The 57,671-nt window shown below is 60.2% G+C and carries 46 protein-coding genes and 1 pseudogene (1 of these 47 running past the window's edge); 25 read left to right on the forward strand and 22 right to left on the reverse strand.

Annotated features, from left to right (window positions below):
* Window positions 1-270, forward strand: a 270-nt coding sequence (locus tag BLS87_RS34460; protein WP_208605192.1) for a hypothetical protein, incomplete at its 5' end; no start/stop codon positions are given.
* A gap of 73 nt (window positions 271-343) precedes the next feature.
* On the opposite strand, the gene BLS87_RS23465 is transcribed toward BLS87_RS34460, so the two are convergent.
* Window positions 344-1,837, reverse strand: coding sequence for a CoA-acylating methylmalonate-semialdehyde dehydrogenase (locus tag BLS87_RS23465; RefSeq protein ID WP_074756181.1), 1,494 nt, complete (start codon window positions 1,835-1,837; stop codon window positions 344-346).
* Window positions 1,838-1,906: 69 nt separating this feature from the next.
* A complete protein-coding gene (aptA, locus tag BLS87_RS23470; RefSeq protein WP_074756183.1) occupies window positions 1,907-3,253 on the reverse strand; it encodes an omega-aminotransferase AptA in 1,347 nt (448 codons plus the stop codon).
* Between the two features lie 148 nt (window positions 3,254-3,401).
* Between aptA and BLS87_RS23475 the strand changes: the two genes are divergently transcribed.
* The 9 genes from BLS87_RS23475 (at window position 3,402) to BLS87_RS23515 (ending at window position 13,943) form a co-directional block, all read left to right on the forward strand.
* Window positions 3,402-4,322: a LysR family transcriptional regulator gene (locus BLS87_RS23475; protein WP_074756185.1), complete on the forward strand. Its 921-nt coding sequence runs from the start codon at window positions 3,402-3,404 to the stop codon at window positions 4,320-4,322.
* Window positions 4,323-4,534: 212 nt separating this feature from the next.
* Window positions 4,535-5,920: a uracil-xanthine permease family protein gene (locus BLS87_RS23480; protein ID WP_074756521.1), complete on the forward strand. Its 1,386-nt coding sequence runs from the start codon at window positions 4,535-4,537 to the stop codon at window positions 5,918-5,920.
* Window positions 5,921-6,004: 84 nt separating this feature from the next.
* On the forward strand, window positions 6,005-6,664 hold the full coding sequence (locus BLS87_RS23485) for a TetR/AcrR family transcriptional regulator (RefSeq protein WP_074756187.1): 660 nt from the start codon (window positions 6,005-6,007) through the stop codon (window positions 6,662-6,664).
* 36 nt (window positions 6,665-6,700) lie between these two features.
* The gene (locus BLS87_RS23490; RefSeq protein ID WP_074756189.1) at window positions 6,701-7,294 is read left to right on the forward strand and encodes an IMPACT family protein; all 594 of its coding nucleotides are present in this window, start codon (window positions 6,701-6,703) and stop codon (window positions 7,292-7,294) included.
* 597 nt (window positions 7,295-7,891) lie between these two features.
* The gene (locus BLS87_RS23495) at window positions 7,892-9,454 is read left to right on the forward strand and encodes an ABC transporter ATP-binding protein (RefSeq protein ID WP_074756191.1); all 1,563 of its coding nucleotides are present in this window, start codon (window positions 7,892-7,894) and stop codon (window positions 9,452-9,454) included.
* Between the two features lie 11 nt (window positions 9,455-9,465).
* Window positions 9,466-10,566 (forward strand): ABC transporter permease, encoded by a 1,101-nt coding sequence (locus BLS87_RS23500; protein ID WP_074756193.1) that lies wholly within the window; start codon window positions 9,466-9,468, stop codon window positions 10,564-10,566.
* Complete coding sequence (locus tag BLS87_RS23505; RefSeq protein ID WP_074756195.1) at window positions 10,566-11,492, forward strand: ABC transporter permease; 927 nt, start codon at window positions 10,566-10,568, stop codon at window positions 11,490-11,492. The genes BLS87_RS23500 and BLS87_RS23505 overlap by 1 nt, the downstream gene beginning before the upstream one ends.
* A gap of 105 nt (window positions 11,493-11,597) precedes the next feature.
* On the forward strand, window positions 11,598-12,284 hold the full coding sequence (locus BLS87_RS23510; RefSeq protein ID WP_074756197.1) for an SDR family oxidoreductase: 687 nt from the start codon (window positions 11,598-11,600) through the stop codon (window positions 12,282-12,284).
* 303 nt (window positions 12,285-12,587) lie between these two features.
* Window positions 12,588-13,943: an 8-oxoguanine deaminase gene (locus tag BLS87_RS23515; protein ID WP_074756199.1), complete on the forward strand. Its 1,356-nt coding sequence runs from the start codon at window positions 12,588-12,590 to the stop codon at window positions 13,941-13,943.
* Between the two features lie 41 nt (window positions 13,944-13,984).
* Here BLS87_RS23515 and BLS87_RS23520 read toward each other — a convergent pair whose 3' ends face one another.
* The gene (locus tag BLS87_RS23520; RefSeq protein WP_074756523.1) at window positions 13,985-15,076 is read right to left on the reverse strand and encodes a calcium:cation antiporter; all 1,092 of its coding nucleotides are present in this window, start codon (window positions 15,074-15,076) and stop codon (window positions 13,985-13,987) included.
* Between the two features lie 406 nt (window positions 15,077-15,482).
* Between BLS87_RS23520 and BLS87_RS23525 the strand changes: the two genes are divergently transcribed.
* From BLS87_RS23525 to BLS87_RS23535, 3 genes are all read left to right on the forward strand, one after another.
* Window positions 15,483-16,580 carry a BMP family ABC transporter substrate-binding protein gene (locus BLS87_RS23525; protein ID WP_074756201.1) on the forward strand — a complete coding sequence of 366 codons (1,098 nt, stop codon included), beginning with the start codon at window positions 15,483-15,485 and terminating at the stop codon, window positions 16,578-16,580.
* Window positions 16,581-16,720: 140 nt separating this feature from the next.
* Window positions 16,721-17,689 (forward strand): 2-oxoglutarate and iron-dependent oxygenase domain-containing protein, encoded by a 969-nt coding sequence (locus tag BLS87_RS23530; protein WP_074756203.1) that lies wholly within the window; start codon window positions 16,721-16,723, stop codon window positions 17,687-17,689.
* 79 nt (window positions 17,690-17,768) lie between these two features.
* Window positions 17,769-18,722, forward strand: a complete 954-nt coding sequence (locus BLS87_RS23535) for an adenosine deaminase (RefSeq protein WP_074756205.1) — start codon at window positions 17,769-17,771, stop codon at window positions 18,720-18,722.
* Window positions 18,723-18,831: 109 nt separating this feature from the next.
* Here the strand turns inward: BLS87_RS23535 and BLS87_RS23540 are convergent, their stop codons facing one another.
* Both BLS87_RS23540 and BLS87_RS23545 read right to left on the reverse strand, forming a co-directional pair.
* Entirely contained in the window at window positions 18,832-19,524 is a 693-nt protein-coding gene (locus BLS87_RS23540) for an ArsR/SmtB family transcription factor (RefSeq protein WP_074756207.1), read from the reverse strand.
* 673 nt (window positions 19,525-20,197) lie between these two features.
* Window positions 20,198-21,406: a multidrug effflux MFS transporter gene (locus BLS87_RS23545; RefSeq protein WP_074756209.1), complete on the reverse strand. Its 1,209-nt coding sequence runs from the start codon at window positions 21,404-21,406 to the stop codon at window positions 20,198-20,200.
* A 228-nt stretch (window positions 21,407-21,634) separates the two neighbouring features.
* Here BLS87_RS23545 and BLS87_RS23550 point away from each other — a divergent pair, with 228 nt between their 5' ends.
* Both BLS87_RS23550 and BLS87_RS23555 read left to right on the forward strand, forming a co-directional pair.
* Complete coding sequence (locus BLS87_RS23550; RefSeq protein ID WP_074756211.1) at window positions 21,635-21,994, forward strand: hypothetical protein; 360 nt, start codon at window positions 21,635-21,637, stop codon at window positions 21,992-21,994.
* Between the two features lie 86 nt (window positions 21,995-22,080).
* Window positions 22,081-22,578, forward strand: a complete 498-nt coding sequence (locus tag BLS87_RS23555; RefSeq protein ID WP_074756213.1) for a GreA/GreB family elongation factor — start codon at window positions 22,081-22,083, stop codon at window positions 22,576-22,578.
* 255 nt (window positions 22,579-22,833) lie between these two features.
* Here the strand turns inward: BLS87_RS23555 and ettA are convergent, their stop codons facing one another.
* Window positions 22,834-24,498 carry an energy-dependent translational throttle protein EttA gene (gene ettA, locus BLS87_RS23560; RefSeq protein ID WP_074756215.1) on the reverse strand — a complete coding sequence of 555 codons (1,665 nt, stop codon included), beginning with the start codon at window positions 24,496-24,498 and terminating at the stop codon, window positions 22,834-22,836.
* Window positions 24,499-24,895: 397 nt separating this feature from the next.
* Between ettA and BLS87_RS23565 the strand changes: the two genes are divergently transcribed.
* Window positions 24,896-28,735 (forward strand): sensor domain-containing protein, encoded by a 3,840-nt coding sequence (locus BLS87_RS23565; protein WP_425262248.1) that lies wholly within the window; start codon window positions 24,896-24,898, stop codon window positions 28,733-28,735.
* Between the two features lie 287 nt (window positions 28,736-29,022).
* Window positions 29,023-30,276 carry a serine hydroxymethyltransferase gene (gene glyA, locus BLS87_RS23570; RefSeq protein ID WP_074756219.1) on the forward strand — a complete coding sequence of 418 codons (1,254 nt, stop codon included), beginning with the start codon at window positions 29,023-29,025 and terminating at the stop codon, window positions 30,274-30,276.
* Between the two features lie 218 nt (window positions 30,277-30,494).
* On the opposite strand, the gene yjiA is transcribed toward glyA, so the two are convergent.
* The 3 genes from yjiA to BLS87_RS23585 all read right to left on the reverse strand — a co-directional run bounded on the left by yjiA (window position 30,495) and on the right by BLS87_RS23585 (window position 33,918).
* The gene (gene yjiA, locus BLS87_RS23575) at window positions 30,495-31,472 is read right to left on the reverse strand and encodes a GTPase (RefSeq protein ID WP_074756221.1); all 978 of its coding nucleotides are present in this window, start codon (window positions 31,470-31,472) and stop codon (window positions 30,495-30,497) included.
* Between the two features lie 152 nt (window positions 31,473-31,624).
* Entirely contained in the window at window positions 31,625-31,822 is a 198-nt protein-coding gene (locus BLS87_RS23580; RefSeq protein WP_074756223.1) for a YbdD/YjiX family protein, read from the reverse strand.
* Between the two features lie 26 nt (window positions 31,823-31,848).
* A complete protein-coding gene (locus BLS87_RS23585; protein ID WP_074756225.1) occupies window positions 31,849-33,918 on the reverse strand; it encodes a carbon starvation CstA family protein in 2,070 nt (689 codons plus the stop codon).
* Window positions 33,919-34,054: 136 nt separating this feature from the next.
* Between BLS87_RS23585 and BLS87_RS23590 the strand changes: the two genes are divergently transcribed.
* Window positions 34,055-34,423, forward strand: a complete 369-nt coding sequence (locus tag BLS87_RS23590; protein WP_074756227.1) for a PilZ domain-containing protein — start codon at window positions 34,055-34,057, stop codon at window positions 34,421-34,423.
* Window positions 34,424-34,560: 137 nt separating this feature from the next.
* On the opposite strand, the gene radA is transcribed toward BLS87_RS23590, so the two are convergent.
* Window positions 34,561-35,931: a DNA repair protein RadA gene (radA, locus tag BLS87_RS23595; RefSeq protein ID WP_074756229.1), complete on the reverse strand. Its 1,371-nt coding sequence runs from the start codon at window positions 35,929-35,931 to the stop codon at window positions 34,561-34,563.
* Window positions 35,932-36,128: 197 nt separating this feature from the next.
* On the opposite strand from radA, the gene mscL reads away from it, so the two are divergent.
* Window positions 36,129-36,578, forward strand: coding sequence for a large-conductance mechanosensitive channel protein MscL (gene mscL / locus BLS87_RS23600; protein WP_074756231.1), 450 nt, complete (start codon window positions 36,129-36,131; stop codon window positions 36,576-36,578).
* A gap of 153 nt (window positions 36,579-36,731) precedes the next feature.
* Here mscL and BLS87_RS23605 read toward each other — a convergent pair whose 3' ends face one another.
* Complete coding sequence (locus BLS87_RS23605; protein WP_074756233.1) at window positions 36,732-37,508, reverse strand: ferredoxin--NADP reductase; 777 nt, start codon at window positions 37,506-37,508, stop codon at window positions 36,732-36,734.
* A gap of 336 nt (window positions 37,509-37,844) precedes the next feature.
* Between BLS87_RS23605 and BLS87_RS23610 the strand changes: the two genes are divergently transcribed.
* The gene (locus BLS87_RS23610) at window positions 37,845-38,093 is read left to right on the forward strand and encodes a helix-turn-helix domain-containing protein (protein ID WP_074756235.1); all 249 of its coding nucleotides are present in this window, start codon (window positions 37,845-37,847) and stop codon (window positions 38,091-38,093) included.
* 165 nt (window positions 38,094-38,258) lie between these two features.
* The gene (locus tag BLS87_RS23615) at window positions 38,259-39,383 is read left to right on the forward strand and encodes a methyltransferase (RefSeq protein WP_074756237.1); all 1,125 of its coding nucleotides are present in this window, start codon (window positions 38,259-38,261) and stop codon (window positions 39,381-39,383) included.
* 177 nt (window positions 39,384-39,560) lie between these two features.
* Here the strand turns inward: BLS87_RS23615 and BLS87_RS23620 are convergent, their stop codons facing one another.
* From BLS87_RS23620 to BLS87_RS23630, 3 genes are read right to left on the reverse strand one after another with little or no spacing between them, the layout of a single operon-like run.
* Entirely contained in the window at window positions 39,561-39,743 is a 183-nt protein-coding gene (locus BLS87_RS23620; RefSeq protein WP_074756239.1) for a DUF2474 domain-containing protein, read from the reverse strand.
* A gap of 57 nt (window positions 39,744-39,800) precedes the next feature.
* Window positions 39,801-40,808, reverse strand: a complete 1,008-nt coding sequence (cydB, locus tag BLS87_RS23625; RefSeq protein WP_074756241.1) for a cytochrome d ubiquinol oxidase subunit II — start codon at window positions 40,806-40,808, stop codon at window positions 39,801-39,803.
* A 3-nt stretch (window positions 40,809-40,811) separates the two neighbouring features.
* Window positions 40,812-42,251 (reverse strand): cytochrome ubiquinol oxidase subunit I, encoded by a 1,440-nt coding sequence (locus BLS87_RS23630; RefSeq protein WP_074756243.1) that lies wholly within the window; start codon window positions 42,249-42,251, stop codon window positions 40,812-40,814.
* Window positions 42,252-42,681: 430 nt separating this feature from the next.
* On the opposite strand from BLS87_RS23630, the pseudogene BLS87_RS35335 reads away from it, so the two are divergent.
* Window positions 42,682-43,330 (forward strand): annotated as a pseudogene (locus tag BLS87_RS35335) (MFS transporter).
* A gap of 9 nt (window positions 43,331-43,339) precedes the next feature.
* Here BLS87_RS35335 and BLS87_RS23640 read toward each other — a convergent pair.
* From BLS87_RS23640 to BLS87_RS23660, 5 genes are all read right to left on the reverse strand, one after another.
* Window positions 43,340-44,275, reverse strand: a complete 936-nt coding sequence (locus BLS87_RS23640) for an alpha/beta hydrolase (RefSeq protein WP_074756245.1) — start codon at window positions 44,273-44,275, stop codon at window positions 43,340-43,342.
* A gap of 193 nt (window positions 44,276-44,468) precedes the next feature.
* Entirely contained in the window at window positions 44,469-45,410 is a 942-nt protein-coding gene (gene choX, locus BLS87_RS23645; RefSeq protein ID WP_074756247.1) for a choline ABC transporter substrate-binding protein, read from the reverse strand.
* A 369-nt stretch (window positions 45,411-45,779) separates the two neighbouring features.
* Entirely contained in the window at window positions 45,780-47,999 is a 2,220-nt protein-coding gene (locus BLS87_RS23650; RefSeq protein ID WP_143024469.1) for a xanthine dehydrogenase family protein molybdopterin-binding subunit, read from the reverse strand.
* Entirely contained in the window at window positions 47,999-48,985 is a 987-nt protein-coding gene (locus BLS87_RS23655) for an FAD binding domain-containing protein (protein ID WP_074756249.1), read from the reverse strand. The genes BLS87_RS23650 and BLS87_RS23655 overlap by 1 nt, the downstream gene beginning before the upstream one ends.
* Window positions 48,982-49,515, reverse strand: a complete 534-nt coding sequence (locus BLS87_RS23660; protein WP_074756251.1) for a (2Fe-2S)-binding protein — start codon at window positions 49,513-49,515, stop codon at window positions 48,982-48,984. The genes BLS87_RS23655 and BLS87_RS23660 overlap by 4 nt, the downstream gene beginning before the upstream one ends.
* Before the next feature lie 307 nt (window positions 49,516-49,822).
* On the opposite strand from BLS87_RS23660, the gene BLS87_RS23665 reads away from it, so the two are divergent.
* The 3 genes from BLS87_RS23665 (at window position 49,823) to BLS87_RS23675 (ending at window position 53,767) form a co-directional block, all read left to right on the forward strand.
* A complete protein-coding gene (locus BLS87_RS23665) occupies window positions 49,823-51,115 on the forward strand; it encodes an NCS2 family permease (RefSeq protein ID WP_074756253.1) in 1,293 nt (430 codons plus the stop codon).
* On the forward strand, window positions 51,112-52,197 hold the full coding sequence (gene trmA, locus BLS87_RS23670) for a tRNA (uridine(54)-C5)-methyltransferase TrmA (protein ID WP_074756255.1): 1,086 nt from the start codon (window positions 51,112-51,114) through the stop codon (window positions 52,195-52,197). Before BLS87_RS23665 ends, trmA begins: the two co-directional genes overlap by 4 nt.
* 277 nt (window positions 52,198-52,474) lie before the next feature.
* Window positions 52,475-53,767, forward strand: coding sequence for an MFS transporter (locus BLS87_RS23675; protein WP_074756257.1), 1,293 nt, complete (start codon window positions 52,475-52,477; stop codon window positions 53,765-53,767).
* Between the two features lie 136 nt (window positions 53,768-53,903).
* Here BLS87_RS23675 and BLS87_RS23680 read toward each other — a convergent pair whose 3' ends face one another.
* From BLS87_RS23680 to BLS87_RS23690, 3 genes are all read right to left on the reverse strand, one after another.
* Entirely contained in the window at window positions 53,904-55,484 is a 1,581-nt protein-coding gene (locus BLS87_RS23680) for an aldehyde dehydrogenase (NADP(+)) (protein ID WP_074756259.1), read from the reverse strand.
* Window positions 55,485-55,509: 25 nt separating this feature from the next.
* Entirely contained in the window at window positions 55,510-56,505 is a 996-nt protein-coding gene (gene araD1 / locus BLS87_RS23685) for an AraD1 family protein (protein WP_074756261.1), read from the reverse strand.
* A gap of 171 nt (window positions 56,506-56,676) precedes the next feature.
* Window positions 56,677-57,671, reverse strand: the 3' portion of a protein-coding gene (locus BLS87_RS23690; protein ID WP_074756263.1) for an L-rhamnonate dehydratase. It continues 181 nt past the right edge of the window; 995 of the gene's 1,176 nt are visible here — the last part of the coding sequence; the start codon falls outside the window, past its right edge; it ends in the stop codon at window positions 56,677-56,679.

Raw genomic sequence — 57,671 nt, forward strand, 5'->3', positions numbered from 1 at the left:
GAAGTTTTCAAAGTTTCCTTTGCAACTTCAACCACTTGCGCTTCGTTCGACTTACCGTCTCACGTCAGCGGGAGGCGAATTCTACAGCGTTACAACCTGCTGTCAACTCCTTTCTCACCGCTGTCGATTCAAGCATCTGAACCGAAGCGCTTCCTCGCTGCTTACTTCGTCCAACTCGTTGATTATCAAGGAGTTTTCCGTTTCTTCTGCGCCGGAAGTGGGGCGAATTATAGAGACATTCAGAGGAGCGTCAACCCCTATTTTCATTAAATTGTCATATCGGTCAGAAATAGCCTCAAACTCAAAGGGGCGAGCCTTTCGGCCCGCCCCTTTCCAGACACGATTACAAGCTTGGGAATGCGAATTGCGAAGCCTCATGGCTTGCGCGTTGAGGCCAGCGCTGCGTAATCGCCTTGCGGCGGGTATAAAAACGCACGCCATCGGGGCCATACGCATGGAGATCGCCAAACAAGGAACGCTTCCATCCGCCAAAGCTGTGATACGCCACAGGGACTGGCAGCGGAACGTTGACGCCGACCATGCCGACTTCGATCTCATCGCAAAACAGGCGCGCCGCCTCGCCATCACGAGTGAAGATGCAGGTGCCATTGCCGTATTCGTGATCGTTGATCAGTTGCATGGCTTGCTCAAGGCTGTTCACCCGTACGATGCACAGCACCGGACCGAAGATCTCTTCTTTATAGATACGCATCTCGGGAGTGACCTGGTCGAACAGGCAACCACCCAGGAAGAAGCCGTCTTCATGACCTGAAACCGTCAGGCCACGACCATCCACAACCAGCTTGGCACCGGCACTGACACCGTCTTCTATATAGCCACTGACTTTGTCGCGATGCTGCCCTGTCACCAACGGCCCCATGTCCAGCCCGCACGTCGTGCCTGCACCAATTTTCAGCGCCTTGATCTGCGGCACGAGTTTGGCGACCAACGCGTCGGCAACCTGATCGCCTACGCACACAGCCACCGAAATGGCCATGCAGCGTTCACCGCAGGAACCGTAGGCCGCGCCCATCAATGCACTCACGGCGTTGTCCAGATCGGCATCCGGCATCAGCACGGCATGGTTCTTCGCACCGCCCAACGCCTGAACGCGTTTGCCGCGTGCAGTCGCTTCTTTATAGATGTACTCGGCAATCGGCGTTGAGCCTACAAAACTCAGCGCTTTGACTTCCGGCGCCTCGATCAGCGCGTCGACCGCAGCTTTGTCGCCATGCACAACGTTCAATACGCCCTTGGGCAAGCCTGCTTCGTGCAGCAATTGAGCGATCAACAGCGTGGAGCTTGGATCACGCTCGGAAGGCTTGAGGATGAAGCAGTTGCCGCAAGCAATCGCCAGCGGGTACATCCACAGCGGCACCATGGCGGGGAAGTTGAATGGCGTGATGCCGGCGACGACACCCAGTGGCTGGAAATCGGACCATGCGTCAATGTTGGGACCGACGTTGCGGCTGTACTCGCCCTTGAGGATTTCCGGCGCGGCGCTGGCGTATTCGACGTTCTCAATACCACGCTTGAGCTCACCCGCCGCATCTTCCAGGGTCTTGCCGTGCTCCTCACTGATCAATTGAGCAATACGAGCCTCGTTCTGCTCCAGCAGTTGCTTGAAACGGAACATCACCTGAGCGCGCTTGGCGGGCGGCGTATTGCGCCACGCTGGAAAGGCGGCTTTGGCCGAGTCGATAGCCTGCTGCACGGTTTCACGGCTGGCCAAGGGAACCTTGTGAATCGCCTGACCAGTGGACGGGTTGAAGACGTCGGCGGTACGACCGGTGTCGCTGACAAACTCGCCATGAATCAGGTGTTGAATGGTGCTCATGCCTTAACTCCGAAAAAAAGTAGCCCGCAAGCGCAGCCCACGCTGCGCCTGTTGATAAAAGAGAGGGAATCAGTCGATCTGATTGAGCGCTTCGCCCACCGCATCGAACATGCGATCCAGATCCTGCGGCTTGCTGTTGAACGTTGGCCCGAACTGCAGAGTGTCGCCGCCAAAGCGCACATAGAAACCGGCTTTCCACAGCTTCATAGCCGTCTCAAAAGGACGAACGATCATGTCGCCGTCGCGCGCCGCGAGCTGAACCGCGCCTGCCAAGCCATAGTTGCGGATATCGACCACGTTCTTGCTGCCTTTGAGACCATGCAGCGAGTTTTCGAAGTGCGGCGCGGTTTCCGCGACTTGCTGCACCAGGTTTTCACGTTGGAGGATCTCCAGCGCGGCAAGGCCGGCTGCACACGCGACCGGGTGTGCCGAATAGGTGTAACCGTGAGGGAATTCGACCGCGTATTCAGGCGTTGGCTGATTCATGAACGTCTGGTAGATCTCGCTGCTCGCAATCACCGCACCCATCGGGATTGCACCGTTGGTGACTTGCTTGGCGATACACATCAGATCAGGGGTCACACCGAAGCTGTCAGCACCGAACATCGAACCCGTGCGGCCAAAGCCGGTGATGACTTCGTCGAAGATCAGCAGGATGTTGTGTTGATCGCAGATTTCGCGCAGGCGTTTGAGGTAGCCCTGGGGCGGAACGATCACGCCCGCAGACCCCGCCATCGGCTCGACGATGACTGCGGCGATATTCGAGGCGTCGTGCAGCTCGATCAACTTCAGCATTTCATCGGCCAAGGCGACGCCACCCTGTTCCGGCATGCCGCGAGAGTAGGCATTGCTGGCAAGCAAGGTGTGAGGCAGGTGGTCGACGTCCATCAACTGACCGAACATCTTACGGTTGCCGTTAACACCACCCAGGCTGGTGCCTGCGATGTTCACGCCGTGATAACCCCGGGCACGGCCAATCATCTTGGTCTTGGTCGCCTGACCTTTGAGGCGCCAGTACGCACGAACCATTTTCACGGCGGTGTCAGCGCACTCAGAGCCGGAGTCGGTATAGAAGACGTGATTCAGATTGCCTGGCGTCAGATCGGTGATCTTTTCCGCCAGTTGGAAGGACAGTGGATGGCCGAACTGGAAAGCCGGCGAGTAATCGAGTGTGCCCAGCTGCTTGGCAACGGCTTCCTGAATCTCCTTGCGGGTATGACCGGCGCCGCAGGTCCACAGGCCGGACAAGCCGTCGTAAATCTTGCGACCTTTATCGTCTGTCAGGTAACTGCCATGCGCTGCAACGATCAGTCGAGGATCGCGCTGGAAATTGCGGTTGGCGGTGTAGGGCATCCAGTGCGCATCAAGCTTCAGCTGGCTGGCCAGAGACATATCGGACGATTCAGGCATATTCATTGGAATTAACCTCACAAGGGTGTGGGTGGCCTGTCTTCGCACAGTTAAGCCAGCGCAGGGAGCAGGACCGGGTTGCAGCTAACTTGCCACGGGCATAAAGTCTGGAAAACCCTGCTTTTATGATCTTTAGTTGGCCGATTACTAAACTATGAGCACACGACGTTCCGATCCACTGGCACAAGTCAGCGACTTTGATATCCGCCTGCTGCGCATCTTTCGAAGCGTAGTCGAATCGGGGGGCTTCTCTGCCGCCGAAAGCGCGCTGGGCATTGGTCGCTCGGCGATCAGCCAACAGATGAGCGATCTGGAGCAGCGTCTGGGTTTACGCTTGTGTCAACGTGGCCGCGCGGGGTTTTCTCTGACAGAAGAAGGCCGTGAGGTCTATCAGTCGTCACTGCAGCTATTAAGTGCGCTGGAAAGTTTTCGCACAGAAGTAAATGGCCTTCACCGACACCTGCGCGGCGAGCTGAACATTGGCCTGACGGATAACCTGGTCACCCTTCCCCACATGCGAATCACCCACGCGCTGTCACAACTCAAGGAGCGTGGACCGGATGTGCACATCAACATCCGCATGATCGCGCCCAACGAAGTGGAGCAAGGCGTGCTCGATGGCAGTTTGCATGTCGGCGTTGTGCCCCAGGCCAGCGCCTTGTCCGGCCTTGAATACCAGCCGCTCTACAGTGAACGCTCCCTGCTCTACTGCGCCGTAGGTCATCCATTGTTTTACGTCGATGACGCGCAACTGGGTGATGACCGTCTCGCCGATCAGGAGGCCATCGCACCGACCTTTCGTTTGCCTGCGGACATTCAGGCTCACTACCAGGCGCTCAAATGCACCGCCAGCGCTTCGGACCGGGAAGGCATGGCATTTCTGATTCTCACAGGACGCTATATGGGGTATCTGCCGGACCACTACGCGAGCTTCTGGGTCCAGCAAGGCAGATTGAGAGCGTTAAAGCCGCAGTCCCGATTTTATGACCTGAGTCTTGTAACCGTGACACGAAAGGGGCGTCGCCCCCATTTGGTGCTGGAAAGTTTTCTGGAAAGTCTGGCTGCCACACGATGAGGCCGAAAAGCGCTACACCGACAGAACTAAACGCGATCTAGAATGCGTTTATAAATTTTAAAATCGTTATTTTTCATAAAGATAAACAATATAGAACAGTAGCTACCTGATCGACTGGACAGGTTTTTGCAACAACGGCCAGTGTCGGTATAGCGCGAGACGATCTCACGCGCATCGCCGACATGGCCAAACACAAAAACCGAGAGTCCAGCATGCAGCCTGAAGCGCCCGACAATAACGACCTGATCTACGGCCTCAACGACAGACCCAGCCCGGCACCCGCGACCCTGGCTGCCATTCAGCACGTGCTCGCGGCCTTCGTCGGCATCATCACGCCGCCACTGATCATCGGGTCGGCATTAGGACTGGGCGCTTACTTGCCTTACCTGATCAGCATGGCGTTGATGGTTTCAGGTGTTGGCACGTTCATCCAGGCGCGTCGTCCGTTCGGTATCGGTGCGGGAATGATTTGCCTGCAAGGGACCAGCTTCGCGTTTCTCGGCGCGGTGCTGTCAGCGGGGTTCATGGTCAAGCAGCGTGGTGGCAGCCCCGAAGACATCATGGCGATGGTGTTCGGTGTGTGTTTCTTCGGCGCCATCGTGCAGATTGTCCTCAGCCGTTTTATCGGCCAGTTGCGCCGCATCATCACGCCGTTGGTGACCGGCATCGTGATCACGCTGATCGGCGTCAGCCTGATCAAGGTCGGCGTGACTGACTTGGGCGGAGGCTTCAACGCCCCCGATTTTGGCGAGCCGATCAACCTTGCGCTGGGCGTTTTCGTGCTGTTGGTGATCATTCTGCTTAACCGCTCCAGCCCCCCGTGGGTGCGTCTGTCGGCAATCATCATCGGGCTTGCGGTCGGGAGCATCGCGGCATGGTTCTGTGGAAAACTCACGCCCCACGCCATCAGCGGCGTTGCGTTGATCAGCATGCCTATGCCTTTCCGGTTCGGATTCAATTTTGACTGGTCGGCATTCCTGCCGGTCGCACTGATATATCTGATCAGCAGTATCGAAACCGTCGGCGACCTGACCGCCAACTGCATGCTTTCTCGCGAACCGATCAAAGGCCCTGGTTACATTGCCCGTCTCAAAGGCGGCGTACTGGGTGATGGCGTGAGTTGCATGATCGCCGCCACCTTCAGCGCCTTTCCCAACACCACGTTCGCCCAGAATAATGGCGTGATTCAGCTCACGGGCGTTGCCAGTCGTTATGTAGGGCTCTACATCGGCGCGATCCTTTTTCTACTCGGACTTTTCCCGGTCATCGGTGCGATTCTTCAGCAAATCCCGAAGCCCGTGCTGGGCGGCGCGACCCTGGTGATGTTCGGCAGCGTGGCCGCCGCTGGCGTTCGGATCCTGGCGCAATCCACGCTGGATCGCCGCAGCATGTTGATCATTGCGACGTCGTTCGGCGTCGGCCTGGGCATCGCCGCGCAACCGACCTTGCTGCACCATTTGCCACAGCTGGTACAAAACCTGTTTGATTCGGCGATCACCAGTGGCGGTCTGACGGCGATTGCGATGTGTCTGTTGTTGCCAGAGAGCAAAGAGACCCTTGCAGAAAAAAAGCAGGAGATGGAGGCATTGGAGCACTAATTTCCACTGCCAACGCTTGTCGGATTGTCACGGGTGCGTTATCTGTTCACCCCGTCGCACCCAATGATCCGTCTGGAACCGCCCATGACCCTTGAAGTCCCTGCTCACAGCGCCAGCGCCACCAAACCGGCGAGCCGCATTCGTCAAAAGAATGAAGAAGCGATCATGAAAGCTGCCGAGGACGAGTTCGCCCGTCACGGATTCAAAGGCACCAGCATGAACACGATCGCGCAGAATGCAGGCCTGCCAAAAGCCAACCTGCACTATTACTTCACCAACAAGCTAGGTCTGTACATCGCGGTCCTGAGTAACATCATTCAACTGTGGGACAGCACCTTCAACCATTTGAAGGTTGAAGACGATCCGGCGCAGGCCTTGGCCCATTACATCCGCGCAAAAATGGAATTCTCCCGTCGCCAGCCGCAGGCTTCTCGCATCTTCGCGATGGAAATCATCAGTGGCGGCGAATGCCTGAACGAGTACTTCAGCCAGGATTATCGCCAATGGTTTCAGGGGCGGGCCGGCGTGTTTCAGGCCTGGATTGACGCAGGCAAAATGGACCCGGTCGATCCGGTTCACCTGATCTTCCTGCTGTGGGGCAGCACGCAGCATTACGCTGACTTCGCCACGCAGATCTGCCAGGTCACCGGCCGTACACGCCTGACCAAGCAAGACATGGAAGAAGCGGGCAATAACCTGATTCGCATCATCCTCAAGGGTTGCGGGCTCACGCCACCGGTCTGATCCACGAACCACCTTAGCGTCTGGCTGGAACCGTCAATGCCTTCAACCCTCGTCGGCCCTTGCGAATTTCGCGAGGAGATTCGCAAGAGCCGCTTCATAACGCTTGCGGCGCCCATCAACAGCCCGGCCGACGCTCAAGCGTTCATCGAGCAGAACAGTGACTTCAATGCCACGCATAACTGCTGGGCCTGGAAACTGGGTGCGCAATACCGCAGCACGGACGACGGCGAGCCGGGTGGTACGGCCGGTCGGCCGATTCTGGCGGCCATTGAAGCGCAGGATTTCGACCAGGTCGTGGTGCTGGTGATTCGCTGGTACGGCGGAATCCAGTTGGGCACCGGCGGATTGGCGCGGGCCTATGGTGGCGGGGCCAATAAATGCCTGCAACAGGCCGCACGCTTGCCACTGATCAATCGTGTCTCATTGACCTTAGACTGCACGTTCAGCGAACTGGCGCTGGTGAAGTTGCGGCTCGCCGAACTCAATGGCGTGGTGGGAAACGAAGATTTCCTCTCCAATGGCGTCGCGCTCTCAATCGCGGTAGGGCCTGAGCAGATCGACACCTTGCAGCGCCAGCTTTCTGACCTCAGTCGCGGACGCATCGTGCTCCAGCGCAAACCCGACCTCTGATCTGACCCGTTGCGCGTTCTTGAGGATGTGACGGTTGCCCACAACTACTGTGCATCCGCCTGTGGACAAGCTGAGCACATACCCCCGCAGGCCTTGATTCACATGGGTTAGCGGGTTCTGGTTATTTTTTAACCAAACCACTTATCCACCGTATAAATAGACCAGAAAACAGGGTGTTAGAGTGCCTTATCGCCACCCGCTCCTACTCTGCGCGGGCTTATACCCAGTATTTGAGCTTGCGCACATTAACTGTGGAACAACCTGTGGATAACAGGTGCAACGCTGTCCACAGTGCCGGGGATATCTTGCTCGCCGCCGACTGGTCATTTTTCATACAAGTTTATTGAACCAAATTGACTCGCCAGTGAAATGCGGCGCCCAGTCATGGTGCTCCTGCGCCCCCCACGAATCTATCTGTTCAACGTGCAAGGGCGTTCCGGCGAGGGATAAGGTTCCTGGGCCGGCCGCCTGCATGCCATGTCCCAGCCGGATTCAGAGCGGATCGTGGTACCCACCTATCAATACCGCGCTAAAAACCTGACCAGCTGGCCAAGAAATTGCTAAGTGCAGTAGCGATCCTTTGTAATCGAGCCCGTCATGCCTCATTCAACGACTCACCCGCGCCTGCAACTGCGCCACATCACCAAGCAATATCCAGGATGTCTTGCCAACGATGCCATCGACCTGACCATCCAGCCCGGCGAGATCCACGCGTTGCTCGGCGAAAATGGCGCGGGCAAAAGCACCTTGATGAAAATCATCTACGGCGTGGTCCAGCCCGATGCCGGGCAGATCATCTGGCAAGGTCAGCCGCTTTCCATGCGCAACCCCGCTCAAGCCCGGGCGCTCGGCATCGGGATGGTGTTCCAGCATTTTTCGTTGTTCGAGACGCTGACTGTCGCGCAGAACATCGCCTTGGCGATGGGCGCTGCCGCCGGTACGCCGAAACAACTGGAGCCGGAAATTCGCGAGGTTTCGCAGCGTTACGGCATGGCCGTCGAGCCTCAACGTCTGGTGCATAGCCTGTCTATCGGTGAGCGGCAAAAAGTCGAAATCATCCGTTGCCTGATGCAAGACATTCGCCTGCTGATTCTTGATGAGCCGACGTCGGTGCTGACGCCGCAAGAAGCTCAGGACTTGTTTGTCACCCTGCGTCGACTGGCCGAAGAAGGCTGCAGCATCCTCTTCATCAGCCACAAGCTGGGCGAGGTGCGCGCGCTGTGCCACAGCGCGACGGTGTTGCGTGGCGGCAAGGTGTCGGGGCATTGCGTGCCCAATGAATGCAGCGATCTGCAACTGGCGCGCTTGATGGTGGGTGATGCGCAAGGTTTGGTCGCTCAGTATCCGAAAGCCGCGGGCAACGCGCCTTTTCTGCACGTGGAAAAGCTGTCTTGGCACAACCCGGACCCGTTCGGCTGCTCGCTGATCGAGGTTGATCTGCAGGTGCGCAGCGCGGAGATCGTCGGCATCGCCGGGGTCGCCGGTAATGGCCAGGATGAATTACTTGCGCTGCTGAGCGGCGAGCAAACATTAAGCCGGGCGCAAGCGCAGCGCATCCGGTTTGGCGAGCAAGGCGTTGCTCATCTGCGCCCGGACGTCCGACGTCGACAAGGCCTGGCCTTCGTGCCCGCCGAACGCCTGGGCCATGGCGCCGTACCGGACATGAGCCTGGCGGATAACGCGCTGTTGACCGCTTTTCAGCAGGGACTTGTCAGCAAGGGCCTCATCCAGCGCGGCAAGGTTGAGGCCTTGGCTCACACCATCATCGAGCGCTTTGCGGTGAAAACACCGGACGCGCGAACCGCCGCCCGAAGTCTGTCAGGCGGCAACCTGCAGAAATTCATCCTGGGCCGCGAAATCCTGCAAAACCCCAAACTGCTGGTGGCCGCGCACCCGACCTGGGGCGTGGATGTGGGCGCGGCAGCCGCCATTCATCGTGCGTTGATTGCCTTGCGCGACGCCGGCGCGGCCATTGTGGTGATCTCCGAAGACCTCGACGAGTTGTTTCAGATCAGTGATCGGGTCGGGGCGTTGTCAGGCGGCCGCCTGTCGACGCTGGTGCCGACCGCGCAAACCACGCAGGTGCAGATCGGCGGCTGGATGGCCGGGCAATTCGACACCGGTCATTTACCTCAACCCGACGCCGCGTCGCACATTTAAAGGAGACTCCCATGCTGCTTTCACTGGAATCGCGCGGCCGAGAGTCGCGTGCCATGTTGTGGTTTTCGCCCGTGCTGGCGGCCATGCTGAGCCTGGCGTCGGGATCGTTGCTGTTCATCGCGCTCGGACTCGATCCGCTGCTGACCCTGCACACCTTGTTGATCGCACCGGTCAGCGACCTCTATGGCGTGTCCGAACTGATGGTCAAGACCTTGCCGATTCTGCTGTGCGCGCTGGGTCTGGCCGTGGCATACCAGGCGCGGATCTGGAACATCGGCGCCGAAGGTCAATTGCTGATCGGCGCTCTGGCAGGCAGTGCCGTGGCGGTCAACGTGATCGACATCGACAGCCGCTGGGTGCTGGTGCCGATTCTGTTGATAGGCATCACGGCAGGTGCCGCATGGGCTGGCCTGACGGCTTGGTTGCGCACGCAGTTCAACGCCAATGAAATCCTCACCAGCATCATGCTCAACTACATTGCGCTGAACCTGTTGCTGTATTTCGTCCATGGCCCGCTGAAAGATCCGGCAGGCATGAATTTCCCTGAGTCCGCCATGTTCGGCGACGCCAGTCGCCTGCCGCTGCTGACCGAAGACGGTCGCTTACACGCCGGGGTTTATTTCGCCCTGCTCGCGCTGGTCGCGGTCTGGGTGTTGCTGCAGCGCAGCTTTGTAGGCTTCCAGATCAAGGTCCTCGGCCTGGACAAACGCGCCGCCGGGTTCGTCGGCTTTCGTGAAAAGCGGCTCGTCTGGCTCGCGTTGATGATCAGTGGCGCACTGGCCGGGTTGGCAGGTGTCTGCGAGGTGACCGGCCCGATCGGTCAATTGGTGCCTCAGGTGTCGCCGGGGTACGGCTACGCCGCGATCACCGTGGCTTTTCTTGGCCGGCTCAATCCGATCGGGATTCTGTTCTCGAGCCTGTTGATGGCGTTGCTGTATCTGGGCGGCGAAAGCGCGCAGATGACCCTTAATTTGCCGCAGGCCATTACACAACTGTTTCAGGGCATGATGCTGTTCTTCCTGCTGGCCTGTGATGTGCTGATTCTCTACCGCCCGCGCCTCAAACTGCGCTGGGCCCGCCGCCAGATGGCCGCTGTGCCGGGAGCCGTGTGATGGATATCGATCTGCTGAGTAATATCTTTTTCGCCACGGTGCGTTGCGGCACGCCGCTGTTGCTGGTGGCGCTGGGGGAGCTGGTCTGTGAGAAGAGCGGCGTTCTCAACCTCGGTCAGGAAGGCATGATGCTGTTCGGTGCGGTGATCGGTTTCATCGTTGCGTTCAGCACGGGCAGTCTGTGGCTGGGTGTCTTGCTGGCGATCCTGGCGGGCATGCTGCTTTCGTCGCTGTTCGCGCTGGTAGCGCTGGTGTTCAACGCCAATCAAGTCGCGACGGGGTTGGCACTGACGATCTTTGGCGTCGGGCTTTCCAGTTTCGTCGGCGCCGCCTGGGTTGGTAAACCGCTGTCGGGGTTCGAGCCGCTGGCCATTCCTTACTTGAGCGATATTCCGCTGATCGGGCGGATGCTTTTCGCGCAAGACATCCTGGTTTACCTGTCCTTCGCGATGTTCGCGGTGGTGGCCTGGACGCTGCTGAAAAGCCGTGCGGGGTTGATTATCCAGGCGGTGGGCGAAAACCCTGACGCAGCGAGTGCGATGGGCCTGCCCGTGCTGCTCGTTCGCACCCTGGCGGTGCTGTTCGGCGGTGCAATGGCCGGCCTCGCCGGCGCTTATCTGTCGCTGGCGTATACACCGATGTGGGCGGAAAACATGAGCGCGGGCCGTGGCTGGATTGCCTTGGCGCTGGTGGTGTTCGCCAGTTGGCGCGTCGCACGGGTGTTGTTGGGCGCGTATCTGTTCGGCTTCGCCAGCATCCTGTACCTGGTCGCTCAAGGCATCGGCCTGGCGATCCCTTCGAACCTGCTGGCGATGCTGCCGTATGTCGCGACCATCGTGGTGCTGGTGTTACTGTCGCGCAATGCACTGCGCACCCGACTGTACGCACCGGTGTCCCTGGGACAGCCTTGGCAGTCGGGGCACTGATTCACGCAAGAGGACGACCGTTGCGCCGGAAAACCAAATTCCTGGAGCCCGCCGCGGTCAACTCTCCTGATGCTGCCTCGTTTCGTTTTCCAAGGAGTTAACTTCATGCCTGCCAACAAAACTGCATTGATCATCGGCGCCTCCCGAGGTTTGGGTCTCGGCCTGGTCAAACGCCTGACCGAGCAAGGCTGGGAGGTCACCGCGACCGTTCGCGATCCGCACAAGGCTGAAGAATTGAAAGCCGTGCCTGGCGTGCACCTGCAGACGCTGGACATGGACGAGCAATCGTCGCTGGAGGTGCTTACCCATAACCTCAAAGGTCAGGTGTACGACGTGCTGTTCGTCAACGCCGGCATCATGGGCCCTAAACACGATAACCCGACCGACGCCACTGCTGGCGAGCTGGGTCAGTTGTTCCTGACCAACGCGGTTGCCCCTATTCGTCTGGCCAAACGCTTCGTCAATCAGATCCGCCCGAACACCGGCATCATCGCGTTCATGAGCTCGGTGCTGGGCAGCGTCACGATGCCCGACGCGCCGGAAATGGCGCTGTACAAGGCCAGCAAAGCGGCGCTGAACTCGATGACCAACACCTTCGTCACTCAATTGGGCGACAACAAGCCTACGGTGCTGTCGATGCACCCGGGCTGGGTCCGCACGGCCATGGGCGGCGAAGGCGCCGACATCGACGTGGACACCAGTGTGCGCGGGCTGGTCGAGCAGCTTGAGCGGTTTGCAGGAGAAGGCGGCCATCACTTCGTGAACTACAAAGGTGAGACGATTCCTTGGTGACGCCATAGGATCGCAGGAGCAGGCTTGCTGGCGAATGCGTTGGGTCAGGTGTATTCACATCGACCGACCTGCCGCATTCGCTGCCGTCGTAACCTGCGACGTCTCCCACAGGTTTGTAGCGGTCAAAAAACCGCGTCCTGGTGCTGACCAAAAGGTGAATGCCAATACTTGATCGAAAGGTCAACTCAGCTCTAAACTCCGCACCCTCGCCTCGCGGCTCATTCGAAGCCGCGGCGACCCTGGATCAGCAGACAGGGCAACACTGAGCTGGCGACCTGAACCCACTTTCAGAGGAGCCGGCCAATGCCTGCGATCCGTATCTGGTTGAAAAATCCCCTTGCTGTGTTTACCGCCAACGACCTTGATGCCCGAGGCGGGTTGGTGGTGGAAAACGGTGTCATTGTCGAAATGCTCGCGGCCGGCCAATCGCCTTCTGCGCCGTGCTATCAAACGTTCGATGCCCGTGAACATGTGCTGCTGCCGGGCCTGATCAATACCCATCACCACTTCTATCAAGCCCTGACCCGTGCCTGGGCGCCGGTCGTCAATCAGCCGTTGTTTCCATGGTTGAAAACGCTGTACCCGGTGTGGGCGCGCCTTACTCCAGAAAAGCTGGCGCTGGCCACGAAAGTCGCGCTGACCGAATTGCTGTTGTCGGGCTGCACCACCGCGGCCGATCACCACTACCTGTTCCCGGACGGTCTGGAAAACGCCATCGACGTCCAGGTGCAGAGCGTCCGTGAACTGGGCATGCGCGCGATGCTAACGCGCGGCTCGATGAGTCTGGGCGAAGCCGACGGCGGTTTGCCGCCGCAACAGACCGTGCAGCAAGGACAGGTGATTCTGGACGACAGCCAACGCCTGATCGACACCTATCACGAACGCGGCGACGGCGCGCAAATCCAGATTGCGCTGGCGCCTTGCTCGCCGTTTTCGGTGACCACTGAAATCATGTCCGAGAGCGCAGTGCTGGCCGAAAAGCTCGACGTTCGTCTGCACACGCACTTGGCGGAAACGCTGGATGAAGAGGACTTCTGCCTGCAACGCTTCGGCCTGCGCACCGTGGATTATCTGGACAGCGTCGGGTGGCTCGGACCGCGCACCTGGCTGGCTCACGGCATTCATTTCAACGAGCAGGAGATCGCGCGACTCGGCCAGGCCGGCACCGGGATCTGCCACTGCCCAAGTTCGAACATGCGCCTGGCGTCGGGCATCTGCCCGACACTGGACCTGATCGCAGCCGGCGCGCCGATCGGTTTGGGCGTGGACGGATCGGCCTCCAACGACGCATCGAACATGATGCTGGAAGCCAAGCAGGCGCTGTACCTGCAGCGGTTGCGCTACGGGGCAGAAAAGATCACCCCGCAACTGGCGTTGGGCTGGGCGAGCAAAGGCTCGGCGACCCTGCTGGGCCGCAGCGATATCGGCGAACTGGCAGTCGGGAAACAAGCCGACCTTGCGATGTTCAAGCTGGACGAACTGCGTTTCTCAGGCAGCCATGATCCGCTCTCCGCGCTGTTGCTGTGCGGGGCGGATCGGGCGGATCGCGTGATGATTGGCGGCCAGTGGCGCGTGATCGACGGTCAGGTCGAAGGGCTGGACCTGAAAGGGTTGATCGCAGACCACCGGCAGGCGGCGGCTGAGCTGATCAACGGCTGACGGTGCATCCGGCTTCTGGCGTGCGGCCAGAAGCCAGGCCGTCACAACCCCAGCAACGACAGCATGACGAAGGTCGCGAACAACACGAAGTGAGTCATGCCTTCGATGGCGTTGGTCTCGCCGTCATTCAGGTTGATGGCGCTGACCACCAGCGTGACGAGGATCATCACGGTCTGCACCGGCGTCATCGCCATCTGGAACGGCTGGCCGGTGTACAGCGCCATCGCCTCCATCACCGGCACCGTCAGAATCACCGTCGACAAAGACGCACCCAACGCGATGTTGACCACCGACTGCATGCGGTTTGCCAGTGCGGCTCGCAGGGCCGTAAGAATCTCGGGCGCGGCGGAAATCGCTGCGACCAGAATCGCGGTCATCACCGGCGGCGCGCCGCTGCCTTCAAGACCCAGATCGACCGTCTTCGACATGACCTCCGCCAGCGCACCGATGATCACCACGCCGAACACCAGCGTGCCGATGGACAAGGGCAGGTTCACCGGTTCGCTCGGCTGTTCAGGCTGATCCTTGCGGCGTTTCTTGTCGGGGTAGCTGTAACTGAAGAAGTAACTGTGGGGCCCGACCTGCATGCGTAAAAACAAGCCGTAGAGCAGGACCATCGCGCCAATGGTAAACGCCGAATAGACCTTCCATTTCGACTCCGGAATGAATTCGGGCACGACCATCGACACGGCCATCGCCGTCAGGATCATCACACTGTAGGACCGCGCCGAATCATCGTTATAGGACTGCTCGCCGTGCTTGAGCCCGCCCATTAACGCCGCCAGCCCGAGAATCCCGTTGATGTCGAGCATGACGGCTGAGTAAATCGTGTCGCGCACCAGCGTCGGTGACGGCTCGTTGCTCATCATGATCGCCAGGATGACCACCTCTACCAATACCGCTGACAGGGTCAGGATCATCGTGCCATAGGGGTCGCCGACTTTTTCCGCGAGCAATTCGGCGTGATGCGCCACGCGCATGGAGGCGCAGACGATGAACCCTACCAGCGCGATGCCTGCGATCAGCGCGACGGTGTTGCCGTGCCCCAGTAATTGATGTTCGAACGGGTACGCGAAGCAGGTCGCAATCACCGCCAACAGAAGAAACTTTTCTTGCTTGAGTATCGTGCCCATCGCTGCCTTTTCGCCTCTGCGACCCAGGCCGCACATCCATGAAGGTTTAACTGTTCAAGCGGTTGAGAGTGCTGGTTGTAAATAAAGGTTTCAAGACAGGCCTGATACGGCCTTCTTTTGTGGGAGTGAATGCCTTCGCGAACGCTATTTCAGCCGATAAAGAGGCATCTGCTGTACAGGCCCCTTGTGAATGAATTCGCCCACAGGGGGTTGACCCGTTGCACCGGTTCGTAGCGCCCAGCGCGTTGGACGCACTGTCCGCGAACACACGCCCGCCGCCACCGATCCCGAGATCTCGTTGAATCCCGCCACGCACGCAGACCTGTCTTATTGGTCAGCTTTTTGCATTGGGTCCAACGCCCCGCCCAGACGGCCCGGCCCACAAGACCAAAGGAGCTCGACCTGCATGCTTTCCACCCTTCACTCACGTCGTCCGCTGAAAAAACTGTTGTGCGCCATGGCCGCTGTCGTTGGCCTGAGTTCGAGTCTGCTGGCCGTTGCGGCAGATCCATTGAAAGTCGGATTCGTTTACATCGGGCCGATTGGCGACCACGGCTGGACCTATCAGCATGAGCAGGGCCGTCAGGCGATGGCCAAAGCACTGGGCGACAAGGTGACGACCAGTTTTGTCGAGAACGTACCGGAAGGCGCCGACGCAGAGCGTGTCATCCGCAACATGGCCAAGAGTGGCTACGACCTGGTGTTCACCACCTCGTTCGGCTACATGAACCCAACGCTGAAGGTCGCCAAGCAATTTCCCAAAGTGACTTTTGAACACGCAACGGGCTACAAGCAGGACAAGAACATGGGCACGTACCTGGCCCGCACCTACGAAGGCCGCTATGTGGGTGGTTTCCTCGCAGCCAAGATGACCAAGACCAAAAAAATCGGTTATGTCGCCTCGTTCCCGATTCCAGAGGTTTTGCGTGACATCAACGCGATTCAACTGGCGTTGAATAAATACAACCCTGGCACCGAAATCAAAGTGGTGTGGGTCAACTCCTGGTTCGATCCGGGCAAAGAAGCGGACGCCGCCAACGCGTTGATCGATCAGGGCGCCGACGTGATCTTCCAGCACACCGACAGTCCGGCCCCGATTCAGGCTGCAGAGCGTCGTGGCGTGTACGCCGTGGGGTACGCCTCGGACATGGCGCATTTTGGTCCGAAGGCCGTGCTGACCTCGATCGTCAACAATTGGGGCCCGCATTACATTCAGGCCACGCAATCGGTCATCGACGGCACCTGGAAATCGCAGGATTACTGGGGTGGTCTGAAAGAAGGCACGGTTGAACTGCCGATCAGCGACCTGGTGCCCGCCGACGTAAAAAGCGAAGCGCAGAAGATCATCGCTGACATCGAGAGCGGCGCGTTCCATCCGTTCACCGGCCCGATCAAGGATCAGACGGGGGCAGTGAAGATTCCTGAGGGCAGCATCGCAACCAACGCAGAACTTGCGTCGATGAACTATTACGTGGAAGGGGTGAAGGCGGAGTTGCCGAAGTAAGGCAATCCCTGGTCTCAGCATCTGTGGGAGCGCGCTTGCCTGCGATTTCTTTCTGTCAGTGAACACATCCGCACCTGACACACCGCATCGCGGGCAAGCGCGCTCCTACAGTGAGTGATAGCTGCCTAAACGGAGTACACATGAACCCGCTTCCCGTCATCGACATTTCCCCGCTCTACGCTCAAGACGATCAGGCCTGGCACGTGGTTGCCCGGCGCATCGATGCGGCGTGCCGTGAATGGGGTTTCTTCTACATCAAGGGCCACCCGATCAGCGCCGAACGTATCGAGCACGTGATCGGCAGCGCTCAGCGTTTTTTCGCCCAGCCCCTGAGCGAGAAGCTGAAAATCGACATCACCCAAAGCCAGCATCATCGCGGGTACGGGGCGATTGCCACCGAGCAACTGGACCCTGATCTGCCCAGCGATCTGAAGGAAACCTTCGACATGGGTCTGCATCTGCCTGCCGATCATCCCGACGTGCTGGCGGGCAAGCCGTTGCGCGGACCTAACCGTCACCCTGATCTGCCGGGGTGGCAGGCACTCATGGAACAGCATTACCGAGACATGCAGGCCCTGGCCCTGACGCTGCTAAGGGCCATGACCCCGGCGTTGGGCATCGAACGCGACTTCTTCGATCAACGCTTCGAGCAACCCGTCAGCGTGTTGCGGATGATCCACTACCCGCCCCGTCACACCGCCACCAGCGAACAGCAACAAGGCGCGGGCGCTCACACCGACTACGGCTGCATCACCTTGCTTTACCAGGACGTCGCCGGAGGTCTTCAGGTGCGTGATGTTCGCGGCCAGTGGGTCGATGCGCCGCCCATCGATGGCACCTTCGTGGTCAATCTGGGGGACATGATGGCGCGCTGGAGTAATGATCAGTACGTGTCGACGCCGCACCGGGTCATCAGTCCGCTGGGCGTCGATCGCTATTCGATGCCGTTCTTCGCCGAACCGCATCCCGATACCCGTGTTGAATGCCTGCCCGGCTGCACCGACGAGCACCATCCTCCACTCTACCCACCGACCACGTGCGCCGAGTTTCTGCTGTCACGTTTCGCCGACACCTATGCCTACAGAAGGGAGCAAGACGCGACGGTCTGAACCGTCCGGTCAGGTTTTCACCCAGCCGCCGCGCTCAACTCTGTAGAATGCCCACCATTGCACCTGATGAGAAAAGCACATGTACGACTGGTTGAATGCCCTGCCCAAGGCTGAATTACACCTGCATCTGGAGGGCTCGCTAGAGCCTGAACTGCTGTTCGCCCTGGCCGAACGCAACAAGATTGCCCTGCCCTGGAATGACGTCGACGCCCTGCGCAAGGCATACGCGTTCAACAACCTGCAGGAGTTTCTCGACCTGTACTACCAGGGCGCGGACGTCCTGCGCACCGAGCAGGATTTCTACGACCTGACCTGGGCCTACCTGCAACGCTGCAAGGCCCAGAACGTCATCCACACCGAACCCTTCTTCGATCCGCAGACCCACACCGATCGCGGCATTGCGTTTGAAGTCGTGCTGAACGGCATCGCCGGTGCATTGAAAGACGGCAAGGAGCAACTAGGTGTAGGCAGCGGCCTGATCCTCAGTTTCCTGCGCCACCTGAGCGAAGAAGAGGCCGAGAAAACCCTCGACATGGCCCTGCCGTACCGTGACGCGTTCGTCGCCGTCGGTCTGGACAGTTCTGAAATGGGGCACCCGCCGAGCAAGTTTCAGCGGGTATTCGATCGTGCCCGCAATGAAGGCTTCCTGACCGTTGCGCACGCTGGCGAAGAAGGCCCGCCCGAGTACATCTGGGAAGCACTGGACCTGTTGAAGATCCAGCGCATCGACCATGGCGTGCGCGCGATCGAAGACGAACGCTTGATGCAACGCATCATCGACGAGCAAATTCCGCTCACGGTATGCCCGCTCTCAAACACCAAGCTCTGCGTGTTCGACCACATGAGCCAGCACAACATCCTCGACATGCTCGAGCGTGGGGTGAAGGTCACGGTGAACTCTGATGACCCGGCCTACTTTGGCGGGTACGTGACTGAAAACTTCCAGGCGCTGCACGAGCATCTGGGCATGACCCAGGATCAGGCGAAACGTCTGGCGCAGAACAGCCTCGATGCGCGGTTGATCAAGCCCTGATACCAAGGGCTTGCTACACACCTTCAGCAGCCATGCGGTTTGCCAGCGGTGCGGATGTCAACATCGCCACCCTCGCCAAACCGTGCGGCGCGTATTGCGCCGGCAATCCTCAAGCGGCCGCCGCAATCTTGTTGATTTCACGCTGCCCGTTCGACGACACCTGAAGCGTGCAAGCCTCCTCCGTCGTGCGCAACCAACCCAACTGCATGAACAGTTGCAGTAACCCGGCGCCCAAGGCACCGCCAAGGTGCGGGCTCACCTCGTTGCAATCGGCGCAGGCACACACGGTTTCCCGCTGCCTGTGAGCCAGTGCAGGCACGAAGATTCCGCGTTCGGCAAACCGTGAAATCCCGACGTTCGTCACCTCCAGGCGCTGATCGGACTGTTCGATCCAGCCCGCCCCCAGCATGCGCTGGTACAACTCCGTCCCCAGTTCCCCGCCGAGATGATCGGCGCACACGCTCGCGCGGCGTAATGGCAACGGAGGTAACGGCTGCGCGACACTGCGATTGACCACTTCGGCACTGATCATCGAAGCACTGGCCAGCGCCTGTACTGCCGCGCCGACTTCCGGCGCGGCCAGTCTGAAAAACCGCTTTCGCCCGCGCACTTCCTGCCGGAGCAATCCGCCGGAGGCCAAACGCGCCAGGTGCGCACCCGCCGAGGAGGTCGACAAGCCTGCCAGCAATGCCAACTCGTCGGCCGCTCGCGAGGTCCCGTCCATCAATGCCCACATCATCGCACTGCGCTTGGGATCCGCCAGCAGCGCGGCAATCTGACTGATGCAAGGTGCGTGTTCCATGTCTTCACTCCCTGTTGAAACATTCGTCTACTACGAGGACCGGCTCGCCATGCACGGTATGCCGCCATGATCGTTGCATGGCACACATGATGGCGTTGATCTGCATCACCTCATGGAAACTCTGAACGGCCTGATTCGCCCAGTCGTACAGATTGGCTCAAGCCGTCAGGACAGTTTCAATGTTGCGCCAGTAATGGGATCCACGGTGGGTGCACAGTATAAGCGTTGCATCTACGCAGAGAATTGGCTTCACCAAGTCGGGTGTTGAAGCTTGTCAGCCCCTTAGGTAAAACATCGGGCAAAGGGTCGCATTCCCTCGATGCCGCGACATGCTTCACAAAGCAGCCAGAAACCGCTTCGCACGGGCTTGTCAGTCCTCTTTGGGTAACAGTGGATGATTAATACCGAGGCAAATGCCTACAGCGAATATTCCAAAAACTCTCAAGAAAAAAATCCGCTGATCAAACAGGAACACCGGATTTATCCACTGAAAAAACTGTCCTGATTGTTTCTGCACAAAGCCAATGTAAGAAGATTCTATTTTTCAAGTAGTAAACAACTGTGGCGAAATCCAATTCATTCGCACATCAGAAACACCCGGTGTATGTAACTCCACGCTTATCTGCCTGCTATCAGAAGGGTTCGGCAACGTCATCACGTCGCCGAACGGGCGTCACAGTCGTACATCGACAGGCGGGTTGAGGGCATCGCGTTTCAACTGTGCACGTCGGGTGAGCATGGCCAGACTCACAGCCAGAACGCCACACAAGGTAATGACGGTCGCCATGGGCACGGCAGTGCCGTCATGCAGCACACCGACCAACGCCGCCGCGCCCGCCGCCACACTGAATTGAAGGCATCCCAGCAGCGCCGACGCGCTGCCGGCACGCTTGCCCTGCCCGGCCATCGCGCAAGCCGAGGCATTGGGAATGATGCACCCCAGACTGGCGATGTAGATGAACAGCGGGACCAGCAGCGGCCAGAGCTTTTCGGTGTGCAGCGAGGCGATCCCGAGCAGCACCAGCGCCGCGGCGAGGTAAAGCCAGACCATGCGCGACAACAACCATGCGGGCCCGAAACGGCCGACCAGGCGTGCGTTGACCTGTGCGACCAGGATGAAGCCTGCCGCGTTTGTACCGAACAGCCAGCCGTAGTGCTCGGCCGGGACGCCGTACAGCTTGATGAACACGAATGGAGAACCTGCGATGTAGGAAAACATTCCGGCCATCGCGATGCCGCCGGTCAATGCATGGCCCAGAAAAATCCGGTCCCCGAACAGGCGCCAGTAGGAACCCAATGCGCCGGACAACGGCAGCCGCGGATGACCGGCCGGCATGCTTTCCGGAAGCCCCCACGCAACAGCCGCTGCCGTCATTGCACTGAACAGGGTCAACGTCATGAAAATCGTCTGCCAGCCGTACACATTCACCAGCAGACCGCCGAGCATCGGCGCCAGGATCGGGGCCAGTCCCATCACCAGCATCAGCTGCGAAAACACTTTTGCCGACTCAACGGGGGAACATTTATCACTGACGATGGCCCGCGACAGCACCATGCCGGCGCACCCACCCAACGCCTGAACGAAGCGGGCAGCGATCAGCCACTCCAGAGTCGGCGCGAAGGCGCACGCCAGCGAAGCCAGCGTGAACAAACCCACGCCGAACAACAGCGGCAGGCGTCGGCCAAAACGGTCGGCGATCGGCCCATAAGCCAGTTGCCCGATGCTCAAGCCGAGGAAGTAAGAAGCCAGCGTCAACTGAACGTGTTGTTCATCCGTTGCGAATGCCAGTGCAATGGCCGGAAAACCGGGCAAATAAAAGTCGATGGCCAATGGGCCGAAAGCGCTGAGTGCGCCAAGGATCAGGATCGTTCGCAGGTTCATTCATCTTCCTAAGCAGTTTCGCGCAGCGGGACAGTCTACCAACCCTGAATCTTCGCAGGCCGTCGACAAGAAAATTACTAAAAGTTTTTTCAGGCTACTGAGCCGTCAGGCAGAAATTCGGAACTAATCACGGTATACCGGGCATCGGTTAATGGATTTCTCACAACGCTTTTACACATAACTCACAGATCCGCTTCTAGACTTTTTACATAAGTCGAGGATACGGAAATGAATACGCGTTGGGTTGTGCTGTGGTGCTGCTTGGTTGTCGCCGGATGTCAGTCTACCCACGACCAGTTACTGGCCGAAGGTTACCCGCCGGCATTTGCGGACGGTTTTCAGGATGGTTGCGGGAGTGGTCGGCAGTCCGTGGATATCATGAAAGGGCAATACAAAAAGGACGTGCCGCGCTATTTGCGCGACACGATTTACGCGCAAGGCTGGAGTGACGGTTTCCGCCAGTGCCAGGCCCAACTGGAAAACCGCAATGTTCAGGATCAGGGGCGAGACAGCATCTGGAACGACCGGGACCGCGCCTGGGAGCAACAGAGAACCCAGGACGCCGCCAAGGCTTATCGCTCTCATTGACGCTCACGTCGTTGCGGGACATTTGGCGAAACTTATCGAATGCGATCATGGCCCAACGTTCATGAACGTGAACAGGAGAGCACCTCATGAGTCGGGCCTTCGTCAATGAAGATAACGCTGCCGCGCAGGCAAGCCAGCCAGTCGAGCGACAGGTCAGCGAACAACCGAATTACGTGACGGCACGTGGTCTTGCTCAGTTGCAGGACGATGTCTCGTTATTGCAGGCGCAACACAGCGATGAATCCGCGCGTGGCGAGAACGCCGACAAGCAGCGCCTGGCCGATATCGAACGGGACCTGCGTTACTTCAATCAACGCCTGCAGAGTGCTCAAGTGGTCACGCCTGCCGTGTCCACTGACAAGGTGCAGATCGGCAGTTGGGTGACCTTTGCCGATGAGCAGGACAATCAGCAGCGTGTGCAGTTGGTGGGGGAAGATCAGGCGGATGCGACGAGCCAGTTGATCAACTGGGCATCGCCGCTGGGCAAGGCATTGCTGGGTGGGGAAGTCGGGGATGAGGTCAGCTGGAAACGGCCGGTCGGCGATCAGGTGATTGAAATTGTGCAGATCGAGGGGGATGGTTGATGACCCGCAAGCCCTCGTTGCCGAAGCTTCCAGGTTTTGAGAGATACCCCAAAACGTTCTTGCAGGTCATCTGACATTTCCGTCACCTGACCCACCGCATTCGCTGCCCTCGTAACCTCGGACGTCTCCTACAGGTACCGGGCCTATGCGCAGATCTGGTTCCACCCAATGTGTGAGTTGCGTTCATGCAGCCACTGACGACACGCGCAAAAAAAACGGAGCCCGAGGGCTCCGTTTTCATGACACTCGCCTGATTCAGGCGAGTTTCTTGTGGCGCACGCGATGCGGTTGGGCAGCGGCGTCGCCCAGACGCTTCTTGCGATCGGCTTCGTACTCGGTGTAGTTGCCTTCGAAGAACACGGCTTGCGAGTCGTCTTCGTACGCCAGGATGTGGGTCGCCACGCGGTCCAGGAACCACCGATCGTGGGAGATCACAATGGCGGCGCCCGGGAAGTCCAGCAGGGCTTCTTCCAGGGAACGCAAGGTTTCGACGTCGAGGTCGTTGGACGGTTCGTCGAGCAGCAGGACGTTGCCGCCCTCTTTCAGGGTCAGCGCCAGGTGCAAGCGACCGCGCTCCCCCCCGGAGAGGTCTTTGACGAACTTCTGTTGATCGCCACCCTTGAAGTTGAAACGACCGACGTAGGTGCGCGACGGGATTTCATAGTTGCCGATCTTGATCTGATCGGAGCCATCGGAAATCTGTGCGAACACCGTCTTGCTGCCGTCCAGGTCGTCACGGCTCTGATCGACGCAGGCCAGTTGCACGGTTTCACCGATTTCAATGGAGCCTGAATCGGGTTGTTCCTTGCCCATCAGCATGCGGAACAGGGTCGACTTACCGGCACCGTTACCGCCAATCACGCCGACGATGGCGCCTTTAGGCATCGCGAACGACAGGTTGTCGATCAACACGCGATCGCCGTAACCCTTGGTGACGTTCTTGAATTCGATGACCTTGTCGCCCAGACGTGGGCCAGCCGGGATGTAGATTTCGTTGGTTTCGCTGCGCTTCTGGAATTCCTGCGACTGCATTTCTTCGAAGCGTTGCAGACGGGCCTTGGATTTGGACTGACGCGCTTTGGCGCCTTTGCGCACCCACTCCAGCTCTTCCTTCATGGCCTTTTCGTGAGCCGATTGCTGCTTGGATTCCTGGGCCAGACGATCGGACTTGGCCTCGAGCCAGCCCGAATAGTTGCCCTCGTAAGGAATACCGGCGCCGCGGTCGAGTTCCAGAATCCAGCCGGCGACGTTGTCCAGGAAGTAACGGTCGTGCGTGATCGCGACCACGGTGCCCGGGAAGTCGTGCAGGAAGTGCTCAAGCCATGCAACGGAATCGGCGTCCAGGTGGTTGGTCGGTTCGTCGAGCAGCAGCATGTCGGGCGCCGACAGCAGCAGACGGCACAGGGCCACGCGACGCTTTTCACCACCGGACAGGTGTTCGACCTTGGCGTCCCAGGCTGGCAGACGCAGCGCATCGGCGGCGACTTCCAGTTGACGCTCCAGGTTGTGGCCATCGCTGGCCTGCAGGATGGCTTCCAGCTTGGCCTGTTCGGCGGCCAGCTTGTCGAAGTCGGCATCCGGTTCTGCGTAGGCAGCGTAGACCTCGTCCAGACGCGCCTGGGCGTCCTTGATCACACTGACCGCCTCCTCGACCACTTCACGGACGGTCTTGGTCGGGTCCAGCTGAGGTTCCTGCGGCAGGTAGCCGATGTTCAACTCGGGCATCGGGCGTGCTTCACCATCAAACTCGGTGTCGACACCGGCCATGATTTTCAGCAACGTGGATTTGCCCGAACCGTTAAGGCCGAGTACACCGATCTTGGCGCCCGGGAAGAACGACAGCGAGATGTTTTTCAGGATTTCCCGCTTCGGCGGAACAACTTTGCTCAGCCGATGCATGGTGAAGACGTATTGAGCCATGGAATGAAAACCTGGTTATGACGGTGAATAAAGGCGCGAGCGTTCGGGAGAAACCCGGTGCTCTGTCGCAAAAACAGCTTTTAAATGACCTCGCCACTTGCCGTCGGGCGCATCCGGGCCTTGAATTGATTAAGGCTTGACCAGAATAGCGGCGGCAAAACTTCCGAGCACCGGTCATAAAGCTGGAGCAATGTTTGCAGGCATTGCGTAACGCTTGCAGAAATCGGGTGTCCCGCGCGTGGCGCAAAGCTACCCGAATGCAGTCGACAGGGCAAACCGTGCGGCCCAATGGGGCTGGCACTTAGCCACAAGTCAAGGCATGCTAGCCGCCCTTTGGGCGTCAAGCTTATAGTGCATTTCGCACACGCTGATTCAGTCCAGCAGTCAGGATCACAGTTTGTCCACATCACCCCCCACTCCGCCCTTGCGCTCGTCGAAAAGTGCGACGGCCATGCCTTTTCGAGGCTCGCTCAAAGGCGCACTGGCGGTGCTGGTGCTGCTGATGCTCGTGCTTTTGTTGTGGCAACTGGTTGAACAGTTTCAACAGACGCAAGAGCGTCAGCATCAGCGCAGCGTTGACTACAGCATCCAGCTGGCCGACCGACTGAGCCTGAACATGGCGCTGAGCGCTCAGGTTGCGCTCAACGTTCTGGATGACGCCAAAGGCAGTCCCCAAGCCCTTGAGCAACATACCGCAACACTGGATCGCCTGCGTCAATCGATCCCCTCACTGCGCAGCGTCGCCTGGCTCGACAGCCAATCCAGCGTCATCGCCGACAGCGATCCAGGGCGTCAGGACGCCGGTTTTTTGACTGATCAGCACCAGCGCATTCAAGGCCGCACCTACTATTACGCCGACGCCCCGGACGGGTCGCTGATTTACCTGTTCGTTCGGCAACCGGGCAGCGAAAGCGAAGGCTATTGGGCGATCCGCCTGAACACGTCAGCGCTGAAGTCCCTGACCCGACAAAGCGATCAGGACTATCAGCCAGGCTGGCAACTGGAAAACCGCACGACACGGCATCTCATCTACCGGGGCGAAGCGGCGGACGGCGCATCAGTGGGCAGCGATCCACAGACCGTGCTGCTCGAACCGCTGACCAACAGTGACTGGCAACTGCGGGGCCTGTTCGATGCGAAAAAAGCCCGTCAGGCCTTGGTCGCACCGTTGATAGCAAAATGCTTGATCGCCCTGCTCTGCTCCATCGTGCCGCTGCTGGCGTTGCGTAGCTTGAGACGCCGCCAACAGCAGTTGCATGAAAGCCGTCGTCGTTACAAAGATATCTTCGAAGGCACCGGCGTCGCGCTTTGTGTTCTCGATCTCTCAGGCCTGCCCGAATACCTGAGACAGCTGCAGCTGAGCAGCAGCGAAGAATTGAGCCAGCGCCTGATCCATCATCCCGTCCAGCTCAAAGGCCTGTTACACCAGTTGCACATCACCGAGGTCAATCAGGTCGCCTCAAGCCTGCTGCGTGCCGAATCCGCCGAAAAGGTCTGGCAACAGCTTATCGAGGGCTGCCCCCGGTCGCATACAGGCATTGGTGTGCAGTTGATCAGCGCGGTGCTCGACGGCCTGCCGCAGCTTGAGCTGGAAATCCTGCTGCCCGATGCCGACGGCCACGACCAGCACCTGTGGCTCGTGGTGCGCCTGCCCGAGCAGCCGGAAGACTTCAACGCCGTCATCCTCAGCATCAACGACATCACCAACCGCAAGCAAACCGAGCTGGCGTTGCAGGAGCGTGAAAGCTTCTGGTCGGACGTGGTGCGCACTGTCCCCGACCATCTGTACGTTCAGGACATCACCACGCGGCGCATGATTTACAGCAACCATCATTTGGGGCAAACCCTGGGCTACACCCCGGAAGATCTGCAACAAATGGGGGAATACTTCTGGGAAATACTGCTGCACCCCGAAGACACCGAGTGCTATGAACACATGCGCTTGCCCTGGACCCACCAAAGCGACAGCGGGATGACCGAATGCCAATTGCGCTTTCGCGACCGCCGAGGCCGGTGGCGCCGTTTCGATATTCGCGAGCAGGCACTGGCGCCGGACAAGAACGGTCAGGTCACGCGCATCATCGGTGTCGCCAAGGACATCACCGAGCAGGTCGAGGCCAGTCAGTCGTTGCGTGACAGCGAGCAGCGTTACCGCATGCTGGCAGAAAGCATCAGCGATGTGATCTTCTCCACCGATCAGAAACTGCAACCCAACTATGTCAGCCCGTCGGTCAATGCCGTGCTGGGCTATACCTCTGAGTGGATTCTGCAAAACGGCTGGAACTCGATCATTGCCAACCCGCAACAACTGGCGGCGCTCTACGCCCTGCTGCACCGTATTCGCAGAGGTCTGGGCAAGCCTGACGCCCTGGCGGCGCTGCGCCGTGAAGTGACGACGCAACTGTTCCTGTTCGACTGCCTGCGCGCGGACGGCCGCAAGATCCCCGTTGAGCTGCGTCTGGTGCTGGTGTGGGACGAAGCCGGGACGTTCGAAGGCATCCTCGGGGTCGGTCGTGACATCAGTCAGCAGCGCCGCGCTGAAAAAGACCTGCGCATGGCCGCGACCGTATTCGAACACTCGACCTCCGCGATCCTGATCACCGACCCGGCCGGTTATATCGTCCAGGCCAACGACGCGTTCAGTCGCGTCAGCGGCTATGCCGTCGCGCAAGTGCTGGACCAGTTGCCGATGATGCTGACCGTCGAAGACCAGCAGGAAGCCCACATGGGTTACATCCTCAAGCAACTGCACCAGCGCGGCAGTTGGGAGGGTGAGCTGTGGCTCAAGCGACGCGACGGCGAACATTACCCGGCGTGGGTCGGCATCACGGCCGTGTTCGACGACGAAGGCGACCTGGCCAGCTACGTGTGTTTCTTCAGCGACATCAGCGAGCGCAAGGCCAGCGAACAGCGCATTCACCGGCTGGCCTACTACGACGCCCTGACCCACCTGCCCAACCGCACGCTGTTCCAGGACCGTCTGCACACCGCGTTGCAACATGCCGAGCGTCAGCATGCCTGGGTGGTCTTGATGTTCCTCGATCTGGACCGTTTCAAACCGATCAACGACTCCCTCGGACACGCCGCGGGCGACCGCATGCTCAAGGACATGGCGGCACGCCTGCTGGCGTGTGTGGCCGACGACGATACCGTGGCGCGCATGGGCGGCGACGAATTTACCTTGCTGTTGCAGCCCGGCGCCACGCAACAGGCGGCGCTGACCCGGGCCATTCACGTGGCGGAGCAGATTCTCGCCAGCCTGGTTAAACCGTTTGTGCTGGAAGGCCGTGAGTTCTTCGTGACGGCCAGTATCGGGATCGCGCTGAGCCCGCAGGACGGCAATGAGCTGAGCCAGCTGATGAAGAACGCCGACACGGCGATGTATCACGCCAAGGAGCGCGGCAAGAACAACTTCCAGTTCTATCAGGCCGACATGAACGCCAGCGCCCTGGAGCGTCTGGAACTGGAGAGCGACCTGCGCCACGCCCTCGAGCAGGAAGAGTTCACCTTGTATTACCAGCCGCAGTTCAGCGGTGACGGCAAGCGCCTGACCGGCGCGGAAGCCCTGTTGCGCTGGCGTCACCCCCGTCGCGGACTGGTGCCGCCGGGGGACTTCATCCCGGTACTTGAAGAGCTTGGGCTGGTGGTCGAAGTGGGTGAATGGGTGCTCAAGGAAGCCTGCCAGCAGTTGCGCGAATGGCACAAGGCAAAGGTCCGCGTGCCGAAGGTCTCGGTCAACATTTCCGCGCGGCAGTTCTCCGATGGCCAGTTAGGCATGCGCATCGCCAATATCCTTCAGGAAACCGGCCTGCCGCCTGCCTGCCTGGAACTGGAGCTGACCGAAAGTATCCTGATGCGCGAAGTCAGCGAAGCGATGCAGATCCTGGACGGCCTCAAGCGCCTGGGCCTGAGTATTGCGGTCGACGACTTCGGCACCGGCTATTCCTCGCTGAACTACCTCAAGCAGTTCCCGATCGATGTGCTAAAGATCGACCGCACCTTCGTCGACGGCTTGCCTTCCGGCGAACAGGACGCACAGATCGCCCGTGCAATCATCGCCATGGCCCACAGCCTGAACCTGGCCGTGATCGCAGAGGGCGTGGAAACCCACGAGCAACTGGAATTCCTGCGCGAACACGGCTGCGACGAAGTGCAGGGTTACCTGTTCGGGCGACCGATGCCGGCCTCGCGGTTCGAAGCGCAATTCAGTAACGATGCGCTGTTCATGATTGACTGAATCAGTGCCGCTCCCCTGCAGGAGTGGTCGGAGGGGCGCTCTACCTTGTCCCGCGATCAGCGGGGGACCCTTTGTAAAATCGGTAAATCTGGTATTTCAGATGAATCGGGCATACCGGGTTTGGTACCGGTTCCCGGCACATCGCGGGACAAGCCACGCGCCTGCAGGTGCAGCGTCAGGCTGGATGAAAACCGCTTGTCCAGCACATGACCCGCTTTCATATGCCAGATAAAAGCCGATGTTGTAGAATGCCCCCCTTTTCTACTGCCCGATCCCCGAGGACCGCCATGTTCAGCCGTGATTTGACTATCGCCAAGTACGACTCCGACCTGTATGCCGCTATGGAACAAGAAGCCAAGCGACAGGAAGAGCACATCGAGCTGATCGCCTCGGAAAACTACACAAGCCCCGCTGTCATGGAAGCCCAGGGTTCTGTGCTGACCAACAAATACGCTGAAGGCTACCCGGGCAAGCGTTACTACGGCGGCTGCGAATACGTCGACATCGTCGAGCAACTGGCCATCGACCGCGCCAAAGAGCTGTTCGGCGCCGACTACGCCAACGTCCAGCCACACGCAGGTTCGCAGGCCAACAGCGCCGTTTACCTGGCCCTCCTCAACGCAGGTGACACCATCCTGGGCATGAGCCTGGCCCACGGCGGTCACCTGACCCACGGCGCCAGCGTTTCCTCGTCTGGCAAGCTGTACAACGCTGTTCAATACGGCATCGACGGCAACGGTCTGATCGACTACGACGAAGTCGAGCGTCTGGCGGTAGAACACAAGCCGAAGATGATCGTGGCGGGCTTCTCTGCTTACTCGCAGATCCTGGACTTCCCGCGCTTCCGCGCCATCGCTGACAAGGTCGGCGCTTACCTGTTCGTCGACATGGCCCACGTGGCCGGTCTGGTTGCCGCTGGCGTCTACCCGAACCCGGTTCCCTTCGCTGACGTCGTCACCACCACCACGCACAAAACCCTGCGCGGTCCACGCGGCGGCCTGATCCTGGCGCGCGCCAACGCCGAGATCGAGAAGAAGCTGAACTCCGCCGTGTTCCCGGGCGGCCAGGGCGGTCCTCTGGAGCATGTCATCGCCGCCAAAGCGATCTGCTTCAAGGAAGCACTGCAGCCTGAGTTCAAGACCTACCAGCAACAAGTGGTGAAGAACGCCAAGGCCATGGCTTCGGTGTTTATCGAGCGCGGTTTCGACGTAGTCTCCGGCGGTACCGAGAACCACCTGTTCCTGCTGTCGCTGATCAAGCAGGACATCTCCGGTAAAGACGCCGACGCCGCACTGGGCAAGGCCTTCATCACCGTGAACAAGAACTCCGTACCGAACGACCCACGCTCCCCGTTCGTCACCTCCGGCCTGCGCTTCGGCACCCCGGCAGTGACCACTCGCGGCTTCAAGGAAGCAGAGTGCAAGGAACTGGCGGGCTGGATCTGCGACATCCTGGCTGACCTGAACAACGAAGCGGTGATCGATGCCGTTCGTGAGAAAGTCAAAGCCATCTGCGCCAAGCTGCCGGTTTACGGCGAGTGATCTGACGCCGTAGCGGTTGCATGAAAAAGCCCGGCTCTTGAGCCGGGCTTTTTTGTGCGTCAGAAATACCTTTCAATCTGGAATACATAACCTGTGGGAGCCGGCTTGCTGGCGAATGGGGCAGGCCAGACACCGTGATGTCGACTGACACGACGCTTTCGCCAGCAAGCCGGCTCCCACAGTGTATTTGTGGTGTGTCAGTCCGTCGTGAGGTTGAATCAATCCGCCGACACCTTCGCAAACCCTTCTCGAATCTTCTCTTCCGGCAGCTCATCGGCAATGAACACGATCACGCTTTCGCGCTTTTCGCCTTCTGCCCACTCCACGTCGAAATCGAAGCCGTATAACTTCAGCACGCCTTGAAACACCAGTTTGCGCGCTTCGCCGGCGATGTTCAGTACGCCTTTGTAGCGCAGCAGTTGTTTGCCGTGGTCTTCGAGCAGTTCGTTCATGAACTCGCTGAGCTTGTCGATATCCAGCGCCTTGTCGCTGCGCAGGACCAGGCTGCTGATGCGGTCGATCGACCGGCCCGCAGGCGCTGCCGGGCGCAGGGTCATGCCGCCGATGTCTGCGTTCAGGTTAAACCCGCGCACATCGAGCAGTTCGGCCAAATCGATCTTGCCGTGCTCAACGATGCGAATCGGCGCGCGGCGGTTGATGCGCGCCAGTCGCTGGCTCAGGGCTTCAAAGGCCGGCTCGTCCACCAGATCAGTCTTGCTCACCAGCAGGCGGTCGGCGAAACCGATCTGTGCCTGGGCGATGGTCTGTTCCAGATGGGTGTCGGCGTGGGCGGCGTCAACCAGCGTGATGATGCCATCGAGGATATAGCGCTCGCGCAGCTCTTCATCGATGAAGAACGTCTGCGCGACGGGCGCGGGATCGGCGAGGCCCGTGCATTCGATCACCAGGCGGTCGAAAGCGATTTCACCGCTGTCCAGTCGCTCCAGCAGCAGGAACAACGCCTTGGTCAGGTCGGTATGGATGGTGCAGCACACGCAGCCATTGGACAGCGTCATCACCTGCACGGGCTCATCGCCGAGCAATTGCGTGTCGACGCCGGCGTCACTGAATTCGTTTTCGATCACGGCGATTTTCAGGCCGTGCTCTTCCTTGAGCAGGTGACGCAGCAACGTGGTCTTGCCCGCGCCGAGAAAACCACTCAGGACGGTGACGGGAATAGGTTGCGAAACGGTCATGCGTTCTCCTGCTTTCAGATGCGCGCCGACGCTCTCTCTGTGTGCGCGAATTCATTCGCGAGACGTCGGCACAAACAATAGAAGTATCCAAATAAAAACGCGCCACGACAGGCGTGGCGCGCTATTCAAACAAGCTTTACAGAATCAGGCCATCAACAGCACTTGGGCCCACCCTTGCCGCCGTAACGCGCATCCTGGCGTTCCCGAAAGAACGCCTCGTACGTCATCACCGGCTTGTCCGGGTGTTTGTTCTGCATATGTTCGACGTAGTTATCGTAGTCCGGCATGCCCACCATCAGGCGGGCTGCCTGACCCAGATACTTACCCAAACGATTCAGGTCATTGAACATACACAGCTCCTCGCCTTACAGCGCACTCAGTTGGCTTTCGGGAAGGCCTGGAATGGCGCTTCCTTGTCGGTACGCTCTTTCTTGGTCCAGGCCGCGCGGCCTACCTTGATTGCGTAGAACAGGATGCTCAGCACCACGAACAGGAACAGGGTGGTCAGCGCCGCGTTGGTATACGCGTTGAAGATCACGTGCTGCATCTGGTCCATGGTCTTGGCCGGTGCCAGCACCTGACCGGCATCGGCCGCTGTGCTGTATTTCTTCGCCAGCGCCAGGAAGCCTACGGCCGGGCTCGGGTCGAACAGCTTGATGAAGCCGGCGGTCACGGTGCAGATCAGCAGCCAGGACGCTGGCAGAATGGTCACCCACACGTACTGCTGACGTTTCATTTTGATCAGGACTACAGTTGCCAGCATCAGCGCGATACCCGCCAGCATCTGGTTGGAGATACCGAACAGCGGCCACAAGGTGTTGATGCCACCCAGTGGATCGATCACGCCCTGATACAGCAGATAGCCCCACAACGCCACGCAGCCACCGGTGCCGATCGCGTTGGCGGTCCAGGATTCGGTGCGTTTGAGCGAAGGCACGAAGCTGCCGAGCAAGTCTTGCAACATGAAGCGACCGGCACGGGTACCGGCATCCACCGCCGTCAGGATGAACAGCGCTTCGAAGAGGATCGCGAAGTGGTACCAGAACGCCATGGTGTTCTGGCCAGGGAAGGCCTGGTGCAGGATCTGCGCGATACCGACCGCCAGCGTCGGAGCACCGCCAGCACGGGCCAGTACAGTGTTCTCACCGATGTCCTTGGCCGTTGCGATCAGCTGGTCCGGGGTAATCACGAAGCCCCAACTGCTGACCATCTGCGCCACTGCGTTCACATCGGAACCGACGATCGCCGCCGGGCTGTTCATGGCGAAGTAAACACCGGGCTCGATGACGGAAGCCGCCACCATGGCCATGATCGCCACGAAGGACTCCATCAGCATGCCGCCGTAACCGATGTAACGGGCGTTGACTTCGTTATCCAGCAACTTCGGCGTGGTGCCCGAAGAAATCAGGGCATGGAAACCCGACACCGCACCGCAGGCGATGGTGATGAACAGGAACGGGAACAGCGTGCCTTTCCAGACCGGACCGGTGCCGTCGGTGAACTGGGTCAGGGCCGGCATTTTCAGCTCGGGCGCAAGAATCAGAATGCCGATCGCCAGGGCGACGATGGTGCCGATTTTCAGGAAGGTCGACAGGTAGTCACGCGGTGCCAGCACCAGCCAGACCGGCAGCATGGCGGCCACAAAGCCGTAACCGACCAGCATCCAGGTGATTTGCACACCCGTGAACGTAAACAGCGGCGCCCACTCAGGGCTCGCGGCCACTTGGCCACCCACCCAGATCGACAGCAGCAACAGCACCACGCCGACCACGGAGATTTCACCAATGCGGCCCGGACGGATGTAGCGCATGTAAACGCCCATGAACATCGCAATCGGGATCGTCGCCATGACCGTGAACATGCCCCATGGGCTCTCGGCCAGGGCCTTGACCACGATCAACGCCAGCACCGCGAGGATGATGATCATGATCAGGAAGCAGCCAAACAAGGCGATGGTGCCGGGAATACGGCCCATTTCCTCACGGACCATGTCGCCCAGCGAACGGCCGTTACGGCGGGTGGACAGGAACAGGATCATGAAGTCCTGAACCGCACCGGCCAGCACGACACCGGCAATCAGCCACAGCGTGCCGGGCAAATAACCCATTTGCGCAGCGAGCACCGGACCGACGAGCGGACCTGCACCGGCAATAGCGGCGAAATGGTGACCGAACAGGATGTGTTTGTTGGTCGGCACGTAGTCCAGACCGTCGTTGTTCAGCACCGCCGGTGTGGCCCGTGTCGGGTCGAGTTGCATGACGCGGGTGGCGATGAACAAGCTGTAGTAGCGATAAGCAACCAGATAGATAGCGACCGCGGCGACCACGATCCAGAGTGCGTTGATTGCCTCTCCCCGACGCAATGCAACCACTCCCAGGGCCCACGCCCCGAGAATCGCAACAATCAGCCAGGGCACGTGGCGCAGCAGACTATTATTGTTTTTCATTTTTTTTTATTTCCAGCTGAGTGGACTTGTGTGAGCAGCCATCAGAGTTTAGCGCTGCTGAAGCGAAAGGCCACCCCCACAATGGTCTAGCGCGGGTTTTGGCCTATAGTCAAAGCAGCCAAGGAGAAGTCGACTTATGACAGATTCCCACGAAGACCGCCGACGCTTTAAACGCATCGCGTTCGATGCCAAGACTGAATTGACTCAGAACCACAAGACCTGGCCCGTTCATCTGATCGACCTTTCGCTCAAAGGCCTGCTGATCGAACGGCCCTCACCGTGGCAGGGCAACCCTGACGAGCCGTTTATCGTCGACATTCATTTGAACGTCGATATCTTCGTGCAGATGGAGGTGAGACTGACCCACGACGATCACAATCATCTGGGGTTTGTCTGCGAACACATCGGCCTGGAATCGGTGACCCACCTGCGCCGGTTGATCGAGTTGAACCTTGCGGATCACGACGAGCTTGAGCGGGAATTGGCGGCGTTGATTGAGGTTTGACTGTAGGCCGATACCCAACCCCCTGTAGGAGCGCGCTTGCCCGCGATTGGATTGTGAGCCACCCCATGTGTAGCGGATGCACGAATGTTTTCGCGGGCAAGCGCGCTCCTGCACTGTTTTTTATTGTCTGCGGCCCACTACTCCTCAAACAACGCATCCAGCGCCTGATCGAGCCGCGTCACGGCAATCACGGTCAGACCCGGCGGTGATTCCTTAGGCGCGTTGCCCTTGGGCACGATGGCGCGTTTGAAGCCATGCTTGGCCGCTTCCTTCAAGCGCTCCTGGCCACTCGGCACGGGGCGCACTTCGCCCGACAGGCCCACTTCCCCAAACACCAGCAAATCGCCTGGCAGTGCGCGGTTACGCAAGCTGGACATGACCGCTGCCATCAATGCGAGGTCGGACGCGGTTTCCAGAACTTTCACGCCGCCGACCACGTTAAGGAACACGTCCTGATCGTGGGTCGGAATGCCGCCATGGCGATGCAAGACCGCCAGCAGCATGGCCAGGCGGTTCTGGTCGAGACCCAGCGTGACGCGGCGCGGGTTGGACAGGTGACTGTCATCGACCAACGCCTGCACTTCCACCAGCATCGGGCGCGTGCCTTCCCACGTCGCCATGACCACGCTCCCCGCGACGGCTTCCTGCGCACGGGTCAGAAAGATCGCCGAGGGATTGGAGACTTCTTTCAGGCCCTTGTCGGTCATGCCGAAGACGCCCAACTCGTTGACGGCGCCGAAGCGGTTTTTCACCGCGCGCAACAAGCGCAGACGCCCGTCCGACTCACCCTCGAAATACAGCACGGTGTCGACCATGTGTTCGAGGACGCGCGGACCTGCCAACGCGCCTTCCTTGGTCACGTGGCCGACCAGGAAGATCGCCGTGCCGCTCTGCTTCGCATAGCGCACCAGCAACGCAGCACTCTCGCGCACCTGCGAGACGCCGCCCGGCGCTGATTGCAGCTGCTCGGTGAAGATGGTCTGGATCGAGTCGATCACCATGACCTTCGGCTGCTCGATCCGCGCCGTGGCGATGATGCTTTCGATGCAGGTTTCGGTCATGACCCGCAGTTTGTCCTGAGGAAGCCCGAGGCGTCGGGCGCGCATGGCCACTTGCTGCTGGGATTCTTCGCCGGTGACGTACAGCGCCGGCATGCGCTCTGCGATGGCGCACAGGGTCTGCAACAGAATCGTTGATTTGCCGATACCGGGATCACCGCCGATCAACACCACCGAGCCATCCACCAAACCACCGCCGAGCACGCGGTCCAGCTCCGCCGAGTTGGTGGAGAAACGGGGGATTTCCTCGACGCTGACTTCCGCCAGGGTCTTGATCTGCGCCTGCTGGCCAGTCCATCCCGCGCGACCACTCGGCGCCGCTGCGCCGCCGCTTTCGATGACAGTCTCGACCAGGGTGTTCCAGGCGCCGCATTCGCCGCATTGCCCGGCCCATTTGGGAAAGGTCGCGCCGCACTCGGTGCAGCCATACATGCGTTTGGCCTTTGCCATGAAACCCCCGCCGCAAAAAAGGGCCAATCATACCCCAAGGCTCAAACACCTGCGTGCGAAGGGACCGCGAACTACCTTTTTGGGGGATTCAGTAAAACTAACCCGGCCGGAGCCGGTCGATTGCATGGATTACGCGGGATCCGTGTAGCTGACATACACTGCATCCACCACCCTCATCTGTAACAAAGGAATACACCATGAGCGTACTAAGCGAGTTCAAAGCCTTTGCCGTCAAAGGAAACGTCGTCGACATGGCCGTCGGTATCATCATCGGCGCGGCATTCGGCAAGATCGTTTCGTCGTTCGTCGGCGATGTCATCATGCCGCCCTTGGGGTTGCTGATCGGCGGCGTGGATTTCAGTGATCTGGCGATCACCCTGAAGGGCGCGGAAGGTACGACACCGGCCGTGGTGCTGGCTTACGGCAAATTCATCCAGACCGTGATCGACTTCATCATCGTTGCGTTCGCCATCTTCATGGGCGTGAAGGCTATCAACCGCCTGAAGCGTGAAGAAGCCAAGGCCCCTACCGTGCCACCGGTTCCAACACCGCAGGAAACCCTGCTGACCGAGATCCGGGACCTGTTGAAAGAGCAGAACAGCAAACCGGCTGCGCCGCTGCCTGTGAATCCTGATCGGTTGGTTTAAGCAAAGCGCCTCTGCCACACCCCCAGTGGCTCAGCGTAAAACCTTGTGGGAGCGAATTCATTCGCGATGCGGACTATCAGACGCAATCTCTCTAGCGGATGTAACGACCTCGCGCCAATGAATTCGCCCCCACAGTGACGGTGCCCGCTGGCTCTACCAATAATTCTCCACCGCTATCTGCCCCGGCTTGCGGGTCAGGGCCAGGCGCATGTCGCGGGTTTTGAGCAGTGCGCGGGTGTCGTCGATCATTTGCGGATTGCCGCAAATCATCACCCGCGAATGCTCAGGTGTCAGCGCTACCCCGGCAGCCTTCTCCAGTTCGCCATTTTCGATCAGCGTGGTGATCCGTCCGTGGAGCGCGCCCGGATGCTCTTCGCGGGTCACGGTGGCAATGAACTGAAACTTGTGCGCGTATTCGGCCAGGTAATCGCGCTGGGCCAGGCCGGCAATCAGCTCTTGGTACGCAAGCTCTTTGGTCTCACGGGCGCTGTAGACCAGGATGATGCGTTCAAATTTCTCCCACACCTCAAAGTCCTGCAGGATCGAGAGAAGCGGCGCCACGCCCGTGCCTGTGGACAACATCCACAGATCCCGCCCATCGGTGAAGCGGTCGAGGGTCAGGTAGCCCACCGCCTGTTTTTCCACCATCAGCGTATCGCCCGTGCGCAGGCGGCTCAGTTCGCTGGTGAATTCGCCTCCCGGCACCACGATCGAGAAAAACTCCAGGAATTCGTCGAACGGCGACGACACGACCGAATAGGCCCGCCATACCGTGCTGCCGTCAGCCTTGGTCACGCCCAGCCGTGCGAATTGCCCTGCGGTGAAGCGGAAACCCGGATCGCGAGTCGTGCGAAAGGTGAACAGGCTAGGTGTCAACGGCGTCACGTCCAGCAGCGTTTGCCGGGTGAATTTCTCTGCACTGGCGGTCATTGGGCGCTCCTGGCTCCTGTCACTCATTCAAGAGCACCCAGTTTCCCGCAAACGGGCCGCGATAAACACCGCAGGTTTGTAGTGATATCGGTGGAGGGGGCTGGATGGCAATACACGTGTTTTTAGAGCATTTCGCGATCATCGTTATCGCGATCAACGACAACATCACGCGCTGAAGGCTGCAATCTGCTGATTTGAATCGCTTTTTAAAAACGCTGATTACCGCTGGGTTGCTCCACTCGTCAGCAGCCCCAGGCCGATCCCCGACCACAAAATGTTTTTTTCCTAGACTTCAATCAAAAAGGTAGTCAGTACGATCAGGCATGGAGGCTTGCGATGGAACATCAGACATTGGCGTCACCGCAACTGACAGGGGGCGCTACCCTGCCCCACAAGGGGCTGACACTTCGGGAGGCAGAGATACTCAAGTGGTCCGCAGAAGGGAAAACCGCTGCTGAAGTGGCGATGATTCTGGACCTGAAGCTGCGAACGGTGAACTTCCACATCGGCAGCGCCATTCGCAAAATGGGGGTGACGAACAAGACCTCGGCCGTGGTGCAGGCGGCGCTGCACGGAGTGTTCTGATCAAGCGGGGCATGGGGGGATTCAAAGACGATGACGAAAAACCTCAGGTGCGAAAGGTCGAAAAACACGTAAAATCGCGGGTTTCGTGAGTCCGGTAGCAACGGCGCTTACATGACACCCGCCGAGCGCCTGACCGCGTCGCCAACGAATGGACATTCCCTGTACATGCCCCTGCTTACCACGCCTTTCGCCGAGCTCGACCTGATTCGCCAGCCGGAGCAGTCGGATGAACCCTTGCAGGCATTCGACGCCGCCGACGAGTACCTGCTCAACCACGTCGCCGAACAAGGCCTGACGTTACAAACCCGCATGCTGATCCTCAACGACAGCTTTGGCGCCCTAGCCACCAGTCTCGCACCCCATGCGGCCGTCTTCAGCAGCACGGACTCCTTTCTCGGGGTTCAGGCGCTGGAGAAGAACCTGGTGCGTAACGGTCAGGCGTTCGATGCGGTCCCCGTGATTCCTGCCAGCGAGCCGCTGACGGGCCCGTTCGACTGGGTGCTGATTCGCGTGCCCAAGACCCTCGCCCTGCTTGAAGAGCAACTGATTCGCCTGCAAGGGCAATTGGCACCGGGTGCCAAGGTGGTGGCCGCCGGGATGGTCAAACATCTGCCCCGTTCGGCGGGTGAGTTGATGGAAGAGTACATTGGCCCGGTGCAGGCTTCGCTGGCGGTGAAGAAAGCGCGTCTGCTGTTCTGCACGCCGCAGTCCAAGACGTTTCAACCCTCCCCGTTCCCGACACGCTATACGCTGGACGAGCCGAAGATCGAGCTGATCAACCACGCCAACGTGTTCTGCCGTGACGGCCTGGACATCGGTACGCGGGCGTTCTTGCCGCATCTGCCGAAAAACCTGGGCGCAGCGCGCGTCGCGGACCTAGGGTGCGGTAATGGTGTGTTGGCAATCGCCAGCGCCTTGGCCAACCCTGACGCGCACTACACGCTGGTGGACGAGTCGTTCATGGCGGTGCAGTCCGCTCAGGAGAATTGGCAACTGGCGCTGGGTGAACGTGAGGCGGTGATCCGCGCCGGCGACGGCCTTGCGGGTCAGGAACCGGATTCGCTGGACGTGGTGCTGTGCAATCCGCCGTTTCATCAGCAACAGGTGGTGGGTGATTTTCTGGCCTGGCGCATGTTCCAGCAAGCGCGCTCTGCGCTGGTGACGGGCGGCGCGCTGTACATCGTCGGTAACCGCCACCTGGGCTACCACAGCAAGCTGGCGCGGCTGTTCAGAGGGGTTGAGCAGGTGGCGGCAACGCCGAAGTTCGTCATTCTTAAAGCGCGCAAATGATTTTAATGACTGGAGGGTAGGAGTCCGCTTGCCGGCGATGCATGAAGCCGGCCACCTTCAAGGGTGACGGGCAGACCGTAATCGCGGTCAAGCGCGCGCCTACACGTATCCTGCGCGGTCAGGGCGCCGACTAAGAAAAAACCCGCCGAAGCGGGTTTTTTATTGCGCAGAAAACACTCAATGCGACTTCATCCCCGCCGCCGTCATGAACATGCGCAGCAGGCTGGCGAAAATGAACAGGACGAACACACTCCCCGCCCAGATCGTGACCAGCCAGCCGATGCGTTTCCAGAGCGGCGACTTGCGCGCGGGATCTTCCTCGTGCGCGGGTTGGTCATGAAAGGATTCTTTACCGGACATCGCTGAGCCCTCTTCTTCCGGAAACGACCCCGAGTTTAAACCGGAGCCGAACGCCAACTAGTGGTAACCGTCTTCGTGGGTGACCTTGCCGCGGAACACGTAGTAGCTCCAGAAGGTGTAACCCAGGATGAACGGGATGATGAACAGTGTCCCGACCAGAATGAAGCCCTGGCTTTGCGGCGGCGAGGCAGCGTCCCAGATCGAAATCGACGGCGGTACGATGTTTGGCCACAAGCTGATGCCCAGACCGCTGTAGCCCAGGAAGATCAGCACCAGCGTCAGCAGAAACGGCGTGTAGTTCGCATTACGCTCGACCGCCTTGAACAGCCCGTACATGGTCACCAGAACCAGTGCCGGCACCGGCATGAACCAGAACAGATTCGGTACGCTGAACCAGCGATCGGCAATATCCTGATGCGCCAGCGGGGTCCACAGGCTGACGATGCCCATCACCACCAGCGTCGCGATCGCCAGAGGCCGCGCCAGATCATGCATGGCCTTCTGCAGACCGCCTTCGGTCTTCATGATCAGCCAGGTGCAACCGAGCAACGCGTAGGCCACGATCAGCGCCAGGCCGCAGAACAGCGAGAACGGTGTCAGCCAGTCGAGCCCGCCGCCGGCATAAGCTCGGTTGACCACCGGGATGCCATCGATGAACGCGCCCAGCGCAACGCCCTGGAAGAACGTCGCCACCAGCGAACCGCCGATGAACGCCTTATCCCACAGGTGACGCTTGGCGTCGGTGGCCTTGAAACGGAACTCGAACGCCACACCACGGAAGATCAGCCCGATGAGCATGAAGATCAGCGGCAGGTACAACGCTTCGAGGACAACCGAATAGGCCAGCGGGAACGCGCCGAACAGCGCCGCGCCACCCAGTACCAGCCAGGTTTCGTTGCCGTCCCAGACCGGTGCGACGGTGTTCATCATCACATCGCGGTCGGATTTGCCTTTGATGAACGGGAAGAGAATGCCGATCCCGAGGTCGAAGCCGTCCATGATGACGTACATCATGATGCCGAAGATGATGATCACGGCCCAGATCAGTGGAAGATCAATACCCATGGCTCAGTTCACCTCACGCAGGCTATCTTTGTGCCCTTCTTCGGTGCCTTCGTCGGCAGCGGAGAGAGGACGTGCAGGAGTGCGTTTCTGGCCGGGACCGCCGTGAGGCGTGTCATCGCCTTCATGGGTTTTCGGTCCTTTGCGCACCAGGCGCATCATGTAGCCGAAGCCCGTGCCGAACAGCAGGAAATACACCACGACGAACAGCACCAGGGTGATCGTCAGTTGCCCCACGCTGTGGTTCGACGACGCGTTGGCTGTGCGCATCAACCCGTAGACCACCCACGGCTGACGCCCGATTTCAGTGGTGAACCAGCCCGCGAGCATCGCGATCAGGCCAGCGGGGCCCATACACATGACCAGGCGCAGGAACAGGCGATTGGTGTATAGCCCGCCGCGCCAGCGCAGCCAGGCACTCCAAAGCCCCACGAAAATCATCAACATGCCCAGCGCCACCATGATGCGGAACGACCAGAACACGATCAGAGAGTTGGGGCGGTCCTCAGGCGGGAAAGACTTGAGCGCCGGAATCTGTCTATCCAGGCTGTGGGTCAGGATCAGGCTGCCCAGATACGGGATCTCAATCGCGTATTTGGTCCGCTCCTCTTTCATGTCCGGAATACCAAACAGAATCAGCGGGGAGGGTTCGTCACCCACGTTCTCCCAGTGACCTTCAATGGCCGCGATCTTGGCCGGCTGGTGCTCCAGCGTATTCAAACCATGGGCGTCACCGACCACCGCTTGAATCGGCGCAACGATCAGCGCCATCCACATGGCCATCGAGAGCATGCGGCGAATGGCCGGATTATCACGGCCGCGCAGCAAGTGCCAGGCCGCCGACGCACCCACAAAGAACGCGGTGGCCACGAACGCGGCAATCGCCATGTGCGCCAGACGGTAGGGGAACGATGGGTTGAAGATCACCGCCAGCCAGTCCACCGGAATGATGCGGCCGTCGACGATTTCATACCCTTGCGGGGTCTGCATCCAGCTGTTGGAGGCGAGAATCCAGAAGGTGGAAATCAGCGTACCGACCGCGACCATGACGGTGGCGAAGAAGTGCAAGCCACGGCCGACACGATTCCAGCCAAACAGCATCACGCCGAGGAAGCCGGCTTCGAGGAAGAAGGCGGTGAGCACTTCGTAGGTCAGCAACGGCCCCGTGACCGCCCCCGCGAAGTCGGAGAACCGGCTCCAGTTGGTGCCGAACTCGTACGCCATGACCAGACCGGAAACCACCCCCATACCGAAGTTCACGGCAAAGATCTTCGACCAGAAGTGGTAGAGATCCCGGTAGGTATTGTCGTGAGTCTTGAGCCACAGGCCTTCGAGCACAGCGAGAAAACTCGCCAGACCAATGGTGATGGCCGGGAACAGGATGTGAAATGAAACGGTGAACGCAAACTGGATTCGGGCGAGATCGAGTGCCTCTAAACCGAACATAGGTCTTCCTCTATCAGGTGAAACCGGCTTCGGACCTTGGGGCCCTCAGCGTCTGCCCCCACGGTGTATTGAGTACGACGTAATGCGTTTGTTCTTTTTAGTTCGCGCTCAGGCCACAGGCCAGAAGACGACGCGGGAGTTCTGTCAAGCCGCCCGGTCAATCCACATGTATCGCGCAATTGATTCAGGTCAACCAACGATCAAAGAGTAGTCCCATTTCGGCAGGTGAACTGCGTGGCCTTTTGTCGCGTGGCGAGTTGCCTCACCCCTTGATACAGAGCAGTTTCGGGAAAACCGGAGCAGAGGGCTTCGGCGCCCACCGAGTGCGTGTCCAAGCAGATCCGAGGCAACGCCCTGTTACAAAAAGAGGTACTGATGCAAAGTGGCAACCTTGTGAAACCCTCCTTTTTCCTTTGCTGGCTGTCGTCCAATGCCGACTCAGCCCCCTGCTCTGCTCCGTCACCATCGACCGTTCGTCGCATTCTGGCTCGCCCGGATCTTTACGGCCAGCGGTTTTCAGATGCTCACCGTGGCCATCGGCTGGAATCTCTATCAGTTGGCCGGCAACGTGCTGGACCTGGGGCTGGTCGGTCTGGTCGAATTCGCACCGCGGGTGCTGTTCATGCTGCACACCGGGGGCATGTGGCGGATCGGTACGATCGACGCAAGGTCGCCGCGATTTGCCAGACGTTGCAGGCGTTCATTGCCTTGGCCTTGACGATCGGCGGCCTGACGGACAGCGTGACATTCTGCTGACCGGCCCGTGGGGCCTTGGCTTGCTGCGTTCGGCGCCTGCGGTGGGTGCACTGGGCATGTCGTTGTTTCTCCAACTGGAGACGCCCGACGAAATGCGCGGCCGGGTAAGTGCTGTGAATGGCTTGTTCATCGGCGCGTCGAACCAGTTGGGCGAGTTCGAGTCCGGTCTGACAGCGCACTGGTTAGGCACCGTGCCCGCCGTGGTGCTCGGTGGCGTCGGCACGCTGGCGATTACCGGGTTGTGGATCAAACTGTTCCCTGGCCTGGCAAAGCGCGACCGGATGAGCGAGGTCGTGGCAGAGGCCGAGAAGGCTGCGGTCTAGGAACCACGCTCACAACGAGCTGCGGATAAACCCCAGCAATGCAGAAACAAGGCGGCGGTAAAGGGCATCCACCTCAGGTACGTGCCCCTTGCCTCTCAGGCTGCCATGCACCAGCCCCAAGCCGGGATCGAACTCGGTCGCCACGCCGGCTTCGCGCAAGGCCCGCTCATAACAGCTGCCGTCATCGCGCAGCGGATCGAACTGGGCCACCGCAATAAACGCAGGCGCCAGCCCTCGAAAATCGGTCGCGTTCAATGGCATCGCGTAGGGCGAACGCTCGCTCTCATTCATATAAAGCTGGCGGTAAAACCCAAGGTCCGCCGTGCTGAGCAGCGGCGCATCGACACACTCGGTACGCGAGGGAAGATCGTCGCCGCCCCCCAGGCCTGGATACACCAACGCCTGCCCGACGGGCTGTCGCTCCCCCGCATCGCGTAGCGCCAGGCACACGGCCGCTGCCAGATTTGCGCCCGCACTGTCACCGGCAATCGCGACTCGATGGGGGTCGATGTCCATCCGCGGCGCCTGAACCTGCAACGCATGCCAGACCGCCAGACAGTCACCAAATCCCGCCGGGAACGGATGCTCGGGCGCCAGTCGGTAGTCCACGGCAATCACCACGGCATTGAGGTCGATCGCGAGCGCCGCTGTAAGAAAGTCGTGTGAATCCAGATCGCCCACCACCCAGCCGCCGCCGTGCAGGTACATCACGCAAGGTGCCGGGTATTCGGCAGAGAGGTAGCGAGGGCGGTAGCTGCGCACCAGGACACCCGCGAGCTGGAGGTCCCTGACGTCGAGATCCTGAGAACGGGCGGGCGTGAAGGCTTCGCACATGCGCGAGTAAGCGCGGCGCTGGTCAGCGATCTCCAGCGATGCGACGCTGAAACTCAGAGTCTTTTCGATGAAGCCGACCATGGCCGGCGACAGCGAAGCGTAAGTGGGCATGTGTGGCTCCAGCCCGTCGGAACCGCCGGGATCGAGGGAGTTACCTGGCGTGTAGAACGTGAACACTGTGAGATCGAACGCGCCCGCGATTCGGTGGTTCGGTCGCCTTGGATGGGGCGACCGTACAGACGTCTCGCGAATGAATTCGCTCCCACAAGGTAAGCACGCGGGCTTGAACAGATCCACCTGCGGCTTATTTATTGACCGCGACCTGCACGGCAGACGCTGCGTCCTTGCCATCAAAGGTGGTCACGCCGTCCAGCCAGCGCTTCATGTCTTCAGGATGATCCTTAAGCCACTGTTTGGCGACGTCAGTGGGCGCCTTGCGGTCCATGATAGGCACCATCATCTGGCTTTCCTGAGCGGCGGTGAACTTCAGGTTGCTCATCAGTTTGTTCACGTTGGGGCAACGCGTTGCGTAATCCGGTGCGGTCACCACCGACACGGTGGCTGCGCCTTCGCCCGGACCGAACACGTCCTCGCTGCCGGTCAGGTACGCGATCTTCATGTTGATGTTCATCGGGTGCGGGGTCCAGCCCACAAACACCACCCACTCGTTACGCTTGGTCGCACGCTGCACGGCCGCCAGCATGCCCGCCTCGCCCGACTCCACCAACTGGAAGCCACCGAGGCCGAACTGGTTCTTCTCGATCATGCCCTTGATGTTGGCGTTGGCGCCGGTGCCGGGCTCGATGCCGTAGATCTTGCCGCCCAGTTTGTCCTTGAACTTGGCGATATCGGCAAAGGTTTTCAGCCCGCCATCGGCCACGTATTGCGGCACGGCCAGCGTCGCCTGGGCGTCGTTCATGCTCGGTGTGTCGAAGACTTTCACCTGATTCGCAGCCACGAACGGTGCGATGTTCTTGTCCATCGCCGGTTTCCAGTAACCCAGGAACACGTCGAGTCGGTCATCGCGCAAGCCGCCAAAAACGATCTGCTGCGCCGCACTGGTCTGCTTGACCTCGTAGCCCATGTTTTGCAGCAGCACTTCCGCCACCGCACTGGTCGCGATCACGTCGGTCCAGTTGACCACACCCATCCGCACGCTCTGACATTTGGCCGGCTCGGCTGCCATCAAGGCGGTACTGCTCAGCATCAACACACCGCAACTGATCTGACGAATAAATCTCTTCATGCGTGCTCCTCGGGTCGGCTCGTTATTTTATTCAGCTCTTTTCGGCAGTTTTTCTAAGGCTTCAAGACCCACGGCAATCCGAATGCTGCCGCGTTGGAGCAAATTACGCAGCAGCCCCTCGCACGAAGCGCACCAGCGCGACCTTTGGTTGCACTGGAGCGACATTGGAAGTGTTCCCGACTCTGAGTCTGATGGAGATCCACTGGAGCGCGAATTCATTCACGAGCGGTTGGCTCTAACGAAACACAGGTTCATGCATGGCCCATTGTAGGAGCGCGCTTGCCCGCGATTGCAGACGGTCAGTCACCCTCAATGAACCTGACACAGCGCAATCGCGGGCAAGCGCGCGCCTACAAGAGGCGCGGCGGTTTAGAGCACCTTATCCAGCGTAATCGGGAAATCCCGCACCCGCTTGCCGGTCGCGTGATAGACCGCATTGGCGATGGCCGAAGCCACGCCGACGATGCCGATCTCGCCGACGCCCTTGGAACCCAGTTCGTTGACGATGTCGTCGTTTTCCTCGACGAACATCACGTCGATGTCGCCAATGTCCGCGTTCACCGGGATGTGGTACTCGGCCAGGCTGTGGTTCATGAAGCGGCCCAGATGCTGATCGTTCTGGGTCTCTTCATGCATCGCCTGGCTGATGCCCCACACGACGCCGCCGAGGATCTGACTGCGTGCGGTCTTGGGGTTGACCACCCGGCCAGCGGCCACGGCGCTTACGACCCTGTTGACACGCACGGTGCCCAAGTCCTCATCGACCAGTACCTCGACGAACACCGCCGAGTGGGTCGCGGTCGAATAGCCTTCGCGCTTTTCATCCGGTTCGGCGTCTACCTGGACCTCCAGTGTTTCGTGGGACGACGCGCGCACGATGTCGGCGTACGAAAACCGCTGCCCACGAATGTGCAGGCAACCGTCGCCGAAGCCGACCTCTTCCATGTCCACCACCGCGAACTCGGGATGGGCCATGCGCACGGCATCCAGCAACTTGGCGCGCAACGCCCGGCACGCTTGCTGCACCGCCGTGCCGACGGACGATACCGTGAAGGAGCCGCCCTGCAGCGGCGCCGTCGGCAGCGAGGAGTCGCCGAGCACGAACGTAACGTCCTGGGGCGTCATGCCCGCCGCTTCGGCTGCGATCTGGGTCATGACCGTGTAGGTGCCGGTCCCGATGTCGGTGGTCGCACTGCTGACGGTCAGCTTGCCGCTTGCGTCGATGCGCGCCTTGGCACTGGCTTTCATCTGCATGGCTTCCCACACGCCACCGGCCATGCCCCAACCCACCAGTTGGCGACCTTGGCGCATGCTGCGTGGCTCGGAGTTACGCTGGCTCCAGCCGAAGCGGTCGGCGCCCTGCTCGTAGCAGGCGAGCAACTCTTTGCTGGAGTAAGGCTTGTCTTCGTTGCCGTTACGGTCGGCGAAATTGATCGCGCGCAGTTTCACGGGATCGACGCCGGTCGCATACGCCAGTTCATCCAGCGCACACTCCAGACCGACCATGCCCGACGTCGCGCCCGGCGCACGCATGTCCAGCGGTGTATACACGTCCAGCGGCGCAAGTTTGTAGGTCAGCTGCACGTTGTCGCATTGATAGAGCATGCCGCTCCACTCGACCACGTGCTCAGTGAAGTCCTCGAATCGCGAGGTCTGGCCGATCACGTCGTGACCCACTGCCAACAGGCGCCCGTCGGCGGTCGCGCCCAGCCGCAAGCGTTGCAAGGTGTGGGGGCGATAGCCGAACGTGAACATCTGCTGGCGCGTCAGGGTGACGCGAACCGAGCGTTTGAGATGCAGCGCGGCCATGACCGCCAGAGGCAGCTGGTATTGCGGGCGCAAGCCGGAGCCGAACGCGCCGCCGACGAACGCCGCCAGGACACGGATCTTGTCCTTCTCCAGGCCGAACACCTTGTGCAGGTAATCCTGGCAGTTCTGCGTGCCTTGGGTCTTGTCGTGGATCTCAAGACTGCCGTCATCCTGATACATCACGGTCGACGCGTGGGGCTCCATCGGGTTGTGATGCTCGTTCGGCGTGCTGTAACACGCGTCCACCGTGATCGCAGCCTGAGTAAAGGCGGTCTCGAAATCGCCGCGCGGCTTGGGGGTTTCAGCCGGCGCCGTGTGCGCGTTCCCTTGTGCGGCCATCAGGTCGGTCTGGTGAGCGTCGGTTTCATACTCGATGCGCACCAGCGAGCCTGCGTGACGCGCAAGCTCGAGGGTGTCGGCCACGACCAGCGCCAGCGGTTGCCCGCTGTACAGCACGCGATCGTTATACAGAGGCCGGAATGGCGAGCCTTCGGCTGAGTCCGCGTCCTCGTAATCCTTGTCGTAACTGGCAACATGCGGCCGGTTGGTGTGGTCAATGACGGCGACGACACCTTTGACCTGCAAGGCTCGCGAGGCGTCAATGCGCAGCACGCGGCCGCACGCAATATTGCTGGACACCACGCTGCCAAACAGCAGGCCGGCTTGCGGGTATTCGCCGGCATAGCGTGCCTGGCCGGTGACCTTCAGGTGACCGTCGACGCGATCCAGCGGTTGCCCGACGGGTGAAACATAGCCGGGTGGATTGATCTTCGCGTTCATCAGGCTTTACCTCCTGTTGCCGCGTCGCTGAGCGCACGGACGATGGCGCGTTGCGCCAGCTTGACCTTGAAGGCGTTGTGTTCGAGCGGTTTGGCGTCACGCAGGATGGCTTCGGCTGCCGCCACGAAATTCTCCCGGGACACCGGTTGCCCTATGAGCGACTGCTCAACCGCTTTGTCACGCCACGGCTTGTGCGCCACCCCGCCCAGGGCCAGGCGCACGTCGCGAATGATGTCGCCGTCCAGTTCCAGCGCAGCCGCGACCGAGACCAGCGCGAAGGCGTAGGACGCACGATCGCGAATCTTCAGATAATGGCTGTGTGCAACAAACCCTTGGGGCGGGAGTTCGATGGCAGTGATCAATTCGTCATCGGCCAGCTGGTTGTCGCGCTGTGGGGCGTCTTCCGGCAGCCGGTGAAAGTCGGCGAATTCGATGGTGCGTTTGCCGCCCCGACCTTCCACATGCACAACGGCATCCAGCGCGGCTAGGGCCACGCACATGTCCGACGGGTGGGTGGCCACGCAGTCCTCGCTGGCGCCCAGGATCGCGTGAATCCGGTTCAGGCCGTCTTTAGCCGGGCATCCGCTTCCCGGCTCGCGCTTGTTGCAAGGCACCGCCGAATCGTAAAAGTAGTAACAACGGGTGCGCTGAAGCAGGTTGCCGCCGGTGCTGGCCATGTTACGCAGCTGAGGCGAGGCGCCTGCCAGGATGGCTTGCGACAGCAACGGGTAACGCTGCTCGACCAAGGGATGCCACGCCAGATCGGCATTGCTCACCATCGCACCGATCAACAGGCCGCCACTGGCGGTTTCCCGGACGTCCTTGAGCGGCAGGCCGGTGATGTCGATCAGGTGTTCCGGCCGGGCGATGTTTTCTTTCATCAAATCCAGCAGGTTGGTGCCGCCCGCGATAAAGCGGCTGGCCGCTCCGGCCAGGCTGATTGCCTGACTGACGTCGACGGGCTTGCTGTAATGGAAGGGATTCATGCGTCGATCCCTCCTTCGCTGACGGCCGATGCCTTGGCAGCCGATTGCGGCAAGGCCTCTTCGACCGCCGCGAGGATGTTGGTGTAGGCGCCGCAGCGGCACAGGTTGCCACTCATCAACTCTTTGATCTGGTCAGCGGTCTGCGCCCGGCCTTCGTTGGCCAGCCCGACTGCCGAGCAAATCTGACCCGGCGTGCAGTAACCGCACTGAAAGGCGTCATGTTTGATGAACGACTGCTGCATCGGATGCAGCGTGTCGCCGTCCGCCAGCCCTTCGATGGTGGTCAACTCGGCGCCGTCGCACATGACCGCCAGGGTCAGGCAGGCATTGACCCGCTTGCCATCGCGCAGCACCGTGCACGCCCCGCACTGTCCGTGGTCACAGCCTTTCTTGGTGCCCACCAGATCGAGCTGTTCACGCAATACGTCCAGCAATGTCGACCACGGCTGCACGTTCAATTGTCTGGACTGGCCGTTCAGGGTCAGAGCAATGGCATGCTCTGCGAAGGCCTGGTTAGTTGTCTCGCTCATTGCAAACCTCACGGTAGGTACGCGTCTGCGCAGTCAATCTGCGTCTCATGAGGTACGACTGGCGGGTTTTCCCAAACGTTCAGGGTTTGTGATGAGCGTGCCGGGTGCCTGGGACCCCAAGGGCGTGGGAACCCAAGCGCGCGTGCCCTTCCATACCGATCAACGTCAGCAGCCTTTCACGGGGGACGCTGGTATGATGCGCGGCTTTTTGCGACTGGCAGAATTTGTGCAAGCTCTTTTCGCGAGCTGTGCTTTGCTGTTTTAGTCGATTTCATTAATGGCGCATTGCGCCACCGGGGAGCCACACATGCTGGAGCGGCTGTTTCAACTCAAGGCACATAACACCAATGTGCGCACGGAAATCCTGGCCGGCGTCACGACGTTCCTGGCCATGGCCTACATCCTGTTCGTCAACCCGAGCATCCTCGGCGCGACCGGCATGGACAAAGGCGCCATCTTCGTCGCGACCTGCCTGGCAGCCGCCATCGGCTCCACGGTCATGGGCCTGATCGCCAACTACCCGATCGCACTGGCGCCGGGCATGGGCTTGAACGCTTTCTTCACCTACACCGTGGTGCTCCATATGGGCCACACCTGGCAAGTGGCGCTGGGTGCGGTGTTCATTTCCGCCGTGATGTTCTTCCTGCTATCGATCTTTCGCATCCGCGAATGGATCATCAACAGCATCCCGCTGCCGCTGCGTTCGGCGATTGCCGCCGGTATCGGTCTGTTCCTGGCACTGATTGCCCTGCACAACGCTGAAATCGTGGTCAGCAACCCGGCCACCATGGTCGGTCTGGGCGACCTGGCCAAACCGGCTCCGGTGCTCGCGGCGCTGGGCTTTGCCCTGATCGTGGCGCTGGAAGCCCTGAAAGTGCGCGGCGCGGTGCTGATCGGCATTCTGGCCGTGACCATCATCTCGATCCTGATGGGCTTTTCGCCGTTCGGCGGCGTGGTGTCGATGCCGCCTTCGCTGGCACCGACCTTCCTGCAGCTGGACATCGCCGGTGCCCTGAACATCGGTCTGGTCAGCGTGATCTTCTCGTTTCTCTTTGTTGATCTGTTTGATAACTCAGGGACGCTGATCGGCGTCGCCAAGCGCGCAGGCCTGATGGGCAAAGACGGCCACATGCCGAAAATGGGCCGTGCGCTGATCGCCGACAGCACCGCCGCCATGGCCGGTTCGCTGCTGGGCACCTCGACCACCACCAGCTACATCGAATCCGCAGCCGGCGTCAGTGCCGGTGGCCGCACCGGCCTGACCGCCATCGTGGTCGCGGTGCTGTTCCTGCTGGCGTTGTTTTTCGCGCCCCTGGCCGGCAGCGTTCCGGCCTTCGCCACCGCCCCGGCCCTGCTCTTCGTGGCCGTGCTGATGACCTCGGGTCTGGCGGAAATCAACTGGGACGACATCACCGAAGCGGCGCCCGTCGTGCTCACCGCGCTGGCGATGCCGTTCACCTATTCCATCGCCAACGGCATCGCGTTTGGTTTCATTTCCTGGACAGTGATCAAGCTGTTGTCGGGCCGCGCCCGTGAACTGAATTCAGCGCTGGTCGTGCTGTCGATCCTGTTCGTCATCAAGCTGGGCTTCTATCCATGAGCAGCACGTTCGACCCTGCGAGCTACAGCCGTCAGCTCGATGAAAAAGCCGATCGTCTTCGTGAACTGCTGAAGCCGTTCGACGCGCCGGAACCTCAGGTCTTTGACTCGCCGCGTGAGCACTACCGCCTGCGCGCCGAGTTCCGCCTGTGGCGCGACGACGGCAAACGTCACTATGCGATGTTCACGCCGGGCGACAAGTACACGCCGATCCTGATCAACGATTTCCCGATCGCAAGCCTGCAGATCAATGCATTGATGCCGGTGCTGCGTGATCGCTGGGAAGCCAGCAAGACGCTTAACCACAAGCTGTTTCAGGTCGACTTCCTGACCACGCTGGCCGGCGACGGCATGATCACCCTGTGCTACCACCGTCCGCTGGATGACGCCTGGAAGCTTGAAGCCGAGCAACTGGCCGCGGACTTGAAGGTCAGCGTGATCGGTCGCTCCAAGGGGCAACGTCTGGTGATCGGCCGCGATTACGTGACCGAGGAGCTGGACGTCGCTGGACGCACGTTCAGCTATCGCCAGCCAGAAGGCGCATTCACCCAGCCCAACGGCACGGTGAACCAGAAAATGCTGAGCTGGGCGTACGACGCGCTGGGCGACCGTGAAGATGACCTGCTGGAGCTGTATTGCGGCAACGGCAACTTCACGCTGCCGCTGGCGACCCGCGTGCGCAAGGTGCTGGCGACCGAAATCAGCAAGACCTCGGTCAACGCCGCCTTGAGCAACCTGGCGGACAACGCGGTGGATAACGTGTCGCTGGTGCGTCTGTCGGCTGAAGAGCTGACCGAAGCGCTGAACGATGTGCGTCCGTTCCGGCGTCTGGCCGGTGTGGACCTGAAGAGCTACGAGTTCGGCAGCGTCTTCGTCGACCCGCCGCGTGCGGGCATGGACCCGGACACCTGCGAACTGACCCGTCGTTTCGAACGCATCCTGTACATCTCCTGCAACCCGGAAACCCTGGCGGCCAACATCGCGCAACTGCACGACACCCACCGGGTGGAGCGCTGCGCACTGTTCGATCAGTTTCCGTACACGCACCATATGGAGTCTGGGGTGTTGCTGGTCAGACGCTAAGCGAATGCGAAACACATTCACCTGTGGGAGCTGCTGGAGGTTACGACAGTGGCGAATGCGATGGGTCATTCAAAACATCAGTGTCTGACCCGGCGCCTTCGTCCGAACGCGGCCCGCAGCAAGCCGGCTTCCACAGGTCCGCGAGATGCCAGTCGGCGCTGCGGCGAAGTCAAATAACATCGCACCGCTCATCATTAAATTTGTGACAGTAACCGGCATATACCTGCATACCGGTGTATAACAATCGGCCGTCTTTCCGTTCGATGGATGCCTTGCCTTGAGTTCCGAATCGCCCGCTTCGCCCTCCGGATCTGCCTCTGAAAGCGTGCTTCGGCAGCCTGGCTTTTTCGAGTTTCTGACGGCCCGCCTCGCAGCCGTGTTTGCCATGCAGATTCAAGCGGTGGTAGTCGCCTGGCAGGTCTATGACATGACCCGCAGCCCGATTTCGCTGGCGTATGTGGGCCTTGCGCAGTTCATCCCGATGTTGCTGTTGCTGATGCCGGCCGGCGACCTCATCGACCGCTACGATCGCAAACTGATCCTGACCATCAGCTGGACCGTCCAGGCGCTGTGCAGCCTGATGCTGATGCTGTTCTCGGTCACCCACCATCAAGACACCCGGTTGATTTATGCCACGCTGGCGTTGTTCGGCTGTGCCCGGGCGTTCACCGGTCCGGCCCTGCAAAGCCTGCTGCCGCAGGTCGTGCCGCGCGAAAAACTCGCCTCGGCCATCGCCACCAACAGCATGATCATGCGCATCGCCACCATCGCCGGACCGCTGGTGGGCGGCGGCCTGTACGCGGCGGGCGGCGGCGGTTTGACCTATTCGGTGTGCATGGCGAGTTTCATAGCCGGCGTGCTGCTGCTGACCCGCGTGCCGGTGCTCTATGCCGGTAAAAAGCAGATTCTGGAATCCACCGCCTGGAAACGCTTCACGGCGGGCATCGCGTTCATTCGTTCGCGCCCGATCATTCTGGGCACCATTTCGCTGGACCTGTTCGCCGTGCTGCTGGGCGGCGTGGTCGCCTTGCTGCCGATCTACGCCCACGAAGTCCTGCACCTGGGCCCGCAAGGCCTGGGGGCGTTGCGCAGTGCGATGAGTCTGGGAGAGGTCGGCACCGGCCTTTATCTGAGTGTCCGGCCGTTTGATCGCAATGTCGGCATGGTGATGTTCATTGCGGTCGCGGTGTTTGGCCTCGCGAACCTGGTGTTCGCGCTGTCGACGCTGTTCTGGCTGTCGTTGTTCGCTTTGATGATTGCAGGGGCTGCGGACATGGTCAGCGTGTATATCCGCTCGACGCTGGTGCAGTTCTCGACCCCCGACGACATGCGCGGTCGGGTCAATGCGGTGAACATGCTGTTCATTGGTTCTTCCAACGAACTGGGCGAATTCCGCGCGGGCAGCAGCGCTGCGCTGTGGGGCGCTGTCCCTGCCGCGATCATCGGCGGATTGTGTACGTTAGGAGTAGTGGGTACTTGGATGGTGGGCTTCAAGGCCTTGCGGCAGGTGAATCACTTTGCCGATGCGTCGCCCGCCGAAGTGACCGAGAAGCAGACAGCGCGGGTGTGATCCAGGTTCATTGATTGACACCGTACCTGTGGGAGCGAATTCATTCGCGGATCGACAGTTCAGGCGATACATCTTCATCGTCTGTACCGCCGTCTCGCGAATGAATTCGCTCCCACAGGTTTATTGGTTTGCAGCCCTACAGCGCTGAATCAGTGATATCCCCATCCACCAACCGGCGGATCTTCAAAGGATTGGCGTTCTGCAACGCTTCGGGCAATAAGGCATCGGGGTAATTCTGGAAGCACACCGGGCGCAGGAAACGATCGATCGCCAATGTGCCGACTGACGTACCACGCGAATCGGACGTGGCGGGATACGGCCCGCCGTGAACCATTGCATCGCACACTTCGACGCCCGTCGGATAACCATTGAGCAGCACGCGCCCGACCTTCTCCTGCAACGCCTCCATCAACCACGCGTAACTCACGAGTTCGGCGGGCTCACCGATCACGGTCGCGGTCAGTTGTCCCCGAAGGCCGGTCAACGCCGACTTCAACGTGGCCTCGTCCTCGACTTCAATGATGATCGTGGTCGGCCCGAACACCTCTTCTTGCAGCAACTCATCGCCGTTCAGCAACAGACTGACGTCCGCCTTGAACAGCTGCGGCTGGGCCTGTTCGCCCTGCTGCGGATGCCCGGCCAGATGCGTCACACCGGCATGACCGTGAAGATGCTCGAGACCTTTGCTGTAGCTGACCAGGCCACCCGCGTTGAGCATGGTGTGTGGCGCCTGGTCATTCATGTTGGCGCTCAGGCGCTCGACGAACTGGCTGAACGCAGGGGAATGCAAACCCATCACCAGGCCCGGGTTGGTGCAGAACTGCCCGCCCCCCAAGGTCACCGAGGCGGCCAGTTCCGACGCAATCTTCTCGCCACGAGCCGTCAGCGCGTCGGGCAAGATGAACACCGGGTTGATGCTCGACATCTCGGCGAACACCGGAATCGGTTGAGGACGTTCGGACGCCATTTTGACCAACGCGTTGCCGCCACGCAGCGAGCCGGTAAACCCTACCGCCTGAACCAGCGGATGCCTGACCAGCCATTCGCCCACGCCGTTGCCAAAAATCATGCTGAACACGCCCTTCGGCATGTCGGTACGCTCAGCGGCACGGATCACGGCTTCGGCAACACGCTCGGCAGTGGCCATGTGACCGCTGTGTGCTTTGACGATCACCGGGCAACCGGCTGCCAGCGCTGAGGCGGTATCACCGCCGGCCGTAGAGAACGCCAACGGGAAGTTGCTCGCGCCGAATACCGCAACCGGGCCCACACCGATGCGCACCTGACGCAGATCGGGGCGCGGCAACGGCTGACGATCAGGCAAGGCCCGGTCGATGCGTGCGCCGTAAAAGTCGCCACGGCGCAATACCTTGGCAAACAAGCGCATCTGCCCGCTGGTCCGGCCGCGCTCGCCTTGAATGCGTCCGGCCGGCAGCGCCGTCTCGCGGCACACGGTGGCGACGAAATCATCGCCCAGTGCGTCCAGTTCATCGGCAATCGCGTCGAGGAATTGCGCGCGCTTTTCAGCCGGCAGGTTGCGAAAGGCCGGGAAGGCCGCTGCGGCGGCGTGCGCGGCAGCGTCGACCTCCGCTTCGGTCGCCTGCACGAACGCATGCGGCAGCGCCTCGCCGGTGGTCGCGTCGAGGCTGTTCAGTTGCACCGAACCCTGTGCGCTGCGCTGACCGCCAATGAAGTTGTGTCCAAGCGTGGAAGACATCAGAAACTCCTCTAATCCGTTAACCCTAAAGCGCCTTGATCTGACCGATCGCCACGGGACGTGGCCCTTCGCCGATGCCGTTTTCCAGCGGTGCGCCGAAGGCATCGAGGCTGATCTGGAAGCGGTCGCCCGGCTGGGTTTTCACGCCATCGGCGAACGACAGCGTCGCGGTGCCGAAGTAGTGAATGTGCACATCGCCAGGGCGCAGGAACTGGGCGTACTTGAAGTGGTGATATTCGAGGTTGGCCAGGCTGTGGCACATGTTGTCTTCGCCGCTGAGGAATTCCTTCTCCCAGATCACGTCGCCGTTACGCTTGATGCGGCTCATGCCAGCCAGGTGACGCGGCAATTCGCCGACCCGCAATTCCGGGCCGTAGGCGCAATAGCGCAGCTTGGAATGCGCCAGGTACAGGTAGTTGCGACGCTCCATGACGTGGTCGGAGAACTCATTGCCCAGCGCGTAACCCAGCCGGTACGGCTGACCGTCATCGCCAACGACGTAGAGGCCGGTCAGTTCGGGCTCTTCACCCGCGTCCTCGGCAAACGCCGGAACCGGGAAGTCTGCACCCGGCCGCACCACGATGCTGCCATCGCCTTTGTAGAACCACTCCGGCTGTGCACCGACCTGGCCCTGCGCCGGTTTGCCGCCTTCGGTGCCCCACTTGAAGATCTTCATGGTGTCGGTCATGCCCGCTTCGACCTGACCGTCGTGCTGGTGCATTTTGTCCCGCGCCGAGGCGCTGCCCAGGTGCGTGAGGCCCGTGCCGCTGATCAGGCAATGCGCCGGGTCTTCGTGGTCCAGCGGTGGGAGGATCTGACCGTTCTGCAAGAGGCCCGCGTAATCCGGGCCGGATTCGGTGCCACGGCTTTCGACTTCAGCCTGAAGGCTGTGCTGGCTGCGAATGGCGGCAAGGGCCAGTTCGCGGGTGCTGGTGGTGTTGCGCACGACGTTGACCTGCGAGCCCTCGACAACGCCGACGTGGCGCTGACCCTGGCTGTTTTCGAATTGAATAAGGCGCATGGGCTGAATCTCCCGAAAATGTGGAAAGCGATCTCGCTTCTGCCCGGAGGGCGTAGGAGCAAGCTTGCTCCTACGCCCTGCGGGCAGAATCAAAAGCAGATCGTGGGGCATCAGAACCGAATCAAAAGCAGCGCGCGCGGCATCAGGGACGTCGCGCGACCGCTTACAACATCACTCGATAATGTTGAACTCGCTCAGGTACTCGTCCGAGATTTCCAGGCCCAGACCCGGCTTGTTGTCATCCAGCTGGATGTAGCCGTTGACCGGTGCAGGCTCGCCCTTGAAGACGTAGTAGAAGAGTTCGTTGCCGACCTCGACGTCGAACACCGGGAAGAACTCGGCCATCGGCGAGGCGGTGGTGGACATGGTCAGGTGGTAGTTGTGCATCTGACCGGCGTGCGGAATGACCGGCACCGACCAGGCTTCGGCCATGGCGTTGATCTTGCGCGCGGCCGTGATGCCACCGACGCGGTTGGTGTCGTACTGGATCACGTCGACCGCGCGACGTTCGAGCATGTCTTTGAAGCCATAGGAGGTGAATTCATGCTCGCCGCCGGAGATCGGCATGATGCCCATCTTCTTCAGCTCGATGTAGCCTTCCAGGTCGTCGGCGATCACGGGTTCTTCGAGCCAGCGCGGCTCGAATTCGGCCAGTTTCGGCAACATGCGACGGGCGTATTCCAGGGTCCAGCCCATGTAGCACTCGAGCATGATGTCGACGTCAGGACCCGCCAGTTCACGCAGCGCACGCACCTGCTCGATGTTGCGGCGCATGCCCGCCGGGCCGTCTTTCGGACCGTAGCCAAAGCGCATTTTCATGGCAGTGAAGCCCTGGCTCAGGTAGCCCTGCGCTTCTTCCAGGAACAGGTCCAGGTTGTCATTGGCGTAGAGCTTGGAGGCGTAGGTCCAGATCTTCTCTTTGGTGCGGCCGCCGAGCAGTTTGAACACCGGCTTGTTCACCGCTTTGCCCATGATGTCCCAGATCGCGATGTCGATCGCCGAAATGGCCGCCATGCCGATGCCTTTACGGCCCCAGGCGTGGCTCTGGCGGTACATTTTCTGCCAGATGTATTCGTTGTCGAACGGGTCTTCGCCAATCGCGATCGGGGCCAGATAGGTGTCGATGATTTCCTTGGCCACACGAGGCGCGAGCGCGCAGTTACCGA

The organism is Pseudomonas abietaniphila, assembly GCF_900100795.1.
Classification (GTDB): Bacteria; Pseudomonadota; Gammaproteobacteria; order Pseudomonadales; family Pseudomonadaceae; genus Aquipseudomonas; species Aquipseudomonas abietaniphila.

Coding starts and splice junctions, on each gene's coding strand:
- BLS87_RS23580 (WP_074756223.1), bottom strand. CDS start 31,822: ATGTTCAATGACCTGAATCGTTTGGGTAAGTATCTGGGTCAGGCAGCC.
- BLS87_RS23590 (WP_074756227.1), top strand. CDS start 34,055: ATGACAGATTCCCACGAAGACCGCCGACGCTTTAAACGCATCGCGTTC.
- BLS87_RS23605 (WP_074756233.1), bottom strand. CDS start 37,508: ATGACCGCCAGTGCAGAGAAATTCACCCGGCAAACGCTGCTGGACGTG.
- BLS87_RS23510 (WP_074756197.1), top strand. CDS start 11,598: ATGCCTGCCAACAAAACTGCATTGATCATCGGCGCCTCCCGAGGTTTG.
- BLS87_RS23665 (WP_074756253.1), top strand. CDS start 49,823: ATGCTGGAGCGGCTGTTTCAACTCAAGGCACATAACACCAATGTGCGC.
- BLS87_RS23655 (WP_074756249.1), bottom strand. CDS start 48,985: ATGAATCCCTTCCATTACAGCAAGCCCGTCGACGTCAGTCAGGCAATC.
- BLS87_RS23515 (WP_074756199.1), top strand. CDS start 12,588: ATGCCTGCGATCCGTATCTGGTTGAAAAATCCCCTTGCTGTGTTTACC.
- BLS87_RS23500 (WP_074756193.1), top strand. CDS start 9,466: ATGCTGCTTTCACTGGAATCGCGCGGCCGAGAGTCGCGTGCCATGTTG.
- mscL (WP_074756231.1), top strand. CDS start 36,129: ATGAGCGTACTAAGCGAGTTCAAAGCCTTTGCCGTCAAAGGAAACGTC.
- BLS87_RS23480 (WP_074756521.1), top strand. CDS start 4,535: ATGCAGCCTGAAGCGCCCGACAATAACGACCTGATCTACGGCCTCAAC.
- trmA (WP_074756255.1), top strand. CDS start 51,112: ATGAGCAGCACGTTCGACCCTGCGAGCTACAGCCGTCAGCTCGATGAA.
- BLS87_RS23465 (WP_074756181.1), bottom strand. CDS start 1,837: ATGAGCACCATTCAACACCTGATTCATGGCGAGTTTGTCAGCGACACC.
- BLS87_RS23615 (WP_074756237.1), top strand. CDS start 38,259: ATGCCCCTGCTTACCACGCCTTTCGCCGAGCTCGACCTGATTCGCCAG.
- BLS87_RS23530 (WP_074756203.1), top strand. CDS start 16,721: ATGAACCCGCTTCCCGTCATCGACATTTCCCCGCTCTACGCTCAAGAC.
- glyA (WP_074756219.1), top strand. CDS start 29,023: ATGTTCAGCCGTGATTTGACTATCGCCAAGTACGACTCCGACCTGTAT.
- yjiA (WP_074756221.1), bottom strand. CDS start 31,472: ATGACCGTTTCGCAACCTATTCCCGTCACCGTCCTGAGTGGTTTTCTC.
- BLS87_RS23640 (WP_074756245.1), bottom strand. CDS start 44,275: ATGCCCACTTACGCTTCGCTGTCGCCGGCCATGGTCGGCTTCATCGAA.
- cydB (WP_074756241.1), bottom strand. CDS start 40,808: ATGGGTATTGATCTTCCACTGATCTGGGCCGTGATCATCATCTTCGGC.
- BLS87_RS23620 (WP_074756239.1), bottom strand. CDS start 39,743: ATGTCCGGTAAAGAATCCTTTCATGACCAACCCGCGCACGAGGAAGAT.
- BLS87_RS23535 (WP_074756205.1), top strand. CDS start 17,769: ATGTACGACTGGTTGAATGCCCTGCCCAAGGCTGAATTACACCTGCAT.
- BLS87_RS23555 (WP_074756213.1), top strand. CDS start 22,081: ATGAGTCGGGCCTTCGTCAATGAAGATAACGCTGCCGCGCAGGCAAGC.
- BLS87_RS23650 (WP_143024469.1), bottom strand. CDS start 47,999: ATGAACGCGAAGATCAATCCACCCGGCTATGTTTCACCCGTCGGGCAA.
- BLS87_RS23550 (WP_074756211.1), top strand. CDS start 21,635: ATGAATACGCGTTGGGTTGTGCTGTGGTGCTGCTTGGTTGTCGCCGGA.
- BLS87_RS23610 (WP_074756235.1), top strand. CDS start 37,845: ATGGAACATCAGACATTGGCGTCACCGCAACTGACAGGGGGCGCTACC.
- BLS87_RS23520 (WP_074756523.1), bottom strand. CDS start 15,076: ATGGGCACGATACTCAAGCAAGAAAAGTTTCTTCTGTTGGCGGTGATT.
- BLS87_RS23525 (WP_074756201.1), top strand. CDS start 15,483: ATGCTTTCCACCCTTCACTCACGTCGTCCGCTGAAAAAACTGTTGTGC.
- BLS87_RS23540 (WP_074756207.1), bottom strand. CDS start 19,524: ATGGAACACGCACCTTGCATCAGTCAGATTGCCGCGCTGCTGGCGGAT.
- BLS87_RS23505 (WP_074756195.1), top strand. CDS start 10,566: ATGGATATCGATCTGCTGAGTAATATCTTTTTCGCCACGGTGCGTTGC.
- aptA (WP_074756183.1), bottom strand. CDS start 3,253: ATGAATATGCCTGAATCGTCCGATATGTCTCTGGCCAGCCAGCTGAAG.
- BLS87_RS23485 (WP_074756187.1), top strand. CDS start 6,005: ATGACCCTTGAAGTCCCTGCTCACAGCGCCAGCGCCACCAAACCGGCG.
- BLS87_RS23545 (WP_074756209.1), bottom strand. CDS start 21,406: ATGAACCTGCGAACGATCCTGATCCTTGGCGCACTCAGCGCTTTCGGC.
- BLS87_RS23475 (WP_074756185.1), top strand. CDS start 3,402: ATGAGCACACGACGTTCCGATCCACTGGCACAAGTCAGCGACTTTGAT.
- BLS87_RS23630 (WP_074756243.1), bottom strand. CDS start 42,251: ATGTTCGGTTTAGAGGCACTCGATCTCGCCCGAATCCAGTTTGCGTTC.
- BLS87_RS23585 (WP_074756225.1), bottom strand. CDS start 33,918: ATGAAAAACAATAATAGTCTGCTGCGCCACGTGCCCTGGCTGATTGTT.
- BLS87_RS23490 (WP_074756189.1), top strand. CDS start 6,701: ATGCCTTCAACCCTCGTCGGCCCTTGCGAATTTCGCGAGGAGATTCGC.
- BLS87_RS23495 (WP_074756191.1), top strand. CDS start 7,892: ATGCCTCATTCAACGACTCACCCGCGCCTGCAACTGCGCCACATCACC.
- radA (WP_074756229.1), bottom strand. CDS start 35,931: ATGGCAAAGGCCAAACGCATGTATGGCTGCACCGAGTGCGGCGCGACC.
- choX (WP_074756247.1), bottom strand. CDS start 45,410: ATGAAGAGATTTATTCGTCAGATCAGTTGCGGTGTGTTGATGCTGAGC.
- araD1 (WP_074756261.1), bottom strand. CDS start 56,505: ATGCGCCTTATTCAATTCGAAAACAGCCAGGGTCAGCGCCACGTCGGC.
- BLS87_RS23660 (WP_074756251.1), bottom strand. CDS start 49,515: ATGAGCGAGACAACTAACCAGGCCTTCGCAGAGCATGCCATTGCTCTG.
- ettA (WP_074756215.1), bottom strand. CDS start 24,498: ATGGCTCAATACGTCTTCACCATGCATCGGCTGAGCAAAGTTGTTCCG.
- BLS87_RS23680 (WP_074756259.1), bottom strand. CDS start 55,484: ATGTCTTCCACGCTTGGACACAACTTCATTGGCGGTCAGCGCAGCGCA.